The sequence below is a fragment of the Flavobacterium chungangense LMG 26729 genome (assembly GCF_000735715.2).
Classification (GTDB): Bacteria; Bacteroidota; Bacteroidia; order Flavobacteriales; family Flavobacteriaceae; genus Flavobacterium; species Flavobacterium chungangense.
Genome location: NZ_JASY01000027.1, coordinates 1 through 45,832, shown reverse-complemented (window position 1 = coordinate 45,832; position 45,832 = coordinate 1). Strand labels below are relative to the sequence as shown.

The following is a 45,832-nucleotide window of genomic DNA, read 5'->3' as shown; positions in this document are numbered from 1 at the left end:
GCTACCTCTAAGGTTACAGTAACGGCTACAGGAGGCACACCGGGTTATACGTATGCTTACAAACAGGATGGAGTTGCGGCATTGGCTACAGATTATGTTGCCAGCAATAGTGCGGACTTAAACCCGACTACAAATGCCAACTGGGATGTTTGGGTAAAAGATACTAACGGCTGTACATTTAAAGTAGATGTTGCTATTGCAACAGACAACACACCAACAGTAACAGCCTCAGTAAGTAACCAATGTACAGGCTCAGGCAGTACTTTCCAGATTGTAGCCTCAGGTACAGGTTTGGCTCCATTGAGTTATAGTATTGGCGGTGCTACGGGAACATTCCAGTCAGGTGCTACCTTTACGGTTTCGGCTGGTACCTATACGGTTCATGTTAAGGATGCCAATGGATGTATCGTTCCATCAGCAGCCCTTACAGTTTATCCACAGTTGACAGCAAATGCAGCCGTAACCAGAGAGCTTAGCTGTTCAGCGACCACGCCTCAGGCACAAATTACCGTTACGGTATCAGGAGGCAGAACAGCCTATACGTATGAAGTTTCTGCCAATGGAGGTTCTACCTACACAGCAATGGCAAGTAATGTCTATACGACAGCTACAGCAGGTACTTATACTTTTAGAGTTACAGATTCTAATACTCCAGGGTGTACAGTTACCACTACTGCTACAGTAAATGCGATTTCAGATCCTACAGTTACCGCTACACAGGTAAATGTGAGCTGTAACGGAGGAGCAGCCAATGGTTCAGTTACCTTAACAGGAGCTGGCGGTTCAGGCGGCTATACTTACAGCAATAATGCTACAAGCGGATTTACGACAACGGCTACCTTTGCAGGATTGGCTGCAGGTTCTTACACTTTTTATGTTAAGGACAGCAAGGGTTGTACAGGTCTGGTAAATGTAACCATTACCCAGCCAACAGCCTTGACTACTACAGCATCAGCGACAGCTTTTAGCTGTAATGCTACAAATGTTAAGCAGTCCGCAGTTGTTTCTGTTGCAGTACCAACTACAGGAACTGCTCCATATACATATAGTTTTGAGGGAAGTGCTTTTACAGGTACGAGAACTTTCACGGTTTCCGATAATGGAACAGACCAGACTATAGACTATATAGTAAAAGACAACAATGGCTGTACTTTCACAGGATCTGTTGTTATCAACAGATTAAATCCACCAGTAATTTCAGGTATTACCCATACTGATATTTACTGTACGCCAGCTTCTCGTACTACCAGTACCGTTACTGTTGCCAAGGCAGCAGGTACAGGAGTTGGTACTACGTTTACATATGCAATTACGGCACCGGCAGCTTCAGTTACTTCAAACAATACGGGTATTTTCAGCGGATTGTCTGGAGGAGTTACTTATAGTTTTAAAGTGACCGATGCAAGCGGCTGTTACACTACAGGTTCTCATACAGTTCCTGTTGTTACCCCAATTGCAGCGATTGCTACCAAGTTGAACGATGTATATTGTAATGGAGGTTCTACAGGTTCTATCCGCTACGATGTAAGCCAGTTTACTACTACTTACAGTTATAGAGTCAACACAAATCCTGCCGTTACGGCTCAGAGTGGAGCTTCGTTTACCTTACCAAACCTTGGTGTAGGTACTTATGATGTTGTTTTCACAGATGAGACTACAGGATGTACAGCATCTACATCTATCACTATTACCCAGCCAAGTTTATTAGGAGCTACTGCTTCAGCGGTAAATGCCAATTGTAATGTTGCTACCTCTAAGGTTACAGTAACGGCTACAGGAGGCACACCGGGTTATACGTATGCTTACAAACAGGATGGAGTTGCGGCATTGGCTACAGATTATGTTGCCAGCAATAGTGCGGACTTAAACCCGACTACAAATGCCAACTGGGATGTTTGGGTAAAAGATACTAACGGCTGTACATTTAAAGTAGATGTTGCTATTACAACAGATAATGCTCCAACAGCAGTTACTGCTATTGGAGCTGGTTGTTTGGGTACTCCGGGAGGATACACTATCACTGCATCAGCAACAGGAGGAACAGGAACTTTATCTTACAGTATTAATGGAGGAGGTTCTTATCAGACATCTAATGTCTTTACAATAACATCGATAGGTACATATACTATTCGTGTAAAAGATGCTAATGGATGTACGATAGATAGTAACCCTGTTATTGTGGCTCCACAATTAACTCTAAGTGCTGTTTTAAATAAAGATATTACTTGTAATCCAGCACCAACTGCTGCACAAATTACGTTAACCCCAACAGGTGGTGCAGGACCGTTTACTTATACAAGTTCTCCTAATACTGGGACTTTTGCAGGAAATGTATTTACAACAAGTACACCAGGAAACTATATTTTTACAGTTACGGATTCTAATACATGTTCGGCTTCAACAACAACTGCAATTATTGTTACTCCAACGGTTAATCCTGTAATTGATGATATTGCTTTACCAGGAAACATTGGAGTTACTCAAATACAATCTATTAATTGTAATGGAGATGATACTGCAGCAATTGCAATTGCAATAGATAATACGAAAGGTCTAGCTCCTTTCATATTCAATATAAGAAATAATACAACGGGAGTTGATTACGGTACACAAACTTCAGGTTTGTCTGCTGGTGTTTATACAATTACACTAACTGATGCTAGAGGATGTACGGATACTGAAGACATTACAATTGTTGAACCAAATCTTATTGTGGTTGATTTTGATGTTGATCCTATTACTTGTGGCGCCGGAGGGGTTTCATTAGGAAGAATTATCGTAAATGGAGTAACCGGTGGAACTCCAAATTTTACTTATCATGTTACGGGAGTGAATGGCTACAATCAGAAGTTCACAAATCAGCCAGGTACATCACAAGTATTTGATATCGTTAATTTTGGATTGTATGAATTAATTGTTACTGATGCAAATGGTTGTCAGAGCCTGCACCAAAACATTTTGGTTGCATCACCACCAGATGATTTAGATATTACTGTTTCACCATCTCCGGTAGTTTGTTCGGGAACTGGGTCTGCACTTGTAGCTGTAAGTTCTTCTCCGACAAGTACCATTGGTAACGGACCATTTTATTTCAGTTTATATACAGGATCTGTTCCTTCATATCCATCAGGTGTATGGTTGGCAGAAGATGCAGTTGGTAGTAAAAAAACTACATTTAATAATTTGATTGCAGGTGTTACTTATACTTTTGTAGTATATGATGCAGATGCAACTCATGGAGGTACAGGAACAGGATGTTATTATTTTGAAACATCACAATTTCCAATTGGAACAAATTCAACAATTACGGTTACTCCTTTAACAGAAAATAATATTACTTGTAAAGGATCAGCAAACGGAAATGTAACATTCACAATGAATCATACTTATGGAGTAGCTACACCAGTTACATACCAAATTTACAATTCACAAAATGTTACACCGGTTGGTGGATTAGTTAGTACAATTATTCCGGCTAGTGGATCATTGGCTGTAAATAATTTTGGAACATTGCCATTCGGTAATTACTTTGTGTTAATTACTGAAGATGCAGGTGCAACAAATGCAGGTTGTAGTGTTGCTTCAGCGCCATTTGAAATTACAGAATCTGCTATTGATTTATCAGTTGCAGCTTCAAAAATTAAAAATGTAAATTGTAATGAAGACGGTGTTATTGCTGCTCAGGCAAAAGATGGTACAGCACCTTATACCTATCAATATTTGTTAGCATCAGCTACAGCACCAACAGCAAGTACAGTAGGTTGGACTGGAAATACAACTTTTGCAACAAGTGTAACAGGAAATTATATTGTTTACGCAAAAGATGCTTATGGTTGTATTAAAACTGCAGCTGTAACATTAGATGCAGATGATGCACCTATAGTTACTCCGCCAGCAACTTTGGTTTGTTATGATGGAACACCTTTTACCATTACTTTTTCAGGAACAGTTGATCCTGACTTAGTAGGGGGAGCTACTTATAGTGTTAACGGAAGTGCTTTCCAAAGTTCACCAAGTTTTACATTTAATGCCTCAGGGACTTATAATTTAGTTATTAAAGATGGAAACGGATGTACGGATGATGTTGATTTTGAAGTATATCCTAAGTTAAACTTATCTGCTTCACTGACTAAAGAATTAGATTGTACACCAAGCCCAGAAGCAGAAATAACTTTAACGACTACAGGAGGAAATACAACACCTGCTGCTAATTATACTTATGAAGTATCATTCAATAGTGGTGGATTCGTATTGGCTTCTAATCCATACTTAGCTGCGACAGCAGGAAATTATGTGTTTAGAGTTACAGATGCTAATAATGCAACAGTATGTCAAACGACAACAAGTTTTGATTTAGACCCGATTACACCAACGGTATTTACTACAACAGAAACAAATGTAAGTTGTAATGGAGTTGCCGATGGTACTATTACTGTGAATGTAACTTCAGGAGTAGGTCCTTACGAATATCGATTGGATGCGGGAGCTTTCCAAGCTTCTAATGTCTTCACAGGATTAGCAGCTGGAACAACTTATACTATTACGGTTAAAGATGCAAAATCATGTCTTTATCCAAAAACTCCAATTACCATCACCGAGCCTTCAGTATTGGCAGCTACATCTTCAGTTACACCATTTGGCTGTAATTCGGGTAATGTTGCACAACCGGCCGTTGTTACGGTAACGGCTACTGTGGGTACAGGTACAGCACCATATACTTATAGTTTTAACGGATCTGGTGTTTATAGTTCAGTTAATACTTTGGTTGTAGCGGATAACGGTACAGACCAGATTATTGCTTACTCTGTTAAGGATGCCAATGGCTGTATTGTTAACGCAAGCACTACGGTAAATAGATATTTGCCGTTGACCGGTATTACATTTGCTGTGACTACAGCGCCTGTTTGTCCGACCAATGTTGCCGATATTACTCTGACAGTAGCTGGCGGATATGTGCCTATGGCAAAATATGAGATCATTTCACCAATCAGTGTTGATAATGGAACTAATCCATTGTTTACCGGCTTGGCTCCGGATACTTATTTATTCAAGGTGACCGATGCTAATGGCTGTTCAATTGAAAGAAATTATACAATTGTTCCGGTAACCCCAATTGCTATTGCAGGAGTTATGCTTACAGATATTTCATGTAATGCTGCAGACGGTACTACCAATAACGGTTCAGCGCAGTTTACAGTTACAGGATTCAGTGCTACTGGTAATTATAGTGTTGTAACTTCTCCGGCAGTTGCAGCAGCACAGATTTCACAAGCTGGTGATGTTATTACATTAACAGGATTATCAGCAGGTACTTATACAGTAACAGTACAGGACAATACGACTCATTGTTCAGAGAGTGCCGCTGTTACTATAACAGAACCGAATCCTATTGCTTTCACAGCAGTTGGAACCAAAGTTTTCTGTTCACAGGATATTTCTAATATCACAGTTAGCGCAGTAACAGGTGGAACAGGCTCTTATACTTATGCAGTTGTAAACGGTGGTGCATCAGCTCCTGTTGCATCAGCTTACAGTACTAATTCAGTACTTTCAGTAGATACCAACCTGGCAGATCTGTCATGGGATGTTTATGTAAAAGATGCTAACGGCTGTATCCATATGGAGAATGTTATCATCACAAACAATGCTGCTCCGGCTATTAATCCGGCCGCACCGCAGTGTTATGCAGGTTCAGCCCTGACAGTTGACTTAGATGCCTTGACTACGACCTATAACGGTGTTAAATCATACACAGTAAACGGATCGGCTATAGCTACATCAACAGCTACCTTTACATCACCGGGTACTTATACCTTAGGAATTAAGGATGATAATGGCTGTGAGGCATTTGTAAACTATACCATCGAAAAACAATTGTTGGCAACAGCTACATTGACCAAAGACTTGTATTGTGCAGGATCAGTTAATGCGACTATTGATGTTGTTATTACAGATGGAGTTGCACCATATACTTATCAAATGTATGTAGACGGAGTTCCTTCAGGATTAGCAACGCCAACAGCAACAGGCTTTACAGCTTCAGTTTCTGCAGCAGGCAGCTATACTTTTGTCATTACAGACAGCAATGCGGCAGTTTGTTCAGTAACAACAAACGCAGCAGTTGTAACTACCCCTGCAACGCCAACAGCTAATGCAGTTCCAACGGCAGTAATCTGTAACGGAGAGAATAATGGAACAATCACAGTAACGCCATCAAACGGAGTTGCACCTTACACTTATGTTCTTAGCGGAACAGGAGCTAATGCAACAGGTGATACTACAGGAATCTATACGGGATTGATTGCAGGCACTACTTATTCAGTAGTTGTAACGGATGCCAAAGGATGTGCTTCAGCGGCAGTTCCGGTAACGATCACCGAGCCTTCAGTATTGGCAGCTACATCTTCAGTTACACCATTTGGCTGTAATTCGGGTAATGTTGCACAACCGGCCGTTGTTACGGTAACGGCTACTGTGGGTACAGGTACAGCACCATATACTTATAGTTTTAACGGATCTGGTGTTTATAGTTCAGTTAATACTTTGGTTGTAGCGGATAACGGTACAGACCAGATTATTGCTTACTCTGTTAAGGATGCCAATGGCTGTATTGTTAACGCAAGCACTACGGTAAATAGATATTTGCCGTTGACCGGTATGGATTTATCAGCTACTCCTATTTATTGTAATACAGCAGGTACTGTTGCGACAGTAACAGTGAATTCAGTTTCAGGAGGAATAGCACCTTATACTTACGAAATTATTTCACCAGCTTCAGCAGTTACTGCTCCAAGTACAACAAATAGTTTTACTAACTTATCTCCTGAGGTTTATGTTATTAAAGTGACAAGTGCCAACGGTTGTAGCATTACTAAGACAATTGTTGTTGAAGAAGCTGATAAAATATTTGTAACAGCTCAATTAATTAATGACGTTTATTGTAATGGAGGTACTACAGGTACTGTAGATTTCACAGTATCAAACTATATTACAGCTGGTAATTATACATTTGCTTTATCTCCTAATGTGGGAACAATGACTCAAAATGGTGATGTCATTCGTTATACTGATTTACCGAAGGGTAATTATACTCTTACTGTTACTGATGGTATATCAGGATGTACAAAACCAGTTGCTATAACAATTAACGAACCGGCAGCTGCTTTAAGTTCAACTTCAATTGCAACAAATATTAATTGTAATGAAGATAATGCGACTATTACAGTAACTGCAAACGGAGGAACTGCACCTTACAGATATGCTGTAGCAAAAGCTGGTGATCCGGTTCCAACAAGTTTCGTGACTAATAATCAGTTGGTTGTAGATACCAATAATGGTGTTGATGTAAACTGGATTGTCTATGTATTAGACAGTAATAATTGTGATGCAAATAATGCTCTGACTATAATTCCGGATACCAATCCAACTATTGCAAGCGCAGTAGCTACACAATGTCCAAGTTTAACAGGCACTTATGAAATTACAGTAACAGCAACCGGATTCAGTACAGCATTGTTGTACAGTATAGACGGTGTTAGTTTTGATTCAAACAATGTTATTACAGTTAATACTCCTGGTTTATACAATGTAACGGTAAAAGATGGTAATGGTTGTTCTTCAGCTGTTACTCAGGTTACTATTATGGAACCATTAATCCTTACGCCAACAGTAACAGCTTCTCCTTCTTGTATAGATGGTGATGGTGTTGTCGCTGTTGCAACTACAGGAGGTTCAGGAAATTTTGAATACAAAATAGATAATGGTCTTTATGGTGCAGTTGCACCATTTACAGGAGTGACTTCGGGTACACATACAATTTATGTTCGTGATATTAATACTAATTGTGAAAAGTCTGCTTCTATAGAATTAAAACCTGCTACTCAAATTACAGGATTTAAATTAGAACAAACACCTGTTACTTGTAACGGTGTTAGCGATGGTACTATTACAGCAAGTATGGATACTCCTGCAGATGGTATAAACGATAATCCAAAATACACCTATAGTTTGAATGGAGCTACTCCACAAGACTCACCTGTATTCACAGGATTAGCTGGAGGGAATTATACAGTGACAGTAAGATCAGAAAGAGGATGTGAAAAAACTCTTCCAGTTACTGTAGGTGAACCAGGTCCTATTGTAGTAAACAATGTTGATTTTTCTCAATTTGTTTGTAATACAGGAACGAACTTATCTAATTCCACAACGCTTACAGTTGATCAGGTAACAGGAGGTTCAGGTACGTATACTTATGAATTCATTAAAAACGGTACTCAGGTTCAAACAGGAACTTCAAATACTTACACTGAATATGATTTATCTGGTGGAAGTTACACAGTAAATGTTTATGATAGTAATCGTTGTATGGCTACTTATGCTAATCCTATAACAATTAATCCATACATTAAATTAGATAAAATAAATGTTGTAAAAACTGCAATTACATGTACTAATCCTGAAAGTATTACAGCTACAGCGCTTGATGCTGCAGGAACAGCGATAGCAGGTGTTCAATATACATTGACAGATGTGAGCGGAGCAATTACATTCGCTTCTAACACAAGAGGTAACTTTACAGGCTTACCGGTTGGACAATATATTATTACAGCATTTAATCCGGCAACACAATGTAGTATTCAGTTACCTCATTATGTAAACGAGCCAAATACTTTCGACTTAAAAGCTGTTAAAACAGATGTTGTTTGTTATGGTTCAAATAGCGGAACAGCAAGTATTACCTTAATTGATAATATTGGTAATCCTGATGAAGCAGGAACCTTTACTTACACAGTTACAGGACCTGTAACAAGTTCAGGAACTTCTGCAACGGCTGGACCATTGACTTTATCTGGTTTAACAGCAGGTGACTACATTGTTACAGCAACATTAATCAATAGTCCATTCTGTCCAGTGTCTACTACATTCACAATTGGACAGCCTGATGCAGAATTGAAAATTACAGAGGATCATAGTGCTATTACTTGTATCTCTGGTAATAATGACGGAAGAATTGTAGCAACTGCAACTGGCGGATGGGCTGGCGGATATGAGTACAAATTGGTAAATAGTGCTAATGTTGTTATTTCTGACTGGTCTGCAACTTATGAATTCTCTAATTTAACAGCTGAAACATATACTGTAAGTGTCAGAGATACAAAAGGTTGTCCTGTAAGTACTCCTGTAGTTTTAAAAAATCCAGAACCAATTTTGATAAATGTTACTCCAAGTGCAACTATGTTGCTTTGTAATGGTGACAGAAGTGCTACAATTACTGTAGTGGCAACAGGTGGTCAGGAAAGTAACTATTTATACACTTTGAATACAATAATATCACCGACTGAAACAATTTCTTCAGGACCACAACCTTTACCAATCTTTACTGGTTTAGGAGCGGGTACTTATAGTGTTACGGTAACTGACGGATTTAGTTGTAGTGAAGTTTCAGGTAGTATTACTATTAACGAACCAACAATTGTAACGGCAGATTTGCGTCAATCATATGACCCAACTTGTAAAACTCAGGCAAGCTTAACTTTAAGTGCTACAGGAGGAACAGGATCGTATACTTATAGTGCTGATCCTAACTTTGGAACAATACTAGGTTCATTCACAGCTGCAATTCCTGCTGTTATACCTAATGTAGCTCCAGGTAAATATCAGTATTATGTGAGAGATGCGAATAATTGTGTTGGATTTGTTTCAAGTGGTATTGAAGTTTTACCTATAGAAGATCTTAATATTCATTTGGATGTAAGGAATGCTGTTGTTAATTGTAAAGGTGATGAAACTGGTGTTATTGTTGCGACAGCGACTGGTGGTTTAGGAAACTATGTTTATACTTTATTTAGAAATGGAACTCCATTTAAGGGGCCTCAATCAAATGGTAACTTTACTGATCTTCCAGTAGGTGTGAACTATGTTGTTCGTGTAGATAGCGAAGATTGTGATACCTCTGAAGTAGCAGGTGATATCGAAGAACCGATCAATCCATTATTATATACACCAGAAGTTACAAACGTTACATGTAATGGTACTAATGATGGTAAAATTGTAATTAATGCTACAGGTGGAACTGGGAAAATTATGTATGCAATTTCTCCTGATTTAGATCAGTTCTTTAGCAGTAACGTATTTGATAATTTAAAACCAGGTAAGTATCAGATAATTGCTCTTGATGAATCAGGCTGTTATTATCTTCCTCAAGAGATTGAAATTACTGAGCCAACAGCTTTACAAGTAGCAATTATTGATCAAATAGTACCTGAAGGATGTAAAGGAGATAAAGATGGTGCATTCAAAATTGAAATAAAAGGTGCGATAGCTCCATATAGTTTTAGTTTAGATAATAAAGATGGTCCTTTTGTTGTTATAGATGGCACTTATGATAATGTTACCGGAGTACAATATACTTTTACAGGTATAGCAGGAGGTAATCACATCGTTTATATTAAAGATGGTAAAAATTCAGTATGTGTAGAGAGACTTGATGTTGATGTGCCAGAGGGTGTAGTACTTGATCCAAAAGCGATAGTAAATTACGACTGTGTCAATAATGCAGCTGCTAATTCAGTAACAATTACTGTTGATGAAAGTAATACAAGTCTGGCCGATATTGATTATTCTCTCGACGGATTGACATATCAGACAAGCAACATTTTTACGAATCTTGCTCCAGGAAAATATATTGTAAAGGCGAGACATAAAGATGGTTGTGAAGTATCAACAGAGGAATTCGTAATTAAGGCTGTTGCTCCATTGACCTTGGCATTATCTGCTGGACAACCTGAAATGAATGTAATTTCTGTTACAGCAGCAGGTGGATCTCAACCTTATATGTATAGTTTCAATGGTGAGGATTTTACATCTTCTAACAAATACAAAATCTACAAATCTGGAGATTATGAAGTGATAGTTAGAGATCAAAATGGCTGTACAGCAACATTAATAGTACCTATGACTTATGTTGATGTTTGTATTCCGAATTACTTCACTCCAAACGGTGATGGTCTTTATGACGAATGGGGTCCTGGTTGTACTAATATTTACAACAACCTTGAGTTCTCTATCTTCGACAGATACGGTCGTGAGATTGCAAAATATCGTTACGGTCAAAAATGGAACGGTAAATACAATGGCGAGGAGTTACCAACAGGTGATTACTGGTATGTTCTTAAACTAAATGACAAGAAAGATGATAGAGAGTTTGTCGGACACTTCACTTTATACAGATAACAAAATAATAGCCCCTATGATGTTATCTAAAAAAATTATTAGAATGAAAAAAATAATAGTATCCTTAGTACTCTTGGCTGTAACATCAGGTTACAGCCAAGAGTTAAACCTACCAGTGTTTACGCAATATTTGGCTGATAACCCTTTTGTAATTTCACCTGCCTATGCCGGTATTGGTGATAATGTTAGAATCAGGATTAATGGATTGACACAATGGGTGGGAATTAAAGACGCTCCGGACAACCAGTCTGCCTATATTGATTTTAGGCTTCTTGATCGTTCAGGCGTAGGTATTTCAGTTTACAACGATAAAAATGGCTACACCAGACAAACAGGTGCCAAGGTTTCGTTTGCCCACCACATCATTCTAGACTATTATTCTAAACAGTACATGTCTTTTGGTATTTCGTATAACTTTAATAGTTTTAGGATTGATACAGATGAATTTGATACTGATATTGAACACCCTGTTTTAGATCCTTCAATTACCAATAACCGTTATACGTCAAATAATAACTTTGACATTAGTGCTCTATACCGTAATAAAAACTTTTATTTGAGTTTTAATGCGAATAACGTTTTAAAGAAAAATACAGACAAATTTAGAGGTGTAGAACCAGATTTGCTGTCTAATTATCAGGTATATACTGGCTTTACATTTAGAGATGCCGAAAATAATCGTATCGAATATGAACCATCAGTATTTTATCAGTATTTTGCTAGTGATAAGCGTTCTTCTACCGATATCAACTTCAAGTACAGGCGTTACAATCGATACGAAGATTATTATTGGGTTGGGGTTTCTTATCGTATGTTAAATGACCAGTTTCCAAAGCCCTTATCATTAGGACCAATGGGAGGTTTTATGAAATCTAAATTCTATTTTGCATATTCTTATCAGTTTATGTTTAATGATTTTGGAAATTACAATTCAGGAACACACGTAGTAACCTTAGGATTTGATTTCCTTCAGGCATTAAGTAGCTGTCCTTGTACGGATAGTCCTGTTCATGATTAATTCGTTCTAAAGAAATTTTAAGAGCTAATTAAACTGGATAGTATAAGCAAGTCGCAACATTTATGTGTTTTTACCCCAATAATTTGAAATAGAATAGTAATAGCGTTAAATTTGACTAATATCATTTTGTCTGTCAAAAGGGATGTTAAATTTAATTTTATGAAAGCAAAATTTTCATTTTACGCGAAGCATATATTTTTGTGCCTTGCTTTTTTATTTTTGCCGTATGCCTTTACGTCAGTAAATAGTGCCTTTTCATTGCCTAATTTGTATTCCAATAATCATGATCGTATTTATCTCTTTATCTATTTTAGTTTACTCTGCTTTTTTTATTTCAACTACTATTATTTAATTCCAAAATATTATTTTTTAAACAAGCAATTTTTATATTTTATAATCATTGCTTGTTTTCTTTTGTTTTTTCTTTGGATTTCAAGATTCTTAGATCATCCGGATCATAATTTTTTAGATTTTGGAAACCATCCGCAACCCTTTTTAAATCATCCGCATCCTTTTGAAAGAGGACTAAAGCCGCCTCCACATTTTCAGGATATGCCACCAAAACCAATGCCTTTTGATACGATGGGCGGACCTCCAACTCAATATGGACATACTGCTTTGGTTTATTTGCTGGGGGTAATTTCAAGTTTATTGTTTGCTATTTCCAACAGACTACAAAATGTAGAAAGAGAAAAAATGAAATCTGAACTGGCTTTTTTAAAAGCACAAATTAATCCGCATTTTTTGTTTAATACGTTAAATAGTATTTATGCTCTTGCTTTAAAAAAAGATGATAAAACGCCTGATGCAGTCATACAATTATCCGAACTAATGCGTTATATCATTACTAATGCGAACGATCAGGTAATAGATTTAAACAAAGAGATCAATTATATTAATAATTTTGTTTCACTTCAAAAAACACGATTGGGTCAAACTGTGAATGTTGATTATAAAGTAAACGGAAATTCTTATGGTAAAGCAATTACGCCGCTTATTTTGATTTCTTTCATAGAAAATGCTTTTAAGCATGGTGTAAATCCCGATCAAACTTCTGTAATTTGTATTTATATTGATATTTTTGATGAAGAATTGACTTTGTTCGTATCTAATAGAAAAACATTTTCGGTTAAGTCAGAAACCGGAATTGGACTGCAAAATACAATTGAAAGATTAGCATTATTATACCCAGACAGGCATCAGCTTAAAATTGAAGATGCTATAGACAAATACATCGTAAATTTATCCATAAAAGTAGGATGATCAAAACAATAGCATTAGATGATGAGCCTTTGGCATTAGAGATTTTACAAAATTTATGTTCTGATATTGCGTATATAGATTTGCAAAAAACCTTTACTAAATCTGAGGAAGCTTTTAAATATCTCAGAAAATATCCTGTCGACTTGTTGTTTTTAGATATTGATATGCCATCCATTTCAGGATTGGATTTTTATAAAAAAATGCCACATAGAACAATGGTAATATTCACAACGGCCTATTCTGAATATGCAGTTGATGGTTTTACATTGAACGCAACGGATTATCTTTTAAAACCCATTTCGCTCTCCCGATTTCAACAAGCTGTCGAAAAAGCTTTTCAACAATGGAAAACTCAAAATCAGAGTTTAGAGCAACAATATCTTTTTATTCGTGCGGATTATAGTTTGATAAGAATACTTTTTACAGATATTTTGTTCATAGAAGGATTAGACGATTATATTAAAATTCATATTCAGAATCAAAAAACTGTTGTGGCCAGAATGACTTTAAAAAAACTGATAGAAAAACTTCCTTCACCAGAATTCATTCGTGTACATCGCTCTTTCATTGTTCCTGTTTCTAAAATAGAAAAAGTTAGAAACAAAACCATATACATTAAGGAAGAAGAAATTCCTGTAAGTGCAAGTTACGAAACAGCATTTTTTGCGTTGTTTAATAATAAAAGCTGAGTCTGGTATCCGGTCTATAAAGTTATAGGCCTTTAATTTTCTTCAACACCATTTAATTTTTAGCTAAATAGAGTTTTTTATCTTTTTAATTATTCAGAATTTGTAAAAAATTAGCTTCGTAGCTTGTTCCCAAAGGGATTTCTTTATCGTTTATGTAGATGATTTTATTGCGATACGATTGCATATTTGCAATTGAAATTATATAGGAACGATGTACTCTGCAAAAATCAGTTGTGGGTAATTTTTCCAATAAGGATTTCATTGTCATTCTTACAACTAAAGTCTTTTGATTTTTGATATGTACTTTTAAATAATTATCCAGTCCCTCGATGTATAAAATATCCGACAGCAACACTTTGGTCAAACCATAATCAACACGGAAAAGAATATAATTTTGTTTATCACCTTTTTGAATTTGATTTAGCTTTTTTACTTTATCAACAGCTTTCAAAAAACGGTCATAACTAAATGGTTTCATTAAATAATCTACAGCATTCAATTCATAGCTTTCCGCTGCATATTCTGAATAGGCCGTTGTGAATATTACCATTGTTTGCTGTGATATTGACTTGTAAAAATCAATTCCGGAAACAGAAGGCATATTGATGTCCAAAAAAAGTAAATCTACCGGATACTCTTCCAGATAAAACCGTGCATCTTGTGTTTTTGTAAAGAATTTTACTAAATTCACTTCTTTGCTTTGATTGCAAAAAGCTTCTAAAACTTCCAGTGCCGGTAATTCATCGTCTAATGCAATTGCTGTTATCATGTTAATTCTATTCTTAGATTTACCGTGTAAAAATGTTCATTTTCTTCAATTTTTAAAGTATGCTTTTTTGGATAATACAACTGTAATCTGTCGTATGTATTTTGAAGGCCGATTTTTGAAGATTCTATATTTATAATGCTTACTTTGTGGTTAAAAACCGCCATGTTTAAGTGGTTTTCAGATACTTCAATTACTATTTTTATAACTGAATTTTCATCTGGATTTACGCCATATTTAAAAGCATTTTCTATAAACGGAAATAATAATAATGGCGCAATTTTGTACTTCGAAAAATCGCCGTTGCTTTTATATTCCAAATCGACCGCATTTCGCAATCTTGATTTTTGTAAATCAATATAATTGTCAATATAGGTAATCTCTTTTTCTAAAAGTACTTCATCCTGATTGGAATCTTTAAGCAAATAACGCATGAACTCCGATAATTTTACAATTGTTTCAGCAGTTTTGTCATCTTTCTTGATAGACAAGGCATAAATACTATTCAAAGTGTTGAATAAAAAATGAGGGTGAATTTGTGTTTTAAGATGGGAAAGTTCTGCTTGTAATTTCTCGTTTTCAATGATTTTGTTCCGAACTTTTTCCCTAAGAAACGCAGAAGAAAAAATTACGGCTGTAAATAGAAAAATATGATGTCTGATTTCTTCGAGAAAAAAGAATCCGTTTGGACGTTTTTTAGGCATAAAATCCCTGTCAGGTGTATGGATTTCAGAAAGGAATTCATTATGTGGAGTAAAAGGATTATGACCTGTAATAATAGATGGCACAATACAAACAATCAATAAGCAAATGATAATAATAAAACCATACAAAACATATTTCTTTTTTATATAAAGTGTTTCAATCAAAACATAAAAATTCAGAAAAAAGAAAAGAAGCATTAACAAATTGGCTAAAAAATCTCGTTGAGTAGCTTTTGTAAACAAATAATTTTCTTCTTCAGGAGGACGAGGAGAAAAAAATAGAGGAAGAAACAGGAAGACTAAACTTCCTATAATTAAAAACAGATATGATTTTAGTTTCTTTTGCATAATGATGTAAAATTATACAATATTAAATAGCAGCAAAAAAAATGTGGTGAAATTGGAAAATGTAGTTGTGTATGCTATTATAAAGAGAAAAGGCGATGATTTTCATTTACTTACCACTACAAAAGTACCGTTGACCACAAAAAAGGATCCCTCTGAAATAATCATTTAATTTTGAAGTTTGAAGTTCCAATAAACCTTTAAAACCTATAAATTACTATGAAAAAAACAAAATTAATTTTATTAGGAGTTATTGCTTTCCTTTTAGCAATTGTATTTGCCTGCAGCAAAAGTGATGATGATTCTTCTAGTTCCGCCTCGGTTACAACTCTTGTAAGCGGATCGGCTGTTTTTTCTTCAACCGCTACTATTAATGTTGCTTATACAGGAACAGCTACACTTCCTTACACAGGCGGTAACGGAGCGTCTTATTCAGCAGGAACAGCTATTGCCTCAACAGGTGTCACCGGATTAACCGCTACTTTAACGGCAGGAACACTTGCAAACGGTGCTGGCAGCCTAACATATACTATTACAGGAACGCCTGCATCATCAGGAACTGCCAGTTTTGTAATTACATTTGGAGGACAAACTGTAACCATTACTTTGACGGTAAATTCTGCTACTTCGGTAGATTGTTCTACAGCAACAGGAGTTACAAAAGTAGTTTGTTTAGCCAATACTTTTTTGGCTACATTAACTACAACACAGCAAACATCAGTGGTACTTACACTAAATCTTTCCAATGCCAAAAGATGGTCTAATTTGCCTTGCGGCTTATCCTGTAGAAATGGGTTATTATTTAGCAGTCTTACTTCTGCTCAGCAAACAGCTGCATTAGCATTAATTAAAGCAGCATCTGGTACCAATTCTGGTGAAGGCTACGATGAGTTTAGTACAATTAGAGCGGCAGATGATTATTTAGGAACAACGGCATCCGGATATTCGTCAGGAAATTATGTAATTGCATTTTTAGGCACACCAAGTACAACCGGAAAATGGATGTTACAATTTGGAGGACATCATTATGCTCAAAACATTACCTATGATGCAGGAGCTGTAACAAGTATTACACCTATGCACGAAGCGGTTGAGCCTGCAGGTTCCTTTACTTATAGCGGCACAACATATTCAAGCCCATTAGCATCAGAACAAGCTGCAATGGCAAATATGCTGGCTTCCTTTACAACTGCTGAATTGGCAACTGCGAAAATTTCTTCAACCTTTTCTGATTGTTTAATGGTACCTGGTTCTACAACAAATACTTTTCCATCTACAAAATTAGGTATTAAGGTAAGTGAACTAAGTACAGCTGCTCAGGCAAAAGTTTTAGCGGCAATGTTACCTTGGATTAATGATGTAGATGCAACATCAGCGGCTTCATTTACGACTACATATACTAATGAATTAGCTAACACTTATGTAACCTACGCGAGTAACAGCAGTGGTGTTTCAGGAAATGCGAGTAGTTTTCTAACAGCAAACACTGACTATGTAAGGATTGATGGGCCAAGTGTTTGGATAGAATTTATATGCCAAAGTGGAGTAGTGCTATCAGGAATTCATTATCATACTGTTTTTAGAGATCATACCCGAGATTATATCGGATTGTAAAATAATAAATCATTGAAACTATGATTCATAAACTAATTTTAAACAACCGAAATCCTTTGGGATGGAGGTTGTTTTTCTTTTTAACATTGGCAATGTGCTGCACTTCTCAAGCAATATTTGCACATCAAACACCAAGCACTATTGTATTATTAGATGTAAATCCTAAAACGGTTTCTGTAGAGATCCAATTGCCTCTTGGGGAATTAGAACTTGCTTTCGGGCATGAAATCACAAAAGATCCTGAGCATTTAATTGAAAAATTTGGATCACAGCTCAAAGAATATTTATTGGCCCACATTCATCCAATGACAATTAAAGACAAGCCCTGGTTGGTTGAAGTAACCAATATGACTGTTGGAAAAGCAGAACAAACCATGAGCGGACCATATCAGGAAATTACAGTACAGCTTGTTCTTATTCCCCCGGCAGGAGAAAGTACCCGAAAATTCATTTTTGACTATGATGTAATTATGCATCAATTGGTTACTCATAGTGCTTTGGTTTCTATTCGTAGTGATTGGGAATTAGGAAAAACAAACAAAGAACCTGTAAAAGTTGGTGTTATAAGAGTAGACACCCGATCAACACTCATTTATCCATTAGAAGTAAATTTAGAAAAAGGCGGTAATTGGTGGACGGGTTTCAAAGGAATGTTTTTCTTGGGAATGGAACATATACGTGAAGGTACCGATCATTTATTATTTCTGCTTGTCTTATTATTACCGGCCCCACTGGTAATAAATCGGAAACGATGGGGAAATTTTGGAGGAACTAAATATAGCATCATGCGTTTGTTGAAAATTGTCACTGCTTTTACAATTGGACACTCCATTACACTTTTAATTGGCGCATCAGGCTGGATTAATCTGCCTGTGAAACCTGTTGAGATTTTAATAGCTGTTTCTATTTTAATTTCTGCAATACATGCTATCTATCCTATTTTTCCAAACAAAGAAGTTTATGTGGCAGTTGGTTTTGGACTGGTACACGGGTTAGCTTTTGCTACAGTACTTTCTGTTTTAAATTTAGATGCAAGTGTTATGGTTTTAAGCATTTTGGGCTTTAACATTGGTATAGAAATTATGCAGCTGTTTGTAGTTCTTCTCATAATTCCCTGGTTAATTCTATTGAGTCAGACTCCGGTATATAAATGGGTTAGAATTGTATGGGCGCTGTTAGCCGGAATTGCTTCCCTGGCCTGGATTTTGGAACGGGTTTTAGGAAAACCAAATAAGATATCAATTTTAATACAAAGTAATAATGAATATGCCCCTTGGGGAATTTTTATATTAGCACTTTTTTCCTTAATTATTTTTGGAGGAAACTACCGGATCAAACGTAAAAAACATATAAACCAATATACCATTTCCTAAATCGTTCTTAAAAAACCAATTAATTTGAATAATGAAAGAATATACATTAATCTTAACGCTATTATTTAGTTTAACCACTTTCAGCCAGACTCAAAAAGGAATTGTTATTGATGAAAGCGGAAAACCAATAGAAAACGTGACCATTACTAATCCAAAATCAAATACGCATTCGCATACTAATGAAACAGGGGTTTTTAATATTGATAAATCCAATATTGGGGATGTACTGAATGTAATTGCATTAGGGTACAAAAAAAGGACTTATACAATTACCGATTCTGAAATTAGTATTGTGATGGAAAGTGATGGTTTTAAACTGGAAGAAGTGATTATCCAGTCTAAAATAGCTGCAATTAATGTCATTTCAAAAATTGATCTGGAAACTACCCCTGTGAATTCTTCACAGGAAATTTTGCGCAAAGTCCCGGGATTATTTATTGGGCAGCATGCCGGCGGAGGTAAAGCTGAACAAATGTTTTTACGGGGTTTTGATGTCGATCACGGTACTGATATCGCAATTAATGTGGATGGAATGCCTGTAAATATGGTTTCTCATGCACATGGACAAGGGTATGCCGATTTGCATTTTGTTATCCCGGAAACGGTTGAGAAAATAGATTTTGGCAAAGGAACATATTATGCAAACAAAGGTGATTTTGCTACGGCCGGATACGTTGATTTTGGAACAAAAGAAAAACTCGATTTTAGTAGTATTAAAGTAGAAGTAGGGCAATTTAATACTTTTAGAACTGTGGGTTTGTTTGATCTTTTGGGAAATAATAAAAAAGAAAGCGCTTACATTGGTACAGAATACATTCTTACTGACGGACCATTTGACTCACCCCAAAATTTTAACCGAATCAACTTATTTGGAAAATATTCTTTCGTTTTAGAAGACAATAGCCGCTTTTCAGTTACAGCTTCACGTTTTACCAGTAAGTGGGATGCTTCCGGGCAAGTACCGCAGCGATTGGTGGATGCCGGAACGATTTCGAGATTTGGAGCAGTAGATGATACCGAAGGCGGGTCAACGTCAAGATCTAATTTTAATGTTTCTTTGTTTAAACCAATTGATGAGAATACTTTTTTGAAAGCCAATACCTTTTATTCAAATTATAAATTCGAATTGTTTTCAAACTTTACTTTTTTCCTGGAAGATCCTGTAAATGGTGATCAGATTAAGCAAAAAGAAGATAGGAATCTTTACGGAATCAATGTAGAGTTGAATAAAAACATTCATAAAGAATCCGTTGATTTATTATTTCAACTGGGATTTGGTGTGAGAAACGATGCTACAACCAATACGGAATTGTCACATACATTGAACAGAAGCACCACTTTAGAGCAAATCAAATTAGGTGACATAGATGAGTCAAATATATTCACGTATTTAAATTCAGAGATTCGTTTGGGTAAATGGCTGATTAATCCTGCTGTTCGTTTGGATTATTTTAAATTCGGGTACCAGGATAAGCTGGTAGCTAATTACAAAACACAGACGGAAAGTCAGGCAAAAGTATCACCAAAACTAAATTTTATTTATTCACAAAATAATGATTTACAATTTTATCTCAAAACAGGAATGGGGTTTCACTCGAATGATGCCAGAGTTGTCATAGCAAATAATGGAAAAGAAATTTTGCCAACAGCAATCGGGACAGATTTAGGTACGATTTGGAAACCGTTTCCAAGGTTAATTATTAATTCAGCTTTATGGTATTTGTATTTACAGCAGGAGTTTGTATATGTAGGCGATGCAGGAGTTGTAGAACCAAGCGGTAAAACACGAAGGTCAGGTTTAGATTTGGGCGTTCGCTATCAATTAAGTGATTATTTCTTTTTTAATCTGGATGCCAATTACACATATGCACGAAGCATTGATGATGCCAAAGGACAAGATTACATTCCGCTGGCTCCGGATTTTACTTCGACTGGTGGATTAAGTTTTCAAAACTGGAAAAACTTTTCAGGCGGTTTACGCTACCGATATATGAAATACAGACCAGCCAACGAAGACAATTCGATTGTTGCAAGAGGATATTTTATCTCAGATTTCAATATAAACTATACTTTCAAAAGAATAGCTTTTGGTATCACGATTGAAAATATATTCAATTCGGAATGGAATGAAACACAGTTTGTCACAGAATCCAGATTAAAAAATGAAAATGCAAGTGTAGAAGAAATTCATTTTACTTCCGGAACTCCTTTTTTCCTGAAAGTTGGAATAAATTACAAATTTTAATTCTATGAAATCATTGCACCTTTTTTAGTGACAATATCGAAACAGTAATTAAACTGGAGAAATTCAGGGCAATTTTTAATAGCCCATCAACCCTCATTCATTTGCGAAATAGATATAAAAAGTTTTAAATTTTAAAAGGAATAAATTTTATTTTAACAATTTTACCTCATAAAAACCTGTCATTACCTCATAAATTTTAAGTTCATTATAAGTTTAAATATTTTTACAACCATAAACTGTAAATGGTGTTATTATGAAAAGAAAAGATTTTTTAAGAGGTCTGGGTTTAGTAGGAATAGGCTCTTTGGCTATTCCAATTTTAAACGCATGTAGCAAAGACGATGATTCTTCAGAATCCTCAACCGATACAGAAACAGCTACTGATACTGGTGCTAACTCTGGCTCTTCAGCAGATTGTTCGGTTACTTCTTCAGAAACGGCTGGTCCATTTCCTACCATTTCTCCATCGTCTTTGGTAAAATCAAATATTGTTATGGACAGAACAGGCGTCGCTTTTACGATTAATATCACTATAAAAAACACAAAAGCCAGTTGTGCTGCTTTAAAAGGTGCTATTGTAGATATTTGGCATTGTGACAAAGATGGATATTATTCTGAGTATGGTGGAACTTCAATGCAGTCTGTCAATTATACAACATACCATTTTCTAAGAGGAAGACAAACTACAGATGATAACGGTTTAGTAACTTTTACTTCTATTTTTCCGGGTTGGTACACGAGCCGTGCCACACATATTCATGTTCATATTTACAATGCTAGCGGAACCTCGCTACTGGTGACTCAAATTGCATTCCCAGAAGGTTCGGGAAGTGCTGTTGCTTTGGTAAATGCATCAAGCGCGAATGGATATACAAAAGGTTTATCCGGTTACACTTATAATGCATCTGATAATGTGTTTTCTGATTCTGTGGCAAACGAGCTGGCAACAGTTACAGGTAGTATCGCAGAAGGCTTTGTATTAAAACATACTATAAATGTTGCCAGTTAAAAAATCTAAAAAATGATTAAGCAAATTCCAGCTCAGATTTATAAGTCAGAAACAAGAGGTATTTTCAAATCAGAAAAATACAATTGTTTTGCCACTTTTAATTTTGATCAGTATCAGGAGTTGTCCAGATTACCATTTGGTTCGTTACAAATTTTAAACGAAGAAATACTTGCTCCCCAACATTGTATTTCCAGAGTAATAAAAGCGAATACGAATGTGATTATTTTGCCCTTATTTGGCGGTATAGAATATAAAGACAATTTTGGTAATGCTGAATTCTTAAGAGTTGAGCAAATTAGTGTAATAGGTGTAGAGGAAGAAATAACCGTAGAAATTTTTAATCCTTATGAATATGAAAACGTAAGTTTTCTTACCATTCATTTTGAAATGGATACGCGATATTTTAAAAATTATTTCCAGAAATCTGAAATCAATTTTACGGTCAGAAACAAATTAATTCAATTATTTGAAATAGATAAAGTAATTGGTAGTATTGGCATATTTGACGGAAGAAAGAAAGGCTTTTATACTTTAAAAAATCCTAAAAACGGTATTTTCGTATATATTGTTAATGGTGCTTTTGAAGTCGAAGATAGACTTTTAGAACCAAAAGACGGCTTAAGTATGGAAAAAACAGAAATGATTGAATGGGAAGCATTGTCAGAAAATGCTGTTTTATTGGTATTTGAAGTTGCTTTAAAATAAGATGACCAAATAAAAACTTATGAAAATATCAAAAATAAGACTGGCCTATCGCGTAATTATTGATAGTTCTTCTACAATAATCTGGGATAAATATGTTTTTGAAGATACTTTTAAGGAATATAAAATGCAAAGCCAGCAATTCAATTCGGCAGGAAATCTTAAAAATACCTTCAGGGAATTATTGTCTGAAAATGAAAAGGCCTCTCAGCTGCATTTTTTGGTTGGAATTGCGGCAGACGGGTATGTGCAACAATTAAAAGGAAATTTTCACAGGGTTTCAGATGTACTGGGTAATCAGTATTTTCCTTTTGTCAATTATCAGCTCGATATTGTCAATACTGATATTACAGATCATTCGAAGCATAAAATCGGAATTACATTTTATTCACCATTATTAACTTATTTCGGAATTATAGAAGGTAACTATGTCGTTTCTAAAAACACCGAAAACACAAACGAATACGAAACCATTATGTTTCCCGTACAGCCCCATTTGTCAGTCTGTTATATTCAGCAGGAATAATTAAACAAAAACCATTATTATTTTTCGCCTTTTCTAACTTAATACTTTGTTAGAAAAGGCTTTTTTTGTCTTTTGACTGATTATTCGTCTTGTAAATTTGTGTTTAATATTTAATAAAGAAATTTATTTGTGAAATTATAACGATTTCGTTCTTTAAATTATCGGTTTTTTAGTTTATCCGAATTTATAAGAACCCTAAAAGTTCTATATTTGTTTTTCTTTCAAAAAAACCATAAAATAATTATCAAATGAAAACTCTAAACGATTTCGATTTTAAAAATAAAAAAGCAATTATCCGTGTAGATTTTAATGTGCCTTTGGATGAAAACTTCAATGTAACAGATGCAACACGTATTGAAGCTGCAAAACCAACTATTGATGCTATATTGGCTCAGGGCGGAAGCGTAATTTTAATGTCTCACTTAGGAAGACCAAAAGGAGCTGAAGAAAAATATTCATTAAAGCATATTTTAAAAACGGCTTCTGAAATTTTAGGAGTAAATGTTCAGTTTGCTGAAAACTGTGTGGGTGAGCCAGCTCAGACTGCTGCTAAAAACTTAAAACCGGGAGAAGTTTTATTACTTGAAAATCTGCGTTTTCATGCTGAAGAAGAAGCAGGAGATGTTGCTTTTGCAAAAGAATTAGCCTCACTAGGAGATATTTATGTAAATGATGCTTTTGGAACGGCTCACAGAGCGCACGCTTCGACAACTATTATTGCACAATTTTTCCCAACTGAAAAATGCTTCGGAACATTATTAGCAAAAGAAATTGATAGTTTAAATAAAGTATTGAATAACAGTAAAAAACCTGTAGTTGCAGTTTTAGGAGGTTCTAAAGTTTCTTCTAAAATAACTGTTATCGAAAATATCCTGGATAAAGTTGACCACATGATTATTGGTGGTGGTATGACTTTTACCTTCGTGAAAGCGCAAGGCGGAAAAATTGGAGAATCTATCTGTGAAGATGACAAACAGGATTTAGCACTTGAAATTTTAAGACTAGCTAAAGAAAAAGGAGTTCAGATTCACATTCCGGTTGATGTAATTGCTGCTGATGATTTTTCAAATACAGCCAATACTCAGGTTGTAGATGTAACGGCAATTCCTGATGGATGGCAAGGTCTGGATGCAGGTCCTAAATCTTTGGAAAACTTCAAAAAAGTAATTTTAGAATCGAAAACGATTTTATGGAATGGCCCTCTTGGTGTTTTTGAAATGGAAACTTTCTCAAAAGGAACTATTGCTTTAGGGGACTATATTGCTGAGTCAACTGCAAATGGTGCTTTTTCACTTGTTGGCGGAGGTGATTCTGTAGCAGCAGTAAAACAATTCGGTTTTGAAGATAAAATGAGTTATGTATCTACAGGTGGAGGAGCTATGCTGGAGATGTTAGAAGGAAGAATTTTACCTGGTATCGCTGCTATTTTAGACTAAAATATAACAATTAACATTTTTTTTTACGTTTTTTAGCGTTATTCTGCTTAAGTTTGTAAAAATACCATTTCTGTAATTATTTGGATTATAGAATTTTAAAAAAATGTTATATGATTATAAGAAAAATTTCCTTAGCGGTTTCAGTCTTTTTTTCAATAACTGGTTTTGCACAAGATGTAGTAAAAACAGATACCGAAATAAAGCCTGAAGTAAAGATTTCGTACTTAGATTCAGTAAAAAATTCATTTGTAAAAAATGACTTAGCCATTCGTGTAGATAGTCTCTGGATGAATGAATTAACAAGTCTGGATATCTATGATGATCTGTGTAAGGATATTCAAACAATTAATAAAGACGTTACAATTGATCAGGAATTGCCAACAGAGCTATTAAAACAGCGTCTTCAGGTAATGAATGAAAAATCACCGTTTGAAATAGAATACAATCAGGGATTAGAAAATATAATAAAGTCATTTCTTAAGAATCGTAAAAAATCGTTTTCCCGATTAATGGCTTTATCAGAATATTATTTCCCAATTTTTGAGGATGCGTTTGCCAAGCAAAATGTTCCTTTAGAAATTAAATATTTAGCCGTTGTAGAATCTGCTTTAAATCCTAAAGCAGTTTCTAAAATGGGCGCTACGGGACTTTGGCAATTCATGTACGGTACCGGAAAACAATACGATCTTAAAATTGATTCCTATATTGATGAACGCAGTGATCCGCTTAAGGCAACTGCAGCAGCATCAGAATATATGACTAAAATGTTTAATGTTTTTGGCGACTGGGAACTTGTTTTGGCTTCATACAACTCAGGTCCTGGTAATGTAACAAAAGCAATTCGTCGTTCAGGCGGGAAAACGAAATACTGGGATATTCGAAATTATCTTCCAAAAGAAACACAGGGGTATGTACCTGCATTTTTAGCCACAATGTATCTTTTTGAATTTCATAAAGAACATGGTATTAATCCGCAAAGAGCTGTTGTGAAAAACTTTGAAACAGATACAATTCGAATCAAAGAAAAAATGTCTTTTAAACAAATTGCCGATTTGTTAGACATGCCGCAATCTCAATTAGAACTTTTAAACCCTTCCTACAAACTAAAAGTCGTTCCATATTACCAAAACGAAGAACACTTTTTACGTCTGCCAAAAAATAAAATCGCAACTTTTGTAAATAACGAGGATAAAATTTACGCTTACGTAAAACATGATTCCAATATCTATAAAATGCCTTCTCGTCTTGCACAGAAATTAACTCCAAAAATAAAGACAAAGTCTATAAAAGTTCCTGAACCATTAGATTTGGAATCGTATATAGTTCAGAAAGGAGATAATTTAAGTTCGATTGCTGAAAAATATGATGTTGCTGTAGCAGATATTAAACAATGGAACAACCTTAAGAACAATGCAGTAGTAGTAGGTAAATCTTTAAAAATAAAACCTAAGGATTTAATTTCAAAAACTGCTCAGGAAGTAATTAAAAAACCAACTGAAACAGCAGTAGCATCTGCTGAGATCTCAAACAAAAATGAGATTGAAGTAGAATATGTTGTGAAAAATGGAGATAATCTGGGTAATATTGCAAAAAAATTCGGAGTTACTTTATCAGAATTAAAAGAATGGAATAGCCTGACATCAAACAATCTTGCATTAGGCAAAACATTAGTTGTTTCAAAAAAGGAAAATACTGTTGTTGAAACTACAACTACAGTTGTTGCGTCAAATTCAATTGATTCTTTTAAGAAAAAAGCAGCTGCCGCGAAAAGTATTGGAGAAGATTATTACGTTAAAAAAGGAGATTCTTTGTATAGCATCTCGAAAAAATATCCAGGTGTGACCATTTCAGATATTAAAAAATGGAACGGCATTAAAGATGAGGATATCAAACCAGGAATGAAGCTTAAAATAAACGGATAAATAAAATATCTTACCTAAATTTGGGTTTTATTTCATATAATTTTTAAAATGAATAAAACCCATTTTTTGTTTCTGCTACTTTCTGTTTTACTGGTTTCCTGTTTTCAAAAAAATGAACATCAGGCTCAGCCAAATGCTGGTAAAACCAACACAATTTCCATAATCATTGACGATCAGTTATGGTATGGCGAAGTAGGTGACAGTATTCGAAATAAATTCGCATCACCGGTTTTAGGCCTAACCCAAGAAGAGCCTTTATTTACAATCAACCAATATCCTGCAAAACTACTTGAAGGTTTTGTGACAGACAGCCGAAGCATTATTGTAATAAAAAAGGCTGCTACAGACAAATTTGAGGTTAAAACCAATACTAAAGCCTTACCGCATAATACTTTTCGAATTTACGGGAAATCAAATGAAGATTTAATTTGCAGTATCGAAATGAATTCGCCGGAAATCATTAAGACAATTCGTCAAACAGAAATTAGAAAATTGCAGCAGGATAACCAAAAATCACTTCTAAATCCGGCAATTATCAAAAACAAATTTCATATCGGCTTGCAAGTTCCAACGGGTTACGAATACATGTTACATAAACGCAATTTCATTTGGCTGAAGAAAGAAATTATTAGCGGGAGTACCAGTCTGCTTGTTTATCAGATTCCCTTAAACAGACTGATGAAAAATCCCAATGTTGTTGGTAATATTGTTAGAATGCGTGATTCGGTTGGACATTATATTAAAGGGCGTGAAACAAATACTCACATGATTACCGGAGAAGATTATGCACCTTATTTTTCCATTACAACTTTAAACGGAAAAAAGACTTTTGAGACAAAAGGGACATGGGAGTTAAAAAACGATTTTATGACAGGACCTTTTATCAACTATGCGATAGTAGATAAAGTTTATAATCGAATTTTGGTAATTGAAGGATTCTGTTACTCACCCTCCAATCAGGAACGTGATTTAATGTTAGAACTGGAAGCGATTATAAAATCGGTAAGAATAGAAAAGAGACAGTAAATTTATTTTCCATACTTTTGTCTGTAACAAACATTAAATCAGGAAATTATGAAAAATTTATTTGTAACATTATTGATGTTAGTTTTGTGTTTTTCTTCTTGTAAAAAAGAAGTAAAAACAGAAATTGAAAGTTCTAAAGCTGTTGATAGTATAAAAACAGAAGATTCAATTGCTGAAATGCCTTTAGATTCTGCTGCGCAAATGAAAGCATGGATGGAATATGCAATGCCGGGATCGCCTCATAAAATGATGGCTGATGAAACCGGAACATGGAATTGTGACATGACTTTTTGGGAAGAAGAAGGAGGTAAAGCTGAAAAGGCAAGTTCTACGGCAAATATAAAAATGATTCTGGGAGGTCGTTATCAGGAAGCTAATTATCAGGGAACGATGATGGGACAGCCATTTGAAGGAAAATCTACATTAGCCTACAATAATGCCAGTAAAGAATACACCACCACTTTTATTGACAATATGGGGACGGGTATGATGGTTGCTACAGGTAAATATGATGATAAGACTAAAAGTATGGAACTTAAAGGCGAAATGGTAAACCCAATAAACGGAAAAAAAACACCATATCGTGAAGTGTACACTATCGTGGATGCAACAACCCGTAAAATGGAGATGTATGATACAAAAAAAGGGAAGGAATATAAAAGCATGGAAATCATTATGAAGAAAAAATAATCTGCATTCCTAATGATTAGAAAAAATCCCGATTGCGAGATGTCATCGGGATTTTTTGTTGAAACAGATAGATGTATTCTTCCTGTTTTCATTTTTTAAATTAATTTTACTCTTTCGAATTAGAATAAATAATAAAGTAATAAGCGATGGTATTAAAATGGAAAATAAAGTCTTTTGAGGCCTTAACTGTTCATGAATTATATGATTTGTTGAAATTAAGGAGTGAAATCTTTGTAGTGGAACAAAATTGCGTTTATTTAGATCTTGACGGAAAAGACAAGAAAGCTTTACATCTAATAGGAGAGTATGATGGTAAAACCGTTGCTCATGCGCGATTATTAGATGCGGGAATAAGTTTCGATGATGCTTCAATAGGAAGAGTAGTTGTAGATGTTAATTACCGTGACCGTAAATGGGGACATGATTTAATGCAGGAAGCCATTGCAGCAATAAAGTCAAATTTTGGAAAAGAAAAAATTACAATAGGTGCGCAGTTATACCTAAAAAAATTCTACGAAAGTCATGGATTTATACAAACCAGTGAAATGTATCTGGAAGATGATATCCCTCATATTGAGATGCAGCTTAATTAAATCTTAGTAATATAAAATTCAACTCTCCGGTCTAAATTGTCCCCTTTTCCAAGTGGATATTTGTTGCCGCAGCCCTGAAATGTCATGCGGCTTTTGGATATTTTTTTTGACATTAAGTAAAAAAAGACTGTTTTGGCACGATTCCACGAAAGCCTTCTTTCCTTGGATTCCCTGTCAATTCCATCTGCATAGACTTCGGGTGTACAACAGACATGTCCCCTGATTACAAACTGAATTGTTTTTTTGCTCTGTAAAAAAACTACAATTTTATCAAGTTCTTTTTTTGAATTATAGGTTAGTTTTGAACTTCCAAGATCAAACAGAATGTTTTCCAGTAAAATTTTGTCACCGACTTTTAATTCATTTTTCAACGAATTATGAATTCCTTTTCCAAAACTATTCTTTTTAACTGCAATTAGATCGACTCTGCGATTTTTAGATCTTGTTTCATATAGGTTTTGAACAGTATCCGGTTTGATAATTACCCGGCCTTTACCTTCCAGAATAATTATTTTACTTTTGTTAAAGCCTTTTGAAACTAATATTTCCTGTATAGTATTTACCCTGTCATAAGATAAACGGTAGTTATATTCGTCATTTCCACGATCATCGCAATAGCCGTAAATCTGTATGGATTCTATTTTTGTGGTGTCTAAGTTTTTTACAAAATCGTTTATGACTTTAGTTTGCTGACTGGTAAGGACGTATTTGTCAAAATCAAAATAAATGGTTTCGATGGGTTTTTGCTGCGCCGATAAATTGTAAATGAATAACAGAAATAACGCTTTGCAAAGTTTCATTTTTTCTACATTTTTAAAATCGTTTTGTACTCAGTTTGATTATTTAAGACTGTTACCGCTTTTTTAATTTCTGAATTGTTTTTAATGTAATATTGATATAGACCTTCCTGATATTGGTATCTTTTGATAAGTTCTTCCAGAATCAGGTTTTTAATCTCTTTTTGATTTTTATCTAATAGCGTAGTTTCGCTTTTTTCAAGTGCATTTAATAGTTGCTTATATTCAATAACAATTGCTTCATCTATTTCTTCGTTTTTGGCTGCTGCCAAAGTATTTTTCAGGGCTAGTTCTGTTTCTGTATCAAAAGTAAATTTATTGGCTTTTAAATATTGTTTGAAACTGGTATAATCTGCATCAGTAATAATTGGAATTTTATCGCCTAAATTCGGGTTTTTATAGTAATAGGTAGTCGCATAATCAAAAATTCCGTCGTTTTTCAATAATGCATTTGTAATCGGACTCATTTTGGCTTCATCCAGTTCAATATCCGGCAAAACACCACCGCCATCATAAACTGTTCGTCCTTTTCTTGTTTTAAAGGCATTAAAGTTTTTAGAATCAGTTTTTTGGGCTACACCATTTTTGTCTTTATGAGCATAATCCAGTGCCTGAATGCAACGTCCTGAAGGAGTATAATAACGTGAAATAGTTACTTTTAGTTGTGTTCCGTAAGTCAATTCGACGGTACGTTGTACCAAACCTTTTCCAAAACTACGGCTTCCTAAAATAACGGCACGATCTAAATCCTGCAAAGCTCCGGAAACAATTTCTGATGCCGAAGCACTTTTTCCGTTTACCAAAATAGCCAGTGGAATCTGAGTATCTATAGGTTCTTTAGTAGTTTTATAGGTGTTATTGTGTTTTTCAATTCTTGATTTTGTAGTTACAATCACTTCATTTTTGGGAACAAACAAATTGCAAATATCAATGGCTTCATTTAATAAACCACCCGGATTTCCTCTCAAATCGAGCACAATTTGAGTAGCTCCCTGAGTTTTTAGTTTTTCAAGAGCCTCTTTTACTTCAGCTGCCGCTTTTCGACTAAAATGTGCCAAAACAATATATCCTGTTTTATCATCAATCTTTCCATAAAACGGAACCGACTTAATATCAACTTCATCCAAAACCAAATCTGTAGTATAGGTTTTTCCCTGACGCAGGTATTTTATTTTAATCTTAGTGTTTTTCGTTCCTTTTAGTAATTGTGAAGCATCGTCCTTAAAATCTGCAATCAAAACATCTCCAATCTGAATAATTTCGTCGCCTGCTTTTAACCCCGCTTTATCTGCAGGATAATTTTTATACGGTTCACGAACAATCAAACGATCTTTTTTACGGGCAATCATAGCACCAATTCCGGTATATTCACCTGTATTGTTGATCTTGAAGTTAACGACATCCTGTTCATTAAAATAAACAGTGTAAGGATCTAAACTTCCAAGCATGCTTTTAATGCCTTTATCCATCAAATCGCCCGGATTGGTTTCATCGACATAATTCGTGTTAACGGCTTTAAATAATGTTGTGAAAATTTCAATCTGTTTGGCTATCTCAAAGAAATCGTCTTTGAAACTGGTTCCAATAAATAAAAAGCCTGTTGCAACGGCTGGTATAATGAATCTCTTTTTGATATAAAAAGCCATATATGTAGAATAACTAAAATTATAAAGCACTAAAATAAGAATAAAACATCAATTCACGAGTTTCGCTCAGGTGAATCTCTATTCGGTATTTGAAAATGAATGTTGAAAGCGTTTTAAGATTCCGTTTTATTTTCAGAATCACTGGTTTTGTTTATCTGTATCAGGAATTTCTCAAAGAGCTGAACCGTTTTGGTATTGATTTCATCGTAGGACAACTTATCTTTGGTCTGGTAAAAAAACATCAAAGAATAAGGCTGTTGTACGTTTTCCCAAAGCAAATGTTTGTTTAATCGATAGGTTTCTCTTAAAACACGCTTGAAGTAATTTCGGTCTACTGCTTTTTTGAAATACTTCTTTGAAACCGAAACTCCAATTTTAATTTTTTCTTCTGAATCTGCTTCCGCCTGACGATAAACTAAACGCAAGGGATATTTAGAAACCGATTTTCCTTCAGAAAACAGTAAACCAATTGTCGTTTTGCTCTTTAAGCGTTCATTTTTAGGATAAGTAAAGTTCATTTAATTCAGAAAAAATTTGCAATTTTAAGGACAAAGGTACAATTAAACCAGAAAAGCGGTTATTGTTTTCAATTTTTATACCGCTAAAAATTTATTTATTACTTTTGGCAATTAATTTTTTAAAGCATGCAGAAGATAATTTCATATCCAATCTCCATAATTTATTATCTATGTTTTGGATTGTGTCTGGTTGTTTTTCATCCTATACAATGGATTTCACTAAATATTTTTGGTTATCAGGCTCACAAAATTAGCGTTGATTATTTGAATTTTTTTCTTTTAAGATGCACCAATCTGGTAGGAACGAGATATACAATTAAAAACAGAGAGACAATTCCCACAGGTGTTCCATTGATTTTTGTATCGAATCACCAAAGTATGTACGATATCGTGGCAATGATTTGGTACTTTAGACGTTTTCATTGTAAATTTGTAAGTAAGAAAGAGTTAGGTAGTGGAATCCCAAGCGTTTCATACAATTTACGCCATGGAGGTTCAGTACTAATTGACCGTAAAGACCCTAAACAAGCGATTCCTGTAATCAAAGGCTTGTCTGAATATATTGAAAAAAACACAAGATCTGCTGTGATTTTTCCCGAAGGAACTAGAAGTAAAACAGGAAAGCCTAAAGAATTTGCCCAAAGCGGTTTAAAAATCCTTTGCAAATATGCGCCTTCAGCTTATGTTGTTCCAGTGAGTATTAACAATTCATGGAAAATGGTAAAATATGGGTTTTTCCCTGTTGGTTTAGGAAATCATCTTACCTTTACCGCCCATAAAGCAATGGCAGTTAAAGATTATGATTTTGCTGAGTTAATGAGATTGACAGAAAAGGCAGTTGTAGAAGGAGTGAATGAATATAAATAGATTTTTGCATTTAGAGAGAGAATTCTAATACTTAAATCCCAAATTAAACAAGTAATGTCTATAAAAAACATTAGATTAGAAGTAATGCAGTTTTTGGAAAAAAATGTAGATAGCTTCGTAGAACAGTATTTAATTCCTGTTGAAAAAATTTGGCAGCCAACCGATTTTTTACCTAATTCCCAAGGAGAAAACTTCTTTGAGGAGGTTAAAGAATTACGTGAAATTGCTAAAGAATTACCTTATGATTTCTGGGTAACTTTAGTAGGTGATACCATCACCGAGGAAGCTTTACCAACTTATGAATCCTGGCTGATGGATGTAGAAGGAGTGAATCAGGTTGAAAATGGTGGAAACGGTTGGTCTAAATGGATTCGTCAATGGACGGGAGAGGAAAACCGACACGGAGATTTACTAAGTAAATACTTGTATTTGTCCGGTCGTGTAAACATGCGTGAAATCGAAATGACAACACAGCACTTAATCAACGACGGTTTTGATATTGGAACCGGATCTGATCCATACAAAAACTTTGTATACACTAGTTTCCAGGAATTAGCAACCTATGTTTCGCATAACAGAGTAGCCCAAATGGCGAAAAAATTTGGAGATAACAAGTTGTCTAAAATGTGTAAAATGATTGCTGGTGATGAAATGCGTCATCATCATGCGTACAGCGAATTTGTTACCCGTATTTTTCAGGTTGATCCAAGCGAAATGATGTTGGCGTTTCAATATATGATGAAACAAAAAATCGTAATGCCGGCGCATTTTTTAAGAGAATCAGGTCAAAAAATCAGTACAGCTTTTGAGCAATTTTCAGATTCTGCACAGCGTATTGGAGTTTATACTGCAAACGATTATGTAGATATCATGCAGAAATTAATCGATAAATGGGAAGTTGATAAGATTACAAACCTAACAGATGAAGCTGAAAAAGCACGTGATTATCTGATGAAGTTACCGGCTCGTATGGCAAGAATTTCAGAGAGAATCGTAATTCCTAAAGAGTCTCATATTTTCAAATGGGTAGAACCAGCGAGATTATAATATTTAGATTTTAAATCAAGTTTTTTTAAATGCAATTTAATTGCATTTAAAAACAAAGAGTATAAAGATGTTGATTGTTGAGGTTTTTAAATCTTTGACAGTCAGCATTTTTTTAATATTTCGGGGTCTCTTTTTTAAATAAAAATGTTTTTGAATTTTCAAATAAATTATAAAAAACACTGTTGTTATTAAAAAATAAAGCAAACGGTTAAGCATTAAAAATATCATGAATAATACAGCCTTAATACATAAAACAATCCAATTTGTAAAAGAAAAACTTAATGATGCAGAAGGAGGTCATGACTGGTTTCATATCGAGCGTGTTTATAAAAATGCATTATTAATTGCTAAAAATACAGATTGTGATTTAACAGTAATTCAATTAGGAGCTATGCTCCATGATATTGCCGATAGTAAATTTCATAACGGAGATGAAACAATTGGTCCCAAAACAGCACGTTTGTTTTTAGAATCAGAAAATGTTTCCGAAGACATTATTGTACATGTTGTTAATATCATCGAAAATATCTCATATAAAGGCGGAAATTTCGAAAAGAAGTTTTCTTCTCTCGAATTGGATATTGTTCAGGATGCCGATCGTCTGGATGCAATTGGTGCAATTGGTGTAGCAAGAGCATTCAATTATGGGGGATTTAAAAACAGAGCTTTGTATAACCCGGAAATTACACCTGTAACCAACATGACCAAAGAAGAATACAAAAAGAATAATGCGCCCACCATAAATCATTTTTACGAAAAGCTGTTACTCTTAAAAGATAAAATGAATACCGAAACCGGAAAACAACTTGCCGAAGAAAGGCATCTTTTTATGGAAACGTTCCTTGCACAGTTTTATGCAGAGTGGGAAGGTATTAAGTAAGTTTGTATTTCGCAAAGACTCACTAAATAAACGCAAAGATCCGCAAAGTTATTTTACATTTCTTTGCGGATCTTTGTGTTTTTTCTCTGTGTAGCTCTGCGGAATAAAAAATCAGCTGCAACCGCAATTCCCGTCACCACAGTCTTTTTTCTTCTTCGATTTAAAAAAATATTTTTTAACCAAAAAAGCAACTGCAAATCCTAATATGGCAAAAGCAATAATTTTCTGAATCATGACTCATTATTTTAATATTTGATAGGCAATTAAGGCGGTTACATAGGCAAGAGCACTCATAAAGCCTAATTGCATGGCAGGCCATTTCCACGAATTGGTTTCTTTTTTGGTAATAGCCAATGTACTCGCGCACTGCATGGCAAAAGCATAAAACAGCAATAATGAAATTCCGGTTGCAAAATTAAAGACTTTTTTTCCTGTGTCAGAATGAACTTCTGCCTGCATTTTGCTTTTTATGGTAGCTTCGTTCTCACTATCACCAACACTGTAAATAGTGGCAAGTGTTCCCACGAAAACCTCACGCGCAGCAAATGAACTGATTAAGGCAATTCCGATTTTCCAGTCATAACCCAAAGGTTCTATTGCCGGTTCAATTGCATGTCCCATTAATCCGATATAAGAATTCTCCAGTTTTTGAGAAGCTACTTCGTTTTCAAATTGAGTTTCTGTCAGGGTTGTATTTGCGAATCTTTCTTTTACAATAGTTTCGGCATCATTAAAATCTTTTCCGGGGCCGTATGAGGCTAAAAACCACAAAATAATAGATATAGCAAGAATGATTTTACCTGCCCCAACAATAAAAGCTTTGGTCTTTTCTACAACATTAATTCCAACGTTCTTAAAAAGTGGTAATTTATAACTTGGCATTTCAACAACGAAATACGTTTTGGATTCCAGTTTTAGAACTTTATTTAAAATATATGCCGATAAAATAGCAGCAAAAAAACCTAAAACGTAAAGCGCCATTAACGTTAGACCCTGAACATTCAAAACCCCAAAAACACGTTTACTCGGAATTACCAATGAAATTATGATCGCATACACCGGTAACCTTGCTGAACAGGTTGTAAAAGGAGTAACCAAAATCGTAATCAGACGTTCTTTCCAGTTTTCAATATTTCTCGTGGCCATAATTGCCGGAATGGCACAAGCTGTCCCTGAAATCAAAGGCACAACACTTTTTCCAGATAAACCGAATCTTCGCATGATTTTGTCCATCAGGAAAACGACACGGCTCATATAGCCACTTTCTTCCAAAATGGATATGAAGAGAAACAAAAAGGCAATTTGCGGAATGAAAATGATAACACCGCCAATTCCCGGAATGATTCCCTGCGAAAGTAAATCAGTTAAAATACCGCTTGGAAGTTCTTCGGAAACCCGGCTGCTTAAAGAGGCAAAAGTGCTGTCAATGAAATCCATCGGAATCGTGGACCAGCTAAAAATAGATTGAAAGATCAGAAATAAAATAGCAAAGAAAATAGCATATCCCCATATTTTGTGGGTTAATACACGATCCAGTTTTGCACGGATGTCTTTTGCCATCGAAGGATCGACTTTTAAACCTTCTTTCAAAATATCATTTATAAACTGATACCGTTTAATGGTTTCTTTTTGCTGAAGGCGTTTTAATTCAGAGTGTGATTTTGTAAAAGTACTTCGGATTTCATTTCGGTCTAAATTCGAAAAATTGACATCCTGAGTAATAACCAGCCACAATTTGTATAACAACTGATTCGGAAAAGCATGTTGTAATTTTTCAAAATAGTCAGCATCAATAACCGAAGCATTCAAGCAAGGCTCGTGCGGAACAGTTCGATAGGAAACTATTAATTCTTTTAAGGCATCGATTCCTAAACCTTTGCGTGAACTCACTAGCGCAATTTTGGTTTTTAGTTTTTCTTCTAAATACGGAATATCAAGAGTAATTCCTTTACGTTCCATACGATCAGACATGTTGATGACTAAAATCGTTGGGATTTCAAGGTCTTTTATCTGAGTGTAAATCAGTAAATTTCGTTTCAGATTTTCAACATCGGTAACCACTACCGCAACATCCGGATACAATTTATCGTTTTTATTCAGTAAAAGTTCAATCACCACACTTTCATCCATTGAACTGGCATTCAGGCTGTACGTTCCGGGTAAATCGAGAATATTGGCTTTAATGTTGTGTGGCAGTTTACAGAAACCCATTTTTTTCTCAACGGTAATCCCGGGATAATTCCCAACCTGTTGGTTTAAACCCGTAAGCTGATTAAAAACAGAAGTTTTTCCTGTGTTTGGATTCCCAATAAGGGCAACATTGATATTCTGAACGCTCATTATAAATTGTTTTTGATAAGTTCAACTTCAATTTCACGAGCTGTTTCAATACGAATTGCAACATGGGAGCCATTGATATCCAAATATAAAGGATCACCAAAAGGAGCAATTTGAAGCAATTCAACCAAGCTGCCAGGCAAACAACCCATTTCTAATAATTTTAGAGGAATAAGATCGATATCAAAATCTTTGATAATGGCTTTGTCGCCTTTTTTCAGAGTGTGGATAGTATTTTGCAAGCTTATTTAGATTGAATTTAGATTGCAAAAATAGGCAATAATTCTTTATTTAAGGGAATTTAATACAGCCGAATATGCTAAATGTTTCTAAAAATAAGGGTTTTATTCTTTGCACAAGAAATCAATATCTTCTAAAAGACGTTTAATATCTTCTTTGTCTGTTCCGTCATAAAATCCGCGAACGCGTCGTTTTTGATCTACCAAAACAAAATTCTCTGTATGAACCATATCATAAAGCTGATCAGGTCTTCCTAGTTTTACGGCCAGATACGATTTTCTGGCCATGGTATAAATCTCTTTTTTATCGCCGGTAACCAGATTCCATTTGCTGTCAACCACTCCATGTTTTATAGCATAGGTTTTTAAAACCGGAATACTGTCTGTTTCAGGAAAAACGGTATGAGATAGGAGCATAACCTTTGGATTATTTAAAACTGCTTTTTGAACATCAGCCAGGTTGGTTGTCATCTTTGGACAGATTGATCCACAGGTTGTAAAGAAAAAATCGGCAACATAAATCTTTCCTTCATAATTTTTTTGGGTAATGGTATCGCCATTTTGGTTCACAAAAGAAAAATCGGCAATGGTATGATATTTACTTTTGTATTGTACCGTGCTGTCTACCAATTCAGGATTTACATCAGCCGGATTGTAGACAGGCAAGATTTTTTGCGGTTTTAAAGCGAAGTAAAACAGGGTTATGGTAATAGCCGAAAATACAATTAAAACGATAAAAAATTTTCGGTATTTATAAAGAAGCGATTTCATAAAAATAATTTGAATGCAAAAATACGAAAAGGACTTTTTTTAAAACTTTAAATTGTCATGATTTTAACCAAATTACTGCAATTGCTTTTTCTTTTTTGGTTTAGGTATGGATCTGTTCACCAGATATAATCCTGCCAAGGTTATTAAAACGCCAATTGCAATAGCCTTTGTAAGTATTTCTCCAAAAATAAAAAAACCAAGAACAATGGCTACAATTGGATTAATGTAAGCATAAATACTGCTGATCTCTTTTGGAAGATGTTGGAGCGAATAGATAAAAGCAATAAAGGTTAATACTGAGCCAATTATTACCAGATATCCAATTGCCCACCAGGATGTAACCGGAATTTGGTTTAGCGGAATATTAATCCCTGCAGATTCTGTAATTCCTAAAAGAATAAAACTGGATATAAGCATTTGTAATCCTAAACTAAAGTACGGGTTGAAACTTGTTGCTTTTTTCTTAATATGTAAAGTTCCGAATGCCCAGGTAATAGTTGCGATAACAGATAAAATAATTCCAAATTGAAAATCAGGTTTTAAGAAATCAGCTAAATGATCCATGAAAATAACACAAATTCCACAAAAGCAGATCAATAGTCCTAATACGGCCAATTTTGACACTCTTTCTCCTCTAAAAAAACAAATGATTACAATCCAAATCGGAAATATGGCAGCAATAATTGCCCCAAGTCCGCTACTGATATATTTAACACCCCAAGTGCTCAAACCATTACTCAGACAAAAGTTTAGGAAAGACAGAACCAAAATTGTTCTCCATTGCTTACCTTTTGGCCAGGGTTCTCTCTTGATAATAAAATACAAAACATATATCATTCCTCCTATGAACTGTCTTATTGTTACCAGTTGTAAAGCAGGCATATGTTTGACTCCTTCTTTTGATGCCAGCCAGGTAGTTCCCCAAAAAAAACTCACACAGCACAAAGCTAAAATCGGTAATCCGATGGCATCTATTCTTTTTGAAAAGGCATTTTGGATTTTTGCTTTCACCTTAAATTATTTTTAAGCAAATATTCCAAAAACAATTTGAATTCAGGAAGTAAATACATGAAATGTTATCTTTTTAGGAAAGTTAAAAATCAGATTTTTAACACAACTTTTCAAATAATAACAATATGTTTGCATATTGTCTATAAACTTAAATAAAAATGAAAAAAGTGCTTACTAAACCTACTTTTTATGCTATTTCTGCAATGCTTTCCTTTGCTGCAGTACAAGCACAAACCACACCTCAAAAGGAACCGGGAATTAATGTTTCTTATATGAAAAAAGACATTAGCCCTAAAGAAAATTTCTTTCAATATGTAAATGGTACATGGCTGGATAAAACAGAAATCCCGAGTGATCGTACAACCTGGGGAAGTTTTAATGAATTAATTAAAAAAACAGACAAGGATGCAATGGAAATTTTGAAAAACGCATCAAAAAATCCAAAGTATAAATCCAATACAGATCAAGGCAAAGCAGTGAACTTGTTCGCCACAGTTTTAGACACTGTTGGCAGAAACAAAAGAGGTATTGAACCATTGAAGCCGTTTTTGAAAAAGATTGATGCTATAAAAAATGTGGCTGATCTTCAAAAATATTTAGTCGAAATGGAACCTCAGGGAGGAAATGACTTTTTTAAGATTTACATAGGAGCTGATGAAAAAAACAGTTCTAAAAATTCTGTAACTCTCGCCGTTAGCCGATTAGGTCTGTCTGATAAAGATTATTACACTGCTGAAGATAAAGATTCTAAAGAGAAACTTGCTAAATATGAACTTCATGTAGCAAGAATGATGCAGTTTATTGGAGAATCTGCTGAAAAAGCCAAACAAAGTGCATCAGAAATTGTAGCATTAGAAAAAGCTTTATCAACTCCAAGATTAGATCGTGTCGAAAGCAGAGACAGTCGTTTACAATACAATCCGATGACTGTGGCAGATCTTCAAAAATTAACTCCAGCTATTAAATGGGATGCTTATTTTAACGGTCTTGGTCTTGCAAAGTTGGATACAGTCGTGGTTTCAGAAACACGTTACATGAAAGCACTTCAAAATGTTTATACTGAAAACAAAGTTTCACAATGGAAAGAGTATTTAAAATGGACTTTACTAAACAGGTCAACATCGCATTTGACTACTGATATTGAAGCCGCAAACTTTGATTTTTATAGTAAAACCCTGAGAGGCGCCCTGAAACAATTACCCAGAGAAGAGATTGCTTTGCAAATTGTAAACCGAAGTATTGGAGAAGCTCTTGGTAAATTATACGTAGAAAAAGTATTTCCTGCCGAAGCAAAAGCAAAAGCAACAGATATGATTCACAATATAATTCTGGCTTACCAGAACCGTATTAATAATTTATCCTGGATGTCTGATGCTACTAAAGTGAAAGCTATCGAAAAACTGAATAAGATTACAATAAAAGTTGGGTATCCTGATAAGTGGAAAGACTACTCTGCTTTAGAAATCAAAAGTGTTGCTGATGGAGGCAGTTACTTTGAGAATTCAAGAAATTTGGCTAAATGGAATTTTAACAAAGGTCTGGAAAAATTAAAAAAGCCAGTAGATAAATCAGAGTGGGGAATGTCTCCTCAGACTGTAAATGCTTATTATAACCCTTCTTATAATGAAATTGTTTTCCCTGCTGCTATTTTGCAACCGCCATTTTATAATTATCAGGCTGATGAAGCTGTGAATTATGGTGGAATAGGAGCTGTAATTGGTCACGAAATCTCACACGGTTTTGATGATTCAGGTGCACGATACAATGCTGATGGGAATCTTGTTGACTGGTGGACTGCAGAAGATTTGAAGCAATTTACACAATTAGGAACTGCTCTTGCTGATCAGTATAGCGCTTTGGAACCTTTGCCAGGAATTCATGTGGACGGAAAATTCACTTTAGGAGAAAACATAGGAGATTTGGGTGGAATCAATGCTGCGTATGACGGTCTGCAATTGTACTTGAAGGCAAATGGAAATCCGGGATTAATTGACGGATTTACACCTGAACAGCGTTTCTTTATTTCATGGGCTACAGTCTGGAGAACTAAATCAAGAGATGAGGCTATTAAAAACCAGGTAAAAACAGATCCGCATTCACCGGGAATGTACAGAGCATATGTCCCAATTCAGAATGTAGATGCTTTTTATGACGCTTTCGAAATCAAAAAAGGAGACAAAATGTATGTCGATCCGGAGAAGAGAGTAAAAATCTGGTAATTCAGAACAAAAAAAAAGGAGCTAAATTTAGCTCCTTTTTTTGTTAATTATAGTATGTTTGAAATAGTGTTTTATTTCAAATTACTATAAATATAAGTTTCAATTGCTTTTAGTTCTTCATCAGACATAGCCTGCGTTACAGGAAAATTGGTTTTCATGACAGCAAACTGGCCTGGATCTACAATTGGTTCTCCATTTCCTTTGAGAAAAGTAACTATATCTCCTTTTTTGTCTTTATAGATTTTGGCGATTTCCTGAATACTTGGTCCAATTACTTTTTGATCTACCTGATGACAAGAAGTACAATTTCCTTTACCCTCAAAAATTGATTTACCTAATTCTTCAGGAGTTTTTGTTTCTGCTGATTCTCCTTCTGAATATGTTTCTGTGTTTTCTGTAGGTTTTCCAAATGGCTCCTGATTGTCTTTTTTGCAGGATATAAATGCTAAAACAGTTATTAAAAATATAGTTTTTTTCATATTATTTGTTTAAGATGATAGAAGCTTCTTTAGCAAAATAAGTTGAGATTATACTAGCCCCTGCACGCTTAATGCAATAAAGTTGCTCTATCATAATTTTGTCATGATCCAGCCACCCTTTTTCTGCTGCGGCCTTTACCATAGCGTACTCACCAGATACCTGGTAAACTGCAACCGGTACATGAACGGCATTTTTTACCTCGCGAACAATGTCTAAATAGGCCATTCCTGGTTTTACCATAACGATATCTGCACCCTCTTCAACGTCTAATAATGCTTCACGAATTCCTTCAATTCGGTTAGCGTAATCCATCTGATACGTTTTCTTGTCTTTTGGAATATTTTGAGAATCCACCGGAGCAGAATCTAACGCATCACGAAATGGCCCGTAAAAAGCAGATGCGTATTTGGCACTGTAACTCATAATCCCTACATTATGGTGACCATTTTCTTCCAGCGCTTTTCTAATGGCCAAAACTCTTCCGTCCATCATGTCGCTTGGTGCTACAAAATCGGCTCCGGCTTCAGCATGGCTCAGACTCATTCGGGTTAAAGCATCAACAGTAGCATCGTTTATCAATTGGCCGTTTTCTATAATTCCGTCGTGACCATAAATCGAATAAGGATCTAATGCTACATCGGGCATGACAATCATTTCAGGGACTGCATCTTTAATAGCTCGAATGGTTTGCTGCATCAATCCATCTTTGTTCCAGGCTTCAACACCTTTATTGTCTTTAAGGTTCTCGCTTACTTTTACATAAATATTCACTGCTTTGATTCCTAAATCCCAGGCTTCTTTGACTTCTTTAATAGTGTTGTCTAATGAATGGCGGTAAATTCCGGGCATGGACGGAATGGCGACTTTTACATCTTTTCCTTCGGCCACAAACATTGGAAGCATAAAATCCTGTGGACTTAAACTGGTTTCACGAACTAAAGAACGAATAGATTCATTAGTTCTTAAACGGCGGTTTCTTTGTAATGGGAACATAGAGTGTTTTTTTATTAAATCTAAAAAGAATATTCTCTCTAAAGAGTTCATATTCATTATTAAAGTGAAATTAAAATAAGTGCCGCAAAGTTAAAGAAAAAACGTCCAAATAAAGAGTGAGTAATGCCGTAGAATTCGTTAATATTATCTAAATTCGTATCGCTTTTTTAAACTTCTGTTAAGAATCTTATTATGGAATGTTTTTTCAACTTTAAATCTCCCAAATGAAGAAAATATTTGCATTATGTTGCTGTTTACTCTTAACAAGCTGTTTCGAAATAACAGAAAGAATCAAACATCATGATGACCAGAGTGGCGAATATACCTTGATGGTTGATTTTTCGAAGTCATGGCTTAAGACAAAATCAGCTATCTGGCTGGAAGAAGTTGACGGTGTGAAAATTCCTAATGAGCAGGAAATCACACAAAAGTTAACCGATTTTAAATCCAAAGTTTCAAAAATTGAAGGCATTTCAAATGTCACCACCAAAACAGATTTTGACCGTTATATTTTTATCATCAAATTGGATTATAAAAGTTTAAAAGCGCTGAACGAAGTAGTTAATACATTGAATAAGCAAAAAAATCATATTCATTTTACAGCAAATTCAAAGAGTTTTGAAAGAATCGCATCGTACCCAATTCCTGAAAATCTGCTGAAAGACGAAAAGAAAAAAGAAGATCTGGAAAAAGCCAATATTGTATCTATTTACACTTTTGACCGTGACGTTTTAAATACAAGTAATGCCAATTGCAAAATTTCTCCAAACAAAAAGACCGTTTTTTTAAAGCAAAGTATGTACAGCGTTCTTAAAAAATCATCACTTATGAATAATACTATTCAATTAAATCAATAATCCTTATACATCATACATCACATGAAACAATTTTTTACTTTTTTAATTCTGCTTACATTCACTTTAGCTCACAGCCAGACACTGTCTCCAAAACAGGATTATTTTGTTCAGTTTAACGGCAGTCAGCTTTCTAAAAAAGTAAGTATTGCTGAGGTTCTAAATCATTCTGTCTTAAAGAAATATAAAGACGGAAAAATGAATCTGGACATCAATCAATATGCAGATCTTATAAAATTAGATCAGAAAATAACTGTTCACGGTAATTATTCTGATAGTATTCCGTATTATCAGGTTACCATTCCTATAAAAGACAAAAATGCTATTAAAAACTTTCTGATTCAAAAGAACAAGGAAAATGATTCACTTGGAAAACCTCTTATTGAAGATTTTGGTCAGTATTCAGTATATAATTCTCCAGATAAAAAAACAACCGTAGCCTGGAATGACAGCTATTTAGTGTTTTTTGGATTAACAAAAAAACACGAGTATAAAGATTATTCGTATCCGGAAGTTGAGGTAGACTCTGCAGCGACTGCAGTAACAGGTGATGCTTCAGAAGTTTCGGAAGTTGTTGTAGAAACAAACGAGGTACCGGTTGTAGATACAGCTTATGTAGATTATTCGGATAATTATTATGCTAATTTTCAAAAAGAACAGATTGCTTTTGACAGCATTCAGGCCATAAGTCAAAACAGATTTGTAAAATTGCTTTTTGAAAATGGTTTTACAGTTCCAGCTTCTGAGAAAGTACATCAAAATGCTGATATTTCATGTTGGGTAGATTATGGGACAGCAATATCAAGCTTTAATACTGCCTATGCGGCTTTAGCACGGTTTACGACTTATAATAAATTTTTGCCAGGCCAAAATAACTTAGGCAATTTCGTTAAAGGGATAAATGTTGATTTTTATTTTGATAATGATAATGCCAGAGTAGAAGAAATTGTGGAATACTCGAAACCAATGGCTGATATAGTGGGCAAAATCAGTAATCGGAAAGTAAATAAAAACATCTTTAATTATTTTCCGGCTAAAAAACCGCTCGGTTACATGACGTATCATTTTAATACAAAGGAAATACTCAATAGTTTTCCTGCTTTTAGTACCGAGATTTTCAGTAATCCTTATATTTTAAAAGAGGATATTAGTGTTGCAACAGATCTTATTTCAACAATTATTGATGAAGAAGCCACAGCAACTCTTTTTGATGGTGATATAAGCGTATTTCTTTATGATGTTGTCGAAAGAGAAGTGACTTCAAAAACTTTCGAATATGATGAGAATTATGAGTCAAAAGAAGTTGTGAAAACGATAAAAAAAGCAATACCGCAGTTTTCAGTGATTTTTACTTCGACACATCCAACTTTTGCGGATAAACTCATCCAGTTAGGAGTTCGCAAAAAAGGATTAGTTCAAAAAGGGAATTATTACGAAATAAAAGGAACTCAGGAATACGGTAATTTGTTTATTTTTAAGGATAAAGATGTTGTAGTTGTTGGTAATAATATTGATGCAATTTTTCCGAAAGACAATTCATTTTCGAAAGAAGTTAAAAAAGAACTGAAACAGCATTATATTTCGGCAAAAGTGAGTTTGGATAAATTGGTAACAGCCTATTCTAATACAGGTGAAGCCAAGGAATCTGAAATTAAAAGCTTCAATCGACTGACTCAGCAGTTTACGGATGTTACTTTATATTCTGCCAAAAAACTAACAGATAACAAACTGAAATTCGAGTTAAAGCTAAACTCATCCAAAGGAGATAAAAATATCATTCTGCAGACTTTAGATTTAGTTGACGAACTAAGTACTAAATAATTTTAAATGAAAAGCCCTAAAAAATCAATTTGAACTGCCCCCAAAAAGTTAGACACTATTTGGGGCATTTTTATGGGAAGAAAATTTAAATACAGTTATGATTTCAAAGTTCGTTGTGTAGAAGATGTTTTAGAGAGCAACCGTTCAGTTAATTCAGTTGCACAAGAGAACAATTTTGAAAAAACTAGTCTTAGAAGAT

The 45,832-nt window shown here is 34.9% G+C and carries 34 protein-coding genes; 22 read left to right on the top strand and 12 right to left on the bottom strand.

Translation table 11 applies throughout. The features are described from left to right. The first annotated feature begins 81 nt into the window (after positions 1-81). The 4 genes from JE46_RS22680 to JE46_RS22665 all read left to right on the top strand — a co-directional run bounded on the left by JE46_RS22680 (position 82) and on the right by JE46_RS22665 (position 14,202). A complete protein-coding gene (locus tag JE46_RS22680; RefSeq protein ID WP_209445168.1) occupies positions 82-11,232 on the top strand; it encodes a T9SS type B sorting domain-containing protein in 11,151 nt (3,716 codons plus the stop codon). A 43-nt stretch (positions 11,233-11,275) separates the two neighbouring features. Next, entirely contained in the window at positions 11,276-12,250 is a 975-nt protein-coding gene (locus tag JE46_RS22675) for a PorP/SprF family type IX secretion system membrane protein (protein WP_031457580.1), read from the top strand. Between the two features lie 159 nt (positions 12,251-12,409). Then, complete coding sequence (locus JE46_RS22670) at positions 12,410-13,513, top strand: sensor histidine kinase (protein ID WP_031457579.1); 1,104 nt, start codon at positions 12,410-12,412, stop codon at positions 13,511-13,513. Further along, positions 13,510-14,202, top strand: coding sequence for a LytR/AlgR family response regulator transcription factor (locus JE46_RS22665; protein ID WP_031457578.1), 693 nt, complete (start codon positions 13,510-13,512; stop codon positions 14,200-14,202). Before JE46_RS22670 ends, JE46_RS22665 begins: the two co-directional genes overlap by 4 nt. An 85-nt stretch (positions 14,203-14,287) precedes the next feature. On the opposite strand, the gene JE46_RS22660 is transcribed toward JE46_RS22665, so the two are convergent. Both JE46_RS22660 and JE46_RS22655 read right to left on the bottom strand, forming a co-directional pair. Further along, positions 14,288-14,971 (bottom strand): LytR/AlgR family response regulator transcription factor, encoded by a 684-nt coding sequence (locus JE46_RS22660; protein WP_031457577.1) that lies wholly within the window; start codon positions 14,969-14,971, stop codon positions 14,288-14,290. After that, complete coding sequence (locus JE46_RS22655) at positions 14,968-16,020, bottom strand: sensor histidine kinase (protein WP_051872994.1); 1,053 nt, start codon at positions 16,018-16,020, stop codon at positions 14,968-14,970. Before JE46_RS22655 ends, JE46_RS22660 begins: the two co-directional genes overlap by 4 nt. A gap of 216 nt (positions 16,021-16,236) precedes the next feature. On the opposite strand from JE46_RS22655, the gene JE46_RS22650 reads away from it, so the two are divergent. From JE46_RS22650 to JE46_RS22600, 11 genes are all read left to right on the top strand, one after another. Then, on the top strand, positions 16,237-17,631 hold the full coding sequence (locus JE46_RS22650; RefSeq protein ID WP_031457575.1) for a DUF3500 domain-containing protein: 1,395 nt from the start codon (positions 16,237-16,239) through the stop codon (positions 17,629-17,631). 20 nt (positions 17,632-17,651) lie between these two features. Then, positions 17,652-19,004, top strand: coding sequence for a HupE/UreJ family protein (locus tag JE46_RS22645; protein ID WP_031457574.1), 1,353 nt, complete (start codon positions 17,652-17,654; stop codon positions 19,002-19,004). A gap of 31 nt (positions 19,005-19,035) precedes the next feature. Next, positions 19,036-21,249, top strand: a complete 2,214-nt coding sequence (locus JE46_RS22640; RefSeq protein ID WP_031457573.1) for a TonB-dependent receptor — start codon at positions 19,036-19,038, stop codon at positions 21,247-21,249. Between the two features lie 253 nt (positions 21,250-21,502). After that, entirely contained in the window at positions 21,503-22,258 is a 756-nt protein-coding gene (locus tag JE46_RS22635) for a dioxygenase family protein (protein WP_031457572.1), read from the top strand. A gap of 12 nt (positions 22,259-22,270) precedes the next feature. Then, positions 22,271-22,963, top strand: a complete 693-nt coding sequence (locus tag JE46_RS22630) for a pirin family protein (RefSeq protein WP_031457571.1) — start codon at positions 22,271-22,273, stop codon at positions 22,961-22,963. A gap of 19 nt (positions 22,964-22,982) precedes the next feature. Further along, positions 22,983-23,486 carry a hypothetical protein gene (locus JE46_RS22625; protein ID WP_051872993.1) on the top strand — a complete coding sequence of 168 codons (504 nt, stop codon included), beginning with the start codon at positions 22,983-22,985 and terminating at the stop codon, positions 23,484-23,486. Positions 23,487-23,734: 248 nt separating this feature from the next. Then, the gene (locus tag JE46_RS22620) at positions 23,735-24,922 is read left to right on the top strand and encodes a phosphoglycerate kinase (protein ID WP_031457569.1); all 1,188 of its coding nucleotides are present in this window, start codon (positions 23,735-23,737) and stop codon (positions 24,920-24,922) included. A gap of 110 nt (positions 24,923-25,032) precedes the next feature. Beyond that, positions 25,033-26,844, top strand: a complete 1,812-nt coding sequence (locus tag JE46_RS22615) for a LysM peptidoglycan-binding domain-containing protein (RefSeq protein ID WP_031457568.1) — start codon at positions 25,033-25,035, stop codon at positions 26,842-26,844. A 48-nt stretch (positions 26,845-26,892) separates the two neighbouring features. Further along, a complete protein-coding gene (locus JE46_RS22610; protein ID WP_031457567.1) occupies positions 26,893-27,870 on the top strand; it encodes a DUF4837 family protein in 978 nt (325 codons plus the stop codon). Between the two features lie 48 nt (positions 27,871-27,918). Beyond that, positions 27,919-28,560, top strand: a complete 642-nt coding sequence (locus JE46_RS22605; RefSeq protein ID WP_031457566.1) for a DUF1579 domain-containing protein — start codon at positions 27,919-27,921, stop codon at positions 28,558-28,560. A 146-nt stretch (positions 28,561-28,706) separates the two neighbouring features. After that, positions 28,707-29,153 carry a GNAT family N-acetyltransferase gene (locus JE46_RS22600; RefSeq protein WP_031457565.1) on the top strand — a complete coding sequence of 149 codons (447 nt, stop codon included), beginning with the start codon at positions 28,707-28,709 and terminating at the stop codon, positions 29,151-29,153. On the opposite strand, the gene JE46_RS22595 is transcribed toward JE46_RS22600, so the two are convergent. The 3 genes from JE46_RS22595 to rnpA form a co-directional block, all read right to left on the bottom strand. After that, on the bottom strand, positions 29,150-29,953 hold the full coding sequence (locus JE46_RS22595; protein ID WP_031457564.1) for an OmpA family protein: 804 nt from the start codon (positions 29,951-29,953) through the stop codon (positions 29,150-29,152). The genes JE46_RS22600 and JE46_RS22595 overlap by 4 nt on opposite strands. A 5-nt stretch (positions 29,954-29,958) precedes the next feature. Continuing rightward, positions 29,959-31,596 (bottom strand): S41 family peptidase, encoded by a 1,638-nt coding sequence (locus JE46_RS22590; protein ID WP_031457563.1) that lies wholly within the window; start codon positions 31,594-31,596, stop codon positions 29,959-29,961. 113 nt (positions 31,597-31,709) lie between these two features. Further along, entirely contained in the window at positions 31,710-32,114 is a 405-nt protein-coding gene (rnpA, locus tag JE46_RS22585) for a ribonuclease P protein component (protein WP_031457562.1), read from the bottom strand. 126 nt (positions 32,115-32,240) lie between these two features. Between rnpA and JE46_RS22580 the strand changes: the two genes are divergently transcribed. The 3 genes from JE46_RS22580 to JE46_RS22565 all read left to right on the top strand — a co-directional run bounded on the left by JE46_RS22580 (position 32,241) and on the right by JE46_RS22565 (position 34,908). Further along, entirely contained in the window at positions 32,241-32,981 is a 741-nt protein-coding gene (locus JE46_RS22580; RefSeq protein WP_031457561.1) for a lysophospholipid acyltransferase family protein, read from the top strand. 54 nt (positions 32,982-33,035) lie between these two features. Then, a complete protein-coding gene (locus JE46_RS22575; protein WP_031457560.1) occupies positions 33,036-34,028 on the top strand; it encodes an acyl-ACP desaturase in 993 nt (330 codons plus the stop codon). 226 nt (positions 34,029-34,254) lie between these two features. Continuing rightward, positions 34,255-34,908, top strand: a complete 654-nt coding sequence (locus tag JE46_RS22565) for an HD domain-containing protein (RefSeq protein WP_031457558.1) — start codon at positions 34,255-34,257, stop codon at positions 34,906-34,908. A gap of 111 nt (positions 34,909-35,019) precedes the next feature. On the opposite strand, the gene JE46_RS24170 is transcribed toward JE46_RS22565, so the two are convergent. The 5 genes from JE46_RS24170 to JE46_RS22545 all read right to left on the bottom strand — a co-directional run bounded on the left by JE46_RS24170 (position 35,020) and on the right by JE46_RS22545 (position 39,266). Beyond that, positions 35,020-35,142, bottom strand: coding sequence for a FeoB-associated Cys-rich membrane protein (locus tag JE46_RS24170; protein WP_157505986.1), 123 nt, complete (start codon positions 35,140-35,142; stop codon positions 35,020-35,022). Positions 35,143-35,148: 6 nt separating this feature from the next. Beyond that, positions 35,149-37,248 (bottom strand): ferrous iron transport protein B, encoded by a 2,100-nt coding sequence (feoB, locus tag JE46_RS22560; RefSeq protein ID WP_031457557.1) that lies wholly within the window; start codon positions 37,246-37,248, stop codon positions 35,149-35,151. Beyond that, entirely contained in the window at positions 37,248-37,487 is a 240-nt protein-coding gene (locus JE46_RS22555; protein ID WP_031457556.1) for a FeoA family protein, read from the bottom strand. The genes feoB and JE46_RS22555 overlap by 1 nt, the downstream gene beginning before the upstream one ends. A 102-nt stretch (positions 37,488-37,589) precedes the next feature. Continuing rightward, positions 37,590-38,255, bottom strand: a complete 666-nt coding sequence (locus tag JE46_RS22550) for an SCO family protein (protein ID WP_031457555.1) — start codon at positions 38,253-38,255, stop codon at positions 37,590-37,592. 72 nt (positions 38,256-38,327) lie between these two features. After that, positions 38,328-39,266 (bottom strand): DMT family transporter, encoded by a 939-nt coding sequence (locus tag JE46_RS22545; protein ID WP_031457554.1) that lies wholly within the window; start codon positions 39,264-39,266, stop codon positions 38,328-38,330. A gap of 158 nt (positions 39,267-39,424) precedes the next feature. On the opposite strand from JE46_RS22545, the gene JE46_RS22540 reads away from it, so the two are divergent. Next, positions 39,425-41,485, top strand: a complete 2,061-nt coding sequence (locus tag JE46_RS22540) for a M13 family metallopeptidase (protein WP_031457553.1) — start codon at positions 39,425-39,427, stop codon at positions 41,483-41,485. 71 nt (positions 41,486-41,556) lie between these two features. Here JE46_RS22540 and JE46_RS22535 read toward each other — a convergent pair whose 3' ends face one another. Together JE46_RS22535 and hemB are read right to left on the bottom strand one after the other, a co-directional pair. After that, complete coding sequence (locus JE46_RS22535; protein WP_031457552.1) at positions 41,557-41,964, bottom strand: c-type cytochrome; 408 nt, start codon at positions 41,962-41,964, stop codon at positions 41,557-41,559. 1 nt (position 41,965) lies between these two features. Continuing rightward, on the bottom strand, positions 41,966-42,958 hold the full coding sequence (hemB, locus tag JE46_RS22530) for a porphobilinogen synthase (RefSeq protein ID WP_031457551.1): 993 nt from the start codon (positions 42,956-42,958) through the stop codon (positions 41,966-41,968). A gap of 224 nt (positions 42,959-43,182) precedes the next feature. Between hemB and JE46_RS22525 the strand changes: the two genes are divergently transcribed. The 3 genes from JE46_RS22525 to JE46_RS24765 all read left to right on the top strand — a co-directional run. Further along, positions 43,183-43,815, top strand: a complete 633-nt coding sequence (locus JE46_RS22525; RefSeq protein ID WP_031457550.1) for a hypothetical protein — start codon at positions 43,183-43,185, stop codon at positions 43,813-43,815. Between the two features lie 21 nt (positions 43,816-43,836). After that, positions 43,837-45,633, top strand: a complete 1,797-nt coding sequence (locus tag JE46_RS22520) for a hypothetical protein (protein WP_031457549.1) — start codon at positions 43,837-43,839, stop codon at positions 45,631-45,633. Positions 45,634-45,705: 72 nt separating this feature from the next. Further along, positions 45,706-45,832: transposase (locus JE46_RS24765; protein WP_157505985.1), on the top strand; the 127-nt coding region annotated here is incomplete at its 3' end.

Coding starts and splice junctions, on each gene's coding strand:
- JE46_RS22675 (WP_031457580.1), top strand. CDS start 11,276: ATGAAAAAAATAATAGTATCCTTAGTACTCTTGGCTGTAACATCAGGT.
- JE46_RS22670 (WP_031457579.1), top strand. CDS start 12,410: ATGAAAGCAAAATTTTCATTTTACGCGAAGCATATATTTTTGTGCCTT.
- JE46_RS22665 (WP_031457578.1), top strand. CDS start 13,510: ATGATCAAAACAATAGCATTAGATGATGAGCCTTTGGCATTAGAGATT.
- JE46_RS22660 (WP_031457577.1), bottom strand. CDS start 14,971: ATGATAACAGCAATTGCATTAGACGATGAATTACCGGCACTGGAAGTT.
- JE46_RS22655 (WP_051872994.1), bottom strand. CDS start 16,020: ATGCAAAAGAAACTAAAATCATATCTGTTTTTAATTATAGGAAGTTTA.
- JE46_RS22650 (WP_031457575.1), top strand. CDS start 16,237: ATGAAAAAAACAAAATTAATTTTATTAGGAGTTATTGCTTTCCTTTTA.
- JE46_RS22645 (WP_031457574.1), top strand. CDS start 17,652: ATGATTCATAAACTAATTTTAAACAACCGAAATCCTTTGGGATGGAGG.
- JE46_RS22640 (WP_031457573.1), top strand. CDS start 19,036: ATGAAAGAATATACATTAATCTTAACGCTATTATTTAGTTTAACCACT.
- JE46_RS22635 (WP_031457572.1), top strand. CDS start 21,503: ATGAAAAGAAAAGATTTTTTAAGAGGTCTGGGTTTAGTAGGAATAGGC.
- JE46_RS22630 (WP_031457571.1), top strand. CDS start 22,271: ATGATTAAGCAAATTCCAGCTCAGATTTATAAGTCAGAAACAAGAGGT.
- JE46_RS22625 (WP_051872993.1), top strand. CDS start 22,983: ATGAAAATATCAAAAATAAGACTGGCCTATCGCGTAATTATTGATAGT.
- JE46_RS22620 (WP_031457569.1), top strand. CDS start 23,735: ATGAAAACTCTAAACGATTTCGATTTTAAAAATAAAAAAGCAATTATC.
- JE46_RS22615 (WP_031457568.1), top strand. CDS start 25,033: ATGATTATAAGAAAAATTTCCTTAGCGGTTTCAGTCTTTTTTTCAATA.
- JE46_RS22610 (WP_031457567.1), top strand. CDS start 26,893: ATGAATAAAACCCATTTTTTGTTTCTGCTACTTTCTGTTTTACTGGTT.
- JE46_RS22605 (WP_031457566.1), top strand. CDS start 27,919: ATGAAAAATTTATTTGTAACATTATTGATGTTAGTTTTGTGTTTTTCT.
- JE46_RS22600 (WP_031457565.1), top strand. CDS start 28,707: ATGGTATTAAAATGGAAAATAAAGTCTTTTGAGGCCTTAACTGTTCAT.
- JE46_RS22595 (WP_031457564.1), bottom strand. CDS start 29,953: ATGAAACTTTGCAAAGCGTTATTTCTGTTATTCATTTACAATTTATCG.
- JE46_RS22590 (WP_031457563.1), bottom strand. CDS start 31,596: ATGGCTTTTTATATCAAAAAGAGATTCATTATACCAGCCGTTGCAACA.
- rnpA (WP_031457562.1), bottom strand. CDS start 32,114: ATGAACTTTACTTATCCTAAAAATGAACGCTTAAAGAGCAAAACGACA.
- JE46_RS22580 (WP_031457561.1), top strand. CDS start 32,241: ATGCAGAAGATAATTTCATATCCAATCTCCATAATTTATTATCTATGT.
- JE46_RS22575 (WP_031457560.1), top strand. CDS start 33,036: ATGTCTATAAAAAACATTAGATTAGAAGTAATGCAGTTTTTGGAAAAA.
- JE46_RS22565 (WP_031457558.1), top strand. CDS start 34,255: ATGAATAATACAGCCTTAATACATAAAACAATCCAATTTGTAAAAGAA.
- JE46_RS24170 (WP_157505986.1), bottom strand. CDS start 35,142: ATGATTCAGAAAATTATTGCTTTTGCCATATTAGGATTTGCAGTTGCT.
- feoB (WP_031457557.1), bottom strand. CDS start 37,248: ATGAGCGTTCAGAATATCAATGTTGCCCTTATTGGGAATCCAAACACA.
- JE46_RS22550 (WP_031457555.1), bottom strand. CDS start 38,255: ATGAAATCGCTTCTTTATAAATACCGAAAATTTTTTATCGTTTTAATT.
- JE46_RS22540 (WP_031457553.1), top strand. CDS start 39,425: ATGAAAAAAGTGCTTACTAAACCTACTTTTTATGCTATTTCTGCAATG.
- JE46_RS22535 (WP_031457552.1), bottom strand. CDS start 41,964: ATGAAAAAAACTATATTTTTAATAACTGTTTTAGCATTTATATCCTGC.
- hemB (WP_031457551.1), bottom strand. CDS start 42,958: ATGTTCCCATTACAAAGAAACCGCCGTTTAAGAACTAATGAATCTATT.
- JE46_RS22525 (WP_031457550.1), top strand. CDS start 43,183: ATGAAGAAAATATTTGCATTATGTTGCTGTTTACTCTTAACAAGCTGT.
- JE46_RS22520 (WP_031457549.1), top strand. CDS start 43,837: ATGAAACAATTTTTTACTTTTTTAATTCTGCTTACATTCACTTTAGCT.